63 protein-coding genes and 6 pseudogenes (1 of these 69 only partly in view) are annotated in these 56,959 nt (G+C 38.0%); 48 read left to right on the top strand and 21 right to left on the bottom strand.

Annotated features, from left to right (window positions below):
* From D2A30_09005 to D2A30_08995, 3 genes are all read right to left on the bottom strand, one after another.
* Positions 1-137, bottom strand: partial view of a phosphatidylglycerophosphatase A gene (locus D2A30_09005; GenBank protein ULL21693.1) — the 5' portion only. The gene continues 370 nt to the left of window position 1, outside the view; 137 of the gene's 507 nt are visible here — the first part of the coding sequence; the start codon lies at positions 135-137; the stop codon falls past the left edge of the window.
* 308 nt (positions 138-445) lie between these two features.
* Positions 446-1,216, bottom strand: coding sequence for a DUF1700 domain-containing protein (locus D2A30_09000; protein ID ULL21692.1), 771 nt, complete (start codon positions 1,214-1,216; stop codon positions 446-448).
* Positions 1,203-1,529, bottom strand: coding sequence for a PadR family transcriptional regulator (locus D2A30_08995; GenBank protein ID ULL21691.1), 327 nt, complete (start codon positions 1,527-1,529; stop codon positions 1,203-1,205). Before D2A30_08995 ends, D2A30_09000 begins: the two co-directional genes overlap by 14 nt.
* Positions 1,530-1,870: 341 nt before the next feature.
* Between D2A30_08995 and D2A30_08990 the strand changes: the two genes are divergently transcribed.
* Entirely contained in the window at positions 1,871-2,251 is a 381-nt protein-coding gene (locus D2A30_08990) for a CidA/LrgA family protein (GenBank protein ULL21690.1), read from the top strand.
* A complete protein-coding gene (locus D2A30_08985; GenBank protein ID ULL21689.1) occupies positions 2,226-2,939 on the top strand; it encodes an LrgB family protein in 714 nt (237 codons plus the stop codon). The genes D2A30_08990 and D2A30_08985 overlap by 26 nt, the downstream gene beginning before the upstream one ends.
* A gap of 34 nt (positions 2,940-2,973) precedes the next feature.
* On the opposite strand, the gene D2A30_08980 is transcribed toward D2A30_08985, so the two are convergent.
* The gene (locus tag D2A30_08980; GenBank protein ULL21688.1) at positions 2,974-3,774 is read right to left on the bottom strand and encodes a formate transporter; all 801 of its coding nucleotides are present in this window, start codon (positions 3,772-3,774) and stop codon (positions 2,974-2,976) included.
* Between the two features lie 139 nt (positions 3,775-3,913).
* Here D2A30_08980 and D2A30_08975 point away from each other — a divergent pair, with 139 nt between their 5' ends.
* The 10 genes from D2A30_08975 (at position 3,914) to D2A30_08930 (ending at position 15,328) form a co-directional block, all read left to right on the top strand.
* A complete protein-coding gene (locus D2A30_08975) occupies positions 3,914-4,759 on the top strand; it encodes an aquaporin family protein (GenBank protein ULL21687.1) in 846 nt (281 codons plus the stop codon).
* Positions 4,760-4,890: 131 nt separating this feature from the next.
* Positions 4,891-6,423 carry a DUF853 family protein gene (locus D2A30_08970; GenBank protein ULL21686.1) on the top strand — a complete coding sequence of 511 codons (1,533 nt, stop codon included), beginning with the start codon at positions 4,891-4,893 and terminating at the stop codon, positions 6,421-6,423.
* Positions 6,424-6,535: 112 nt separating this feature from the next.
* The gene (locus tag D2A30_08965) at positions 6,536-7,147 is read left to right on the top strand and encodes a CoA pyrophosphatase (GenBank protein ID ULL21685.1); all 612 of its coding nucleotides are present in this window, start codon (positions 6,536-6,538) and stop codon (positions 7,145-7,147) included.
* Between the two features lie 147 nt (positions 7,148-7,294).
* Positions 7,295-9,760, top strand: coding sequence for a pyridine nucleotide-disulfide oxidoreductase (locus tag D2A30_08960; protein ID ULL21684.1), 2,466 nt, complete (start codon positions 7,295-7,297; stop codon positions 9,758-9,760).
* A 289-nt stretch (positions 9,761-10,049) separates the two neighbouring features.
* Complete coding sequence (locus D2A30_08955) at positions 10,050-11,243, top strand: glycine betaine/L-proline ABC transporter ATP-binding protein (GenBank protein ID ULL22027.1); 1,194 nt, start codon at positions 10,050-10,052, stop codon at positions 11,241-11,243.
* A 9-nt stretch (positions 11,244-11,252) separates the two neighbouring features.
* A complete protein-coding gene (locus tag D2A30_08950; GenBank protein ID ULL21683.1) occupies positions 11,253-12,965 on the top strand; it encodes an ABC transporter permease subunit in 1,713 nt (570 codons plus the stop codon).
* Positions 12,966-13,261: 296 nt separating this feature from the next.
* Positions 13,262-13,582 (top strand): ArsR family transcriptional regulator, encoded by a 321-nt coding sequence (locus D2A30_08945; protein ULL22026.1) that lies wholly within the window; start codon positions 13,262-13,264, stop codon positions 13,580-13,582.
* 59 nt (positions 13,583-13,641) lie between these two features.
* Positions 13,642-14,637, top strand: coding sequence for a permease (locus tag D2A30_08940; GenBank protein ID ULL21682.1), 996 nt, complete (start codon positions 13,642-13,644; stop codon positions 14,635-14,637).
* Positions 14,638-14,649: 12 nt separating this feature from the next.
* Entirely contained in the window at positions 14,650-14,922 is a 273-nt protein-coding gene (locus D2A30_08935; GenBank protein ULL21681.1) for a thioredoxin family protein, read from the top strand.
* Positions 14,912-15,328: an arsenate reductase ArsC gene (locus tag D2A30_08930; protein ID ULL21680.1), complete on the top strand. Its 417-nt coding sequence runs from the start codon at positions 14,912-14,914 to the stop codon at positions 15,326-15,328. Before D2A30_08935 ends, D2A30_08930 begins: the two co-directional genes overlap by 11 nt.
* 269 nt (positions 15,329-15,597) lie before the next feature.
* Here D2A30_08930 and D2A30_08925 read toward each other — a convergent pair whose 3' ends face one another.
* From D2A30_08925 to D2A30_08915, 3 genes and pseudogenes are all read right to left on the bottom strand, one after another.
* Positions 15,598-15,807: a transcriptional regulator gene (locus D2A30_08925; GenBank protein ULL21679.1), complete on the bottom strand. Its 210-nt coding sequence runs from the start codon at positions 15,805-15,807 to the stop codon at positions 15,598-15,600.
* 32 nt (positions 15,808-15,839) lie between these two features.
* Positions 15,840-16,148 (bottom strand): hypothetical protein, encoded by a 309-nt coding sequence (locus D2A30_08920; protein ULL21678.1) that lies wholly within the window; start codon positions 16,146-16,148, stop codon positions 15,840-15,842.
* 170 nt (positions 16,149-16,318) lie between these two features.
* Positions 16,319-17,423: pseudogene (locus D2A30_08915) on the bottom strand (IS3 family transposase).
* Positions 17,424-17,488: 65 nt separating this feature from the next.
* Between D2A30_08915 and D2A30_08910 the strand changes: the two are divergent.
* Positions 17,489-17,968, top strand: a pseudogene (locus tag D2A30_08910) (site-specific integrase).
* A gap of 279 nt (positions 17,969-18,247) precedes the next feature.
* On the opposite strand, the gene D2A30_08905 reads toward D2A30_08910, so the two are convergent.
* The 3 genes from D2A30_08905 to D2A30_08895 form a co-directional block, all read right to left on the bottom strand.
* Entirely contained in the window at positions 18,248-19,000 is a 753-nt protein-coding gene (locus D2A30_08905; protein ULL21677.1) for a ferredoxin reductase, read from the bottom strand.
* Between the two features lie 8 nt (positions 19,001-19,008).
* Entirely contained in the window at positions 19,009-19,332 is a 324-nt protein-coding gene (locus D2A30_08900; GenBank protein ULL21676.1) for a hypothetical protein, read from the bottom strand.
* A 79-nt stretch (positions 19,333-19,411) separates the two neighbouring features.
* Complete coding sequence (locus D2A30_08895; protein ULL21675.1) at positions 19,412-19,981, bottom strand: TetR/AcrR family transcriptional regulator; 570 nt, start codon at positions 19,979-19,981, stop codon at positions 19,412-19,414.
* Between the two features lie 229 nt (positions 19,982-20,210).
* Between D2A30_08895 and D2A30_08890 the strand changes: the two genes are divergently transcribed.
* Positions 20,211-21,467, top strand: coding sequence for an ISL3 family transposase (locus tag D2A30_08890; protein ULL21674.1), 1,257 nt, complete (start codon positions 20,211-20,213; stop codon positions 21,465-21,467).
* Positions 21,468-21,581: 114 nt separating this feature from the next.
* On the opposite strand, the gene rpmG is transcribed toward D2A30_08890, so the two are convergent.
* The 3 genes and pseudogenes from rpmG to D2A30_08875 form a co-directional block, all read right to left on the bottom strand.
* The gene (rpmG, locus tag D2A30_08885; protein ID ULL21673.1) at positions 21,582-21,731 is read right to left on the bottom strand and encodes a 50S ribosomal protein L33; all 150 of its coding nucleotides are present in this window, start codon (positions 21,729-21,731) and stop codon (positions 21,582-21,584) included.
* Positions 21,732-21,746: 15 nt separating this feature from the next.
* On the bottom strand, positions 21,747-21,929 hold the full coding sequence (gene rpmF / locus D2A30_08880; protein ULL21672.1) for a 50S ribosomal protein L32: 183 nt from the start codon (positions 21,927-21,929) through the stop codon (positions 21,747-21,749).
* Between the two features lie 209 nt (positions 21,930-22,138).
* Positions 22,139-22,243 (bottom strand): annotated as a pseudogene (locus tag D2A30_08875) (IS30 family transposase).
* A gap of 318 nt (positions 22,244-22,561) precedes the next feature.
* On the opposite strand from D2A30_08875, the gene D2A30_08870 reads away from it, so the two are divergent.
* The 8 genes from D2A30_08870 to D2A30_08835 all read left to right on the top strand — a co-directional run bounded on the left by D2A30_08870 (position 22,562) and on the right by D2A30_08835 (position 32,153).
* A complete protein-coding gene (locus tag D2A30_08870) occupies positions 22,562-23,263 on the top strand; it encodes a hypothetical protein (GenBank protein ID ULL21671.1) in 702 nt (233 codons plus the stop codon).
* Positions 23,264-23,375: 112 nt separating this feature from the next.
* Complete coding sequence (locus tag D2A30_08865) at positions 23,376-24,659, top strand: histidine--tRNA ligase (GenBank protein ID ULL21670.1); 1,284 nt, start codon at positions 23,376-23,378, stop codon at positions 24,657-24,659.
* A 203-nt stretch (positions 24,660-24,862) separates the two neighbouring features.
* Entirely contained in the window at positions 24,863-27,514 is a 2,652-nt protein-coding gene (locus tag D2A30_08860; GenBank protein ID ULL21669.1) for a bifunctional acetaldehyde-CoA/alcohol dehydrogenase, read from the top strand.
* A gap of 368 nt (positions 27,515-27,882) precedes the next feature.
* The gene (locus tag D2A30_08855) at positions 27,883-28,248 is read left to right on the top strand and encodes an Asp23/Gls24 family envelope stress response protein (GenBank protein ID ULL21668.1); all 366 of its coding nucleotides are present in this window, start codon (positions 27,883-27,885) and stop codon (positions 28,246-28,248) included.
* A 2-nt stretch (positions 28,249-28,250) separates the two neighbouring features.
* Entirely contained in the window at positions 28,251-29,915 is a 1,665-nt protein-coding gene (locus tag D2A30_08850; GenBank protein ID ULL21667.1) for a DAK2 domain-containing protein, read from the top strand.
* 105 nt (positions 29,916-30,020) lie between these two features.
* Positions 30,021-30,461 (top strand): tRNA (adenosine(37)-N6)-threonylcarbamoyltransferase complex ATPase subunit type 1 TsaE, encoded by a 441-nt coding sequence (tsaE, locus tag D2A30_08845; protein ULL21666.1) that lies wholly within the window; start codon positions 30,021-30,023, stop codon positions 30,459-30,461.
* A complete protein-coding gene (locus tag D2A30_08840; protein ULL21665.1) occupies positions 30,454-30,981 on the top strand; it encodes a GNAT family N-acetyltransferase in 528 nt (175 codons plus the stop codon). Before tsaE ends, D2A30_08840 begins: the two co-directional genes overlap by 8 nt.
* On the top strand, positions 30,978-32,153 hold the full coding sequence (locus tag D2A30_08835) for a LytR family transcriptional regulator (GenBank protein ULL21664.1): 1,176 nt from the start codon (positions 30,978-30,980) through the stop codon (positions 32,151-32,153). Before D2A30_08840 ends, D2A30_08835 begins: the two co-directional genes overlap by 4 nt.
* 137 nt (positions 32,154-32,290) lie before the next feature.
* Here D2A30_08835 and D2A30_08830 read toward each other — a convergent pair whose 3' ends face one another.
* Positions 32,291-32,596: a chemotaxis protein gene (locus D2A30_08830; GenBank protein ID ULL21663.1), complete on the bottom strand. Its 306-nt coding sequence runs from the start codon at positions 32,594-32,596 to the stop codon at positions 32,291-32,293.
* Position 32,597: 1 nt separating this feature from the next.
* Positions 32,598-33,011 (bottom strand): HIT family protein, encoded by a 414-nt coding sequence (locus D2A30_08825; protein ID ULL21662.1) that lies wholly within the window; start codon positions 33,009-33,011, stop codon positions 32,598-32,600.
* 62 nt (positions 33,012-33,073) lie between these two features.
* Here D2A30_08825 and D2A30_08820 point away from each other — a divergent pair, with 62 nt between their 5' ends.
* The 7 genes from D2A30_08820 (at position 33,074) to ugpC (ending at position 39,109) form a co-directional block, all read left to right on the top strand.
* Positions 33,074-33,808: an ABC transporter ATP-binding protein gene (locus tag D2A30_08820; protein ID ULL21661.1), complete on the top strand. Its 735-nt coding sequence runs from the start codon at positions 33,074-33,076 to the stop codon at positions 33,806-33,808.
* A complete protein-coding gene (locus D2A30_08815) occupies positions 33,805-34,845 on the top strand; it encodes a multidrug ABC transporter permease (protein ULL21660.1) in 1,041 nt (346 codons plus the stop codon). Before D2A30_08820 ends, D2A30_08815 begins: the two co-directional genes overlap by 4 nt.
* A 49-nt stretch (positions 34,846-34,894) precedes the next feature.
* Entirely contained in the window at positions 34,895-35,689 is a 795-nt protein-coding gene (locus D2A30_08810) for a phosphotransferase (protein ULL21659.1), read from the top strand.
* Positions 35,686-36,324 carry a tRNA (guanosine(46)-N7)-methyltransferase TrmB gene (gene trmB / locus D2A30_08805; protein ULL21658.1) on the top strand — a complete coding sequence of 213 codons (639 nt, stop codon included), beginning with the start codon at positions 35,686-35,688 and terminating at the stop codon, positions 36,322-36,324. The genes D2A30_08810 and trmB overlap by 4 nt, the downstream gene beginning before the upstream one ends.
* 202 nt (positions 36,325-36,526) lie before the next feature.
* Positions 36,527-36,715 carry a 50S ribosomal protein L28 gene (locus D2A30_08800; GenBank protein ULL21657.1) on the top strand — a complete coding sequence of 63 codons (189 nt, stop codon included), beginning with the start codon at positions 36,527-36,529 and terminating at the stop codon, positions 36,713-36,715.
* 299 nt (positions 36,716-37,014) lie between these two features.
* Complete coding sequence (locus D2A30_08795; GenBank protein ULL21656.1) at positions 37,015-37,869, top strand: PucR family transcriptional regulator; 855 nt, start codon at positions 37,015-37,017, stop codon at positions 37,867-37,869.
* Between the two features lie 109 nt (positions 37,870-37,978).
* Entirely contained in the window at positions 37,979-39,109 is a 1,131-nt protein-coding gene (ugpC, locus tag D2A30_08790) for a sn-glycerol-3-phosphate ABC transporter ATP-binding protein UgpC (GenBank protein ID ULL21655.1), read from the top strand.
* Between the two features lie 60 nt (positions 39,110-39,169).
* Here ugpC and D2A30_08785 read toward each other — a convergent pair whose 3' ends face one another.
* Both D2A30_08785 and D2A30_08780 read right to left on the bottom strand, forming a co-directional pair.
* Entirely contained in the window at positions 39,170-39,757 is a 588-nt protein-coding gene (locus D2A30_08785; protein ID ULL21654.1) for a cadmium resistance protein, read from the bottom strand.
* Between the two features lie 257 nt (positions 39,758-40,014).
* On the bottom strand, positions 40,015-40,974 hold the full coding sequence (locus D2A30_08780; GenBank protein ID ULL21653.1) for an aromatic acid exporter family protein: 960 nt from the start codon (positions 40,972-40,974) through the stop codon (positions 40,015-40,017).
* 153 nt (positions 40,975-41,127) lie between these two features.
* Between D2A30_08780 and D2A30_08775 the strand changes: the two genes are divergently transcribed.
* Complete coding sequence (locus D2A30_08775; protein ID ULL21652.1) at positions 41,128-43,119, top strand: potassium transporter Kup; 1,992 nt, start codon at positions 41,128-41,130, stop codon at positions 43,117-43,119.
* 22 nt (positions 43,120-43,141) lie between these two features.
* On the opposite strand, the gene D2A30_08770 is transcribed toward D2A30_08775, so the two are convergent.
* A complete protein-coding gene (locus D2A30_08770) occupies positions 43,142-43,531 on the bottom strand; it encodes a DUF1761 domain-containing protein (GenBank protein ULL21651.1) in 390 nt (129 codons plus the stop codon).
* Positions 43,532-43,580: 49 nt separating this feature from the next.
* Between D2A30_08770 and D2A30_08765 the strand changes: the two are divergent.
* From D2A30_08765 to D2A30_08735, 7 genes and pseudogenes are all read left to right on the top strand, one after another.
* Positions 43,581-44,426, top strand: a pseudogene (locus D2A30_08765) (IS630 family transposase).
* 120 nt (positions 44,427-44,546) lie between these two features.
* The gene (gene rlmB, locus D2A30_08760) at positions 44,547-45,275 is read left to right on the top strand and encodes a 23S rRNA (guanosine(2251)-2'-O)-methyltransferase RlmB (protein ID ULL21650.1); all 729 of its coding nucleotides are present in this window, start codon (positions 44,547-44,549) and stop codon (positions 45,273-45,275) included.
* Positions 45,276-45,797 (top strand): NYN domain-containing protein, encoded by a 522-nt coding sequence (locus D2A30_08755; protein ULL21649.1) that lies wholly within the window; start codon positions 45,276-45,278, stop codon positions 45,795-45,797.
* Positions 45,794-46,657, top strand: a complete 864-nt coding sequence (locus tag D2A30_08750) for a DegV family protein (GenBank protein ID ULL21648.1) — start codon at positions 45,794-45,796, stop codon at positions 46,655-46,657. The genes D2A30_08755 and D2A30_08750 overlap by 4 nt, the downstream gene beginning before the upstream one ends.
* Before the next feature lie 339 nt (positions 46,658-46,996).
* A complete protein-coding gene (locus tag D2A30_08745) occupies positions 46,997-47,281 on the top strand; it encodes a hypothetical protein (GenBank protein ULL21647.1) in 285 nt (94 codons plus the stop codon).
* A 310-nt stretch (positions 47,282-47,591) separates the two neighbouring features.
* Positions 47,592-48,038: a 50S ribosomal protein L13 gene (locus D2A30_08740; protein ID ULL21646.1), complete on the top strand. Its 447-nt coding sequence runs from the start codon at positions 47,592-47,594 to the stop codon at positions 48,036-48,038.
* Between the two features lie 19 nt (positions 48,039-48,057).
* Entirely contained in the window at positions 48,058-48,450 is a 393-nt protein-coding gene (locus D2A30_08735) for a 30S ribosomal protein S9 (protein ID ULL21645.1), read from the top strand.
* 137 nt (positions 48,451-48,587) lie between these two features.
* Here D2A30_08735 and D2A30_08730 read toward each other — a convergent pair whose 3' ends face one another.
* Both D2A30_08730 and D2A30_08725 read right to left on the bottom strand, forming a co-directional pair.
* Positions 48,588-49,742: a site-specific integrase gene (locus D2A30_08730; GenBank protein ULL21644.1), complete on the bottom strand. Its 1,155-nt coding sequence runs from the start codon at positions 49,740-49,742 to the stop codon at positions 48,588-48,590.
* A 54-nt stretch (positions 49,743-49,796) separates the two neighbouring features.
* Positions 49,797-50,315, bottom strand: coding sequence for an XRE family transcriptional regulator (locus D2A30_08725; protein ULL21643.1), 519 nt, complete (start codon positions 50,313-50,315; stop codon positions 49,797-49,799).
* 148 nt (positions 50,316-50,463) lie between these two features.
* Between D2A30_08725 and D2A30_08720 the strand changes: the two genes are divergently transcribed.
* The 11 genes and pseudogenes from D2A30_08720 to D2A30_08670 all read left to right on the top strand — a co-directional run bounded on the left by D2A30_08720 (position 50,464) and on the right by D2A30_08670 (position 56,108).
* A complete protein-coding gene (locus D2A30_08720; protein ULL21642.1) occupies positions 50,464-50,748 on the top strand; it encodes a DNA-binding protein in 285 nt (94 codons plus the stop codon).
* A gap of 8 nt (positions 50,749-50,756) precedes the next feature.
* Positions 50,757-51,242, top strand: a pseudogene (locus D2A30_08715) (hypothetical protein).
* 51 nt (positions 51,243-51,293) lie between these two features.
* On the top strand, positions 51,294-51,581 hold the full coding sequence (locus D2A30_08710) for a DnaD domain protein (GenBank protein ID ULL22025.1): 288 nt from the start codon (positions 51,294-51,296) through the stop codon (positions 51,579-51,581).
* A gap of 14 nt (positions 51,582-51,595) precedes the next feature.
* Positions 51,596-51,886, top strand: a complete 291-nt coding sequence (locus D2A30_08705) for a hypothetical protein (GenBank protein ULL21641.1) — start codon at positions 51,596-51,598, stop codon at positions 51,884-51,886.
* Positions 51,879-52,241 (top strand): transposase, encoded by a 363-nt coding sequence (locus D2A30_08700; GenBank protein ULL21640.1) that lies wholly within the window; start codon positions 51,879-51,881, stop codon positions 52,239-52,241. The genes D2A30_08705 and D2A30_08700 overlap by 8 nt, the downstream gene beginning before the upstream one ends.
* A complete protein-coding gene (locus D2A30_08695; protein ULL21639.1) occupies positions 52,241-52,597 on the top strand; it encodes a transposase in 357 nt (118 codons plus the stop codon). The genes D2A30_08700 and D2A30_08695 overlap by 1 nt, the downstream gene beginning before the upstream one ends.
* A 729-nt stretch (positions 52,598-53,326) precedes the next feature.
* Entirely contained in the window at positions 53,327-53,593 is a 267-nt protein-coding gene (locus tag D2A30_08690) for a hypothetical protein (protein ID ULL21638.1), read from the top strand.
* A 1-nt stretch (position 53,594) separates the two neighbouring features.
* Complete coding sequence (locus tag D2A30_08685) at positions 53,595-54,464, top strand: ABC transporter ATP-binding protein (protein ULL22024.1); 870 nt, start codon at positions 53,595-53,597, stop codon at positions 54,462-54,464.
* Positions 54,448-55,191: an ABC transporter permease gene (locus D2A30_08680; GenBank protein ULL21637.1), complete on the top strand. Its 744-nt coding sequence runs from the start codon at positions 54,448-54,450 to the stop codon at positions 55,189-55,191. Before D2A30_08685 ends, D2A30_08680 begins: the two co-directional genes overlap by 17 nt.
* A gap of 9 nt (positions 55,192-55,200) precedes the next feature.
* Positions 55,201-55,716 (top strand): LytTR family transcriptional regulator, encoded by a 516-nt coding sequence (locus D2A30_08675; GenBank protein ID ULL21636.1) that lies wholly within the window; start codon positions 55,201-55,203, stop codon positions 55,714-55,716.
* Between the two features lie 2 nt (positions 55,717-55,718).
* The gene (locus D2A30_08670) at positions 55,719-56,108 is read left to right on the top strand and encodes a hypothetical protein (protein ID ULL21635.1); all 390 of its coding nucleotides are present in this window, start codon (positions 55,719-55,721) and stop codon (positions 56,106-56,108) included.
* A gap of 342 nt (positions 56,109-56,450) precedes the next feature.
* On the opposite strand, the pseudogene D2A30_08665 reads toward D2A30_08670, so the two are convergent.
* Positions 56,451-56,735 (bottom strand): annotated as a pseudogene (locus D2A30_08665) (site-specific integrase).
* Between the last annotated feature and the right edge of the window lie 224 nt (positions 56,736-56,959).

Genomic DNA, 56,959 nt, shown 5'->3' with positions numbered 1-56,959 from the left:
TCTAGGCATTCTGATTGTGTCAAATGTGGGATATACTTATTTTGTAGATGCATGACTAGGTCAGCAATATCCTCAAGTTGAACACCTCGTTCTTTCAAGAGATCATAGGAGTAAATCTGAAGAGGTTTAGTAGACATAAATGAGTCCTCCTTAGTGTGTGATTGAGTCTTTTTGGTAAAAAAAGCAGATATTATTCAGTAATGTATCTAGACGATATCTGCCAGTGTTTAGGGCGACCATTCTTTACCAAGCTGAATGACTCCATTTGTGGAAGTAATAGTCAATTTATTCTTGCTATCTTTTTTCCCACTTGTAAAAGTTTGTTTGGTGTCTCCAACGGTAACTCTTTGGTCCTTATAAACGCCCTCAGGGAAGATTCCAATCTCTTTTAATTGTTCCTGTAAATTGGCATCTTCTTTTATGAGATTCCCAATTTCTTCATCCGTCAGGTTGCTTTCTCCATAATAGAAAAGTTTTCGTTTATCGATGGATAGTTCTGCAGTAAGCAGAGCCTCCAAGACCAATAGGCAAAAATAAGAGTAACTAGACAGACTAATACCGCTCCGCCTAACATGGTTAAGCCACTACCGAATCCTAGTAAGAATACACTGATGCCATGTGAAAGTAGACTAAATCCTTCCCAGATAAGATAGCCTCCACTGACAAATAGTCCGACACCGAGAACGAATCCTCCCATGATGAAACCAATTATTAGCAAGACGAGAGCTACTAAGGCACCAAGTAAGATAAGGAGAACGGGTATGGCAATTGGAAGTGTAACGATGGCCAGCATGGCTAACCAGATAACTTTTTTTGCTTTTCTAACTTCTTGAAAGTTTTTTCCTAAGTAAAAGGCTCCTGCAATCGAAGTGATAAAAATCCCAGCGATGCCAAAGAGGGGTTCGATAATGAGGAAAAATACAGATAGTAAGAGGGCAAGGACAAGACCGGCTACTATGTATAGTGGTTTATAGTTGATTGATTCATCATCCACTTCTTGAACATCTTCAACTTGAATATGGCGGTTTAATATGTTGGTAATCAACTCACTGGCTGCTTCTTTCGGGGAACCCAATTCCTCCATGATTGCGGTTTCTTTTTCTGGACCAGCTTCGTCAAAATATTCATTGAAAAAAGTAATGGCTTCTTGGAATTCTTTATGAGGCAATTTTTTCAAATATTTTTCCAATTGAGCCATGTATTCAGTTCTTGTCATGACGGACGCTCCCTTCTATAATACCGTTTATCGTGTTAGTATATGTATCCCAGTCATCTTTTAATCGGACCAATTCTTCGTGCCCCAATTGGGTCAAACTATAATATTTCCTCATTCTTCCCTGGTATTCACGGGAGTAGGTCGTTAAAAAGTCATTTTGCTCCAATCGCTTTAGGATGGGATAGAGGGCGGACTCCTTGATGTTGGCAATCAGCTTAATGGTCTGACAAATTTCATAACCATAAGAATCATTTGACTCTAAAATGGCCATGATGAGAAATTCTGTCAGCACAGCAGGAACGGGAAAATGCATGGCGGTCACTCCTCTCACTTATTTTGGCAATCTTGGGTATTATTTTGATATATGCTTTTATCTTTTATATATCAAATTTCACTATATATAAAATATACACCCGTAAACCAATCTTGTCAAGCGTTTATATGTAAAAAATATCTGCAAACTATTTTCAAGGGATTTCAGGTGTAAACGTTTTATCACCTTGAAAAATAATTTCAGAGTAGTAAACTTAATGTATGGAATAGCAATTTTTATGATTTCATACTGTGAGGGTTATCTGAAATGAAGGAATTGTTAATGTAAGGGACATGATTCGTGTAGTACAAACGGCCACAGGAGTTGAATGGAGGAGTGGAATGAAATTATATGTTCAGTTTATGATTATTTTGGTATTTTCATTTTTAGGGGAAGCTATTTCGACTATTTTTCATCTTCCTATTCCGGGAAGTATCATTGGTTTAATCCTCCTATTCTTAGCCCTAGAGTTCAAATTAATTCGTCTTCGCCACATTAATACGGTTGGAAATTTTTTGCTGGCTAACATGACCATTCTTTTTTTGCCTGCAGCGGTGGGGATTATGGAGAGATTTGATGCAATTAAAGATTATTTACTTCCTATTATCATCGTCATCTTAGGCGCCATTTTTTTAAATATCTTAGTCATTGGTTTTGTTGTTCAATTTGTGAAGCAGAAGTTTGAAGGTGACTACATTGATGCGGAGGGAATGCATGACTGACCTTTTTTCCAATCCTATTTTTGGTATTATGTTATCAATTGCAGCATATTTAATTGGAATGCTGATCTATCGGAGATTTCCTCATCCAATCACTACCCCACTGTTGGTAGCTACAGGATTGATTATTGTCTTTTTAAAAATGACAGGTATTTCCTATAAGGAATATTATGCAGGAGGTTCCTATCTAAATATGCTTATTGTGCCTTCAACGGTAGCTCTGGGAATTCCTTTATATCGTTCTTTCCATCTGATGAAACATCACATTCGAAGTATTTTATTGGGAATTTTTGTTGCTTGTATTGTCAATACTGTCTTTACTGCCCTGATTGCCAAATGGTTTGGGATGGATTTTTTTCTAGCAATCTCTCTTTTTCCAAAATCTGTCACCACTGCTATGGCTGTTGGTATTACTGATAAAATGCAAGGAATAGCAACTGTTACTCTTGTAGTCGTTGTTGCAACAGGGATTCTGACAAGTGTTCTTGGTCCGGTCTTTTTAAAGCTACTAAAAATTGAAGACCCGGTAGCTGTTGGTCTTGCTTTGGGAGGAACAGGACATGCCATTGGAACGGGTACAGCGATAAAATATGGGCATACGCAAGGGGCGATGGCTGGTTTAGCTATTGGGATTACAGGCATCATGTATGTGGTGATTAGTCCTATAGTTGCGCAGATTATCTTACAATAAAAAAACTACGATTGGAATTCCAACCGTAGTTTTTTTAGTCTACATAAAGTTTGGATTGATTATTCAACCAACTATAAAGAAGTCCAATAAAGAGACCGCCACCAACGTAGTTTCCTAGTCCAGAAAAGAGGAAATTGCTTAATACACTTAATAGGTTCATTCCCTCAACTGGTCCACCATTTGAGAAGAAGGCTAAAGAGAAGAGAGAGAAGTTTGCGATGACGTGCTCATATCCCAAGAAAGCAAAGATAAAGATGATGAAAATAACGGAAATGAGACGTCCGGCATCATCTTTGATGCGTAAGAAGGTAAATACGCCGATATTCACAACAATATTAGCAAAGATTCCTTCAATAAACTGGGTAAGAGGTGTTTTTTCTAGTTTTGTCACTGTCGCTTCAAATAGGTAGCTATGAGCATCAACGTGCTGATAAGGCAGAGTCAGTGAGACCATGTAACAAACAAGGACAGCGCCGATGAAATTGAAAAGGATACAGGTTGCCAACATCTTGAGGGCTGTTTTAGTAGGAATTGTTTTTCGGTGAATGGCAACAGTCATATACATCATGTTGGATGTTCCAAGTTCGGCATTCATATATAAAATCATGAGTAATCCCCAACCAAACATCAAACCGTAGCTAAATTTTCCGAGCCCTTCTGCGACGTGGTTTAGTTTATCTGCCGTATAAAGAGAAATGACAATCCCCAAACCTAGATAGAGGCTGGCTAACATCGATCGAACAGCGTAGGCAGAAAAGCTGTGTTCAAACAAATCTGCTTTTTTCTTAATGCTTTTTTCAATTGTATATAGTAGTGTATCTTGGGTAGCTCCCATCCTAATCTCCTCACTTTATCTACTACTTTTTTCGAGTAAACGTTTTCATTTTATCGAATAGCTTTACTTTGTTTATTATACTTGATAAAATGGTTGTTGTCCAAAATAATTCAACTTTTGAAAGGAAATTTAGAAAAATATGGATGTTACATGGACAGTGAAATATATCACTGAATTTATTGCGACTGCACTCCTCATCATCATTGGTAACGGTACAGTTGCAAACGCTGACCTTAAAGGCACTAAGGGAAACAACTCTGGTTGGATTCTCATTGCGATTGGTTATGGTTTGGCAGTTATGATGCCAGCATTGATGTTTGGTAATGTTTCTGGAAACCACATCAACCCAGCCTTCACCCTCGGATTGGCAGTATCAGGCCTCTTCCCATGGGAACATGTTGCACAGTATATCGTTGCTCAATTGTTAGGTGCAATGTTTGGTCAATTGGTTATTGTAACGGTTTATAAACCATACTTTATGAAAACGGAAAATCCAAACCATATTTTGGGTTCATTCTCAACGATCGACGCGCTTGACAATGGTACAAAAGAAAGTCGTAAAGCGGCAACGATCAATGGTTTCTTGAATGAGTTTGTTGGTTCATTTGTATTGTTCTTTGGTGCTCTTGCTTTGACTAAGAATTTCTTTGGTGCAGAGCTTGTTGGTAAAGTCATTGAACAAGGTTACGACAAAACAGTTGCTGAAACAATGGTTGCGCCATATACATCAGGTTCACTTGCTGTTGCTCACATTGGAATTGGTTTCCTAGTTATGGCTCTTGTGGCTGCTGTTGGTGGACCAACAGGTCCTGGTCTTAACCCAGCGCGTGACCTTGGTCCACGTATCGTCCATGCCCTACTTCCAAAATCTGTTCTTGGTGAAAACAAGGCTGATTCAAAATGGTGGTATGCTTGGGTTGGTGTATGTGCTCCAATTCTTGCTGCAATTGTCGCTATTGCACTTTTCAAATTATTGTATCTTTAATAGTGAACCCGATTCGTCGGGTTTTTCTTTTTTGTTTTATGGATATTGAGGTGATTCGGTTGTCTGCTCTGCTATTTTCCTAGAAACTATGCTACAATAAAGCTAGAAAAAACCGGAAAAGAGGCTAGAATATGTCAGATGTTATTGCTTTTGGTTATGGAAGCAGTCGAGCGGAGATGCAGCTCAAGCGACTCAATCGTCATGGGATCATCGCAGGTGCGACAGGTACAGGGAAGACCGTAACCTTAAAGGTCTTGGCAGAGCAGTTGAGTGATGCGGGCATTCCAGTCTTCCTATCAGATATCAAGGGCGACTTGAATAGTTTGATTGCGGCCAATGCCAAGGAGATTGATCCTAGTCGTCTGGAGAAGACCCACTATTCAGATTATAGTCCAGTTGCTTATCCAGTTGAGTTGTGGGATGTCTTGGGGGAAAATGGGACTCCTGTCCGCATGACTATTTCAGAGCTGGGGCCTGTCTTATTGACGCGCTTGCTGGGCTTGAATGATACTCAGGAGTCCATCTTGAACATCGTTTTTAGAGTGGCAGACGAGCGTGGCCTTCTCTTGATTGACTTAATGGACCTGCGTGCTATGCTCAATTTTGTAGCTGAAAATGCAGCAGAGCTGAGCCAATATTATGGAAATATTCCAGCTCGTTCGGTTGGTGCCATCTTGCGTAGCTTGGTTGTTTTGGAGCAACAAGGTGGTAAGATTTTCTTCGGTGAGCCCAGTCTTGACATTGCTGATTTGATGCGTACAGCAGAAGATGGCCTTGGAGTTATCAACGTCCTTCAAGCTACTGAGTTATTCAATCAACCAACTCTTTATTCGACAGTCCTTCTCAGCCTTTTATCAGAACTCTATGAAGTGCTACCTGAGGTGGGCGATTTAGACAAGCCTAAGATGGTCTTCTTCTTTGACGAGGCTCATGTTCTCTTCAAGGACGCTCCAAAAGTTCTTCTTGAAAAGATTGAATTGATTGTTCGTTTGATTCGTTCAAAAGGTGTTGGTGTCTTCTTTGTAACGCAGAATCCGACGGATATTCCTGATAGCGTGGCAGCTCAGTTGGGCAACCGCATCCAACATGGTCTTCGCGCCTTTACACCAAAAGAGCTCAAGACAGTCGCGACTGTTGCCGAAACCTTCCGTCAAGAAGGTGGGAAGGATTTGGCTAAGGTCATTCAGGAATTGCAGGTAGGTGAAGCGGTTGTGTCTACTCTGCAAGCTGACGGGACACCAAGCTTTGCGGATCGAGTATTGATTTACCCTCCAAAGAGTATGCTTGGAACGGTGGAGCCAAGCGCCCTTTTGTCAGTCATTAATAATTCTCCTTTGATGGAAAAATATGCTGACGCGGTCAACCGTGAATCTGCCCATGAGCAGATTTTAGCCATGACAGAGGCTAAAGAAGCTGAACTCATCAAAAAAGCAGAGCAGGCCGAGGAGGAAAAACAGGCGGAAAAAGAAGCTCAGGAAAAGGCAAAATTGGAAGAAAAAGCACAGAAAGAAGCGGCTAAAGCTGCTCAAAGAGCCAATCAACCAACCAGCCGAAAAACCGATTCTGTAATGGATCGCTTTACCAAAAACTTGATGAGTCAGGTTGGTCGGGAAGTTGGGCGCGTGGTGACACGTGGTATTATGGGTATGTTAAAAGGGAAGTGAGAGTCATCTCCTTCTTTTTTTACTTCATACTTAGAGACAAACTTCTTGCATTCTAACTGTAAATTCGTTATGATAGAAATAAATCACTAGTTAGTACAAAAAGGAGTAAGCGATGCCGAATCAATTGGAAGAACTATTGGCAAATTATATTCCTCAACCTTTAGGCGAAAAACGATGTTTTTCAGTCCTCCTACCATTGGTTTGGTCAGAGAATCAATGGCAGGTTCTATATCAAGTTCGCAGTGAATCAATCTCTCAGCCTGGAGAAGTCTCATTTCCTGGTGGAGGAGTTGAGGAAGGAGAAACACCACAGCAAGCAGCTGTTCGGGAGGCTGTGGAGGAACTAAATATTCAACCAGAACAAATTGATATACTTGGAGAAATCGATTATTTGGTCTTTGAGCGCTCGACCATTCATTGCTTTGTAGGACGGTTAAATCTGGATTGGATGACTATCGTCCCTAACGAAGAGGTTGCTCGGATATTTACGGTGCCATTATCCACCCTGCTGACAATCCAACCTGTTTATTATCAATTGGATTCTAAAGTCGTTCCAGAATGTGATTTTCCTTTTGAACGATTAAGAGGAGGAATTAGTTACCCATTTAGTTATCAAAAGCGCTCTATTCCATTCTATGAACAACTTCCTGAAAATATATGGGGAATGACAGCTCAATTTACCCACAGATTCACTGAAATTATTAATCAACAAACTTCGCCGTAAAGTTGGCGGAGTTTTTATTTTTCTGTACGGATAGATAGCAGGTTCCTAAGTGCAGGGGAGTTAAACTGGTGAAAAAGATATAATAGAACATTGACAATATACCCCATAGGGTATATAATGATAAAAAAGAATATTTAGGAGTACCTCATGTCTAAAAAAATTGTTATTATTGGTGGAGTTGCGGGTGGTGCAACAGCTGCAACGAGGTTGCGTCGTTTAAATGAAGAGGACAAGATTGTTCTATTTGAAAAGGGAGAATATATTTCTTTCGCGAACTGTGGACTTCCCTATCATGTTGGCGGAGTTATTAAGGAACGCGAAAATTTATTGCTTCAGACAGTTGATGGAATGAATCAACAATATGGATTGGATGTTAGGAACTTTTCAGAAGTGCTAGAAATCAATCCGCAGAGTAAAAGTGTAACAGTGCTAAATCATCAAACAGGTGAACGCTATATCGAGTCATATGATCAGCTCATTATTTCCACTGGTGCAAAAGCGATTGTGCCACCGATAGTTGGTATAGAAGAGGCTGATAATGTCTTTCGTTTACGAAATATTCCTGACATGGACCAAATAAAGGCATATATCGCAGAAAACCAGATTGCAACAGCAACCGTTGTTGGTGGTGGGTTTATCGGACTTGAAATGATGGAAAATTTAGTGGAATTAGGAATTCAGGTTCAGTTGATTGAGATGGCCCCCCAAGTTATGCCGACAATTGATATAGAAATGGCACAACTCATTCATTCGCAGATGAACATCCATGGTGTTAATTTGATTTTAAATGATGGCCTAAAGGAGTTTCGACAAAATGGAAGAGAGTTACTTCTAACCAGTGGCAAAACCCTTCAAACAGATATGACTATTTTATCAATCGGAGTCCTACCTGAAAATACGTTGGCTAAGGTTGCTGGGCTTGAATTGGGCTATAAAGGGGGCATCAAGGTTAATCAACAATTGCAGACGAGTCAACCTGATATCTATGCCATTGGTGATGCAATTGAAGTCATTGATTTGGTTAGTGGTCAGCCGACCCATATCCCACTTGCATGGCCAGCCAATCGTCAAGGAAGATTGGTTGCTGATATCATCAACGGTAGTGATGCAGGATATTTCGGTACACAGGGAACAGCTGTTGCTAAAGTGTTTGAATTAACTGTAGCTAGCACAGGAAATAGTGAGAGATTATTAAAACAAGCGGGTATTGAATATGAAACGATCCATATTCATCCAAATTCACATGCAGGTTATTATCCGGGAGCATCTCCAATTGCCCTAAAACTCTTGTTTGGAATAGATGGGAAAATATTAGGAGCCCAAGCAATTGGGACAGAGGGTGTAGAAAAACGGATAGATGTGATTGCGACTGCCATGCGTTTTGGAGCACGTGCAGACCAACTAGCTAGTATTGAATTATCTTATGCTCCACCCTATTCATCAGCCAAAGATCCAGTCAACATGCTGGGGTATACTGCTGATAACATCCTCTCAGGGAAAGTAGCTACTTTCCAATGGTCACAAGTTGATGAATTGATAAGTAATAATGCCTTTTTATTGGACGTTCGAGAAGAATTTGAACTAGCAACTGGTACAATAGAGTCTAGTCACCACATACCTCTAAATCAATTGCGCCAACGGTTGGGAGAACTTCCCAAAAATCAACCGATATATGTTTACTGTCAAGTAGGACATCGTGGCTACAATGCTGCACGCATATTAAGTCAAGCAGGATTTGATGTAAAAAATCTTGATGGTGGCTATAAAACTTATAAAACTGCTCATTATCGCATAAAACCACTAGATTATCTATCTTTCAATCAGACAAGACATAAAAGTGAAGACCTTAAAGAGCCTTCAGAAATCATACATCTAGATGCCTGTGGCTTACAATGTCCGGGACCAATTTTAAAAGTGAAAGAAAAAATAGATAAGATGTCTATTGGTCAAAAAATGGAGATTGAAGCAAGTGATTTTGGCTTTGGTGCAGACCTTGCAGCTTGGTGTCAAAATACTGGAAATACTCTACTATCAAACAAGATTGAAAATGGAAAGGTTCTTGCCACAATTGTGAAAGGGAAGTCTTCTATTTCTGAGAGCGAGATGAAAAATCTACCGTCGTTAGGGCAAGAGGGAGTTTTAAAGGAGACAAAAGATGGTGCAACGATGGTTGTTTTCAGTGGTGACTTGGATAAAGCTTTAGCCTCAATGATTATTGCTTCTGGTGCAGCTGCATACGGGAAAAAGGTAACGATTTTCTTCACCTTCTGGGGCCTATCTATTCTTAAGAAACAAAAGGTGAAAAAGTCAGGCTTGGCCAAGTTATTTGATATCATGTTACCTTCCAAAGCGAATAACTTACCACTTTCTCAGATGAATATGGGAGGAATGGGAGCATCGATGATCAAATACATTATGAAGCAAAAAAATGTTGATTCTCTTCCTGATATGATTGAGCAGGCACATCAATTGGGTGTTAAATTTGTGGCTTGTACGATGAGTATGGATTTAATGGGGATAGAAAAAGAAGAATTATTTGATTTTGTTGAGTATGGCGGTGTAGCAACCTTTATCGGGGACAGTGAACAGGCAAATATGCAATTATTTATTTAGAAAAAAATCGGATGGAAACATTCGATTTTTTATTGTACGTGTATTAAACAATCCTGAATGTATACTATGAGTAAGAACCCAATTGAGTAAGACCCCAATTTGAAAAGTTTAGAGGTGGATAGAGTTAGTTAAAAAATAGATAGAACTGTATATAAAATTGCCAGTGATACAAAATTCATTATTGTTTGTAACTTTTCTGAAAAACATTTGTAATAATGATACCAGTTTTTAACATTAAAAGTGACAATATATGTTAAAATTATATATGTTCACTTTGAAGGGAGAAAAAATGGAATCAATATTAGAAATAAAGAATGTTACGAAAATTTTTGGAAAAAAACAGAAACAGGCATTGGAAATGGTTAAACAAGGAAGAGCCAAAACAGATATTTTGGAGAAAACCGGTTGTACAGTAGGTGTTTATGATGCAAGTTTCGAGGTGAAACAAGGTGAAATATTCGTTATTATGGGTTTATCTGGTAGCGGAAAATCGACCCTCATTCGCCTGATTAACCGTTTGATTGAACCAACATATGGTAGTATTTACATTGAAGGACATGATATTGCAAAAATGAATCAAGATGAATTAAGGCAAGTTCGTCGTCATTCCGTTAATATGGTTTTTCAAAAATTTGGACTTTTCCCGCATAAAACTATTCTTGAAAATACGGAGTATGGGTTAGAAATTAGGGGTGTGGATAAGGCTGATCGACAGAAATTGGCCGAACAAGCACTAGATAATTCCTCACTCTTACCTTTCAAAGATCAATACCCTGATCAATTATCTGGTGGGATGCAGCAACGAGTAGGTCTTGCAAGAGCTTTGGCCAATAACCCCGATATATTATTGATGGATGAGGCATTTTCGGCCTTGGATCCACTCATTCGGAAAGAAATGCAGGATGAATTATTAGACCTACAGGAAAAAGTTCAGAAGACCATCATCTTCATCACACATGATTTAAACGAAGCCTTACGTATTGGGGACAGAATTGCTCTCATGAAGGATGGTAAGATTATGCAAATAGGGACGGGTGAAGAAATTTTAACCAATCCTGTTAATGAATTTGTCAGTGAGTTTATCGAAGATGTCGATCGTTCAAAAGTGTTAACAGCTCAAAATATTATGATTAAGCCGATTACGACAAATATAGATATTGATGGCCCAAAAGTTGCCTTGAGACGGATGGACACAGAAGAAGTGAGTATGCTTCTTGCTGTCAATCGCCAAAGAAAATTACTAGGAGTCATTTCGGCAGATGCGGCATTTAAGGCAAATGCAAAACAGCATAGTTTGATTGACTATATTGATACGGATATTCGTACAGTCTCAAAAGATACCTTGCTAGAGGATATTTTACCTCTAATTTATGATTCGGCAGCACCTATTGCAGTTGTTGAAAACGGTCGTTTGATAGGGGTGTTAATTAAAGGTCGTGTCATCGAAGCTCTCACTAAACAAGGAATTGAAATAGAAGAATAGGAGATCAGTGTGGATAATATATTACAAAATAGCTTACCGATTAAAGATTTGGTAGACAAAGGAATTGACTGGCTGACCGAGCATTTAGCAGGACTTTTTAAAGTCATTCAAGTAAGTGGTGACGCGATGATGAACTTCGTTTCAGATACTTTGAATGTAATTCCTCCCTTACTTTTACTGATTGTGATTCCTGCCCTTGCTTACTATGTTTCTAGAAAAAAAGGTTTCACCGCTTTGACGATGTTGGGGTTGCTGTTCATCTATAATCAGGGATTATGGGAAGAAATGCTATATACATTCACTTTGGTGCTTGTTGCAAGTCTAATCTCTGTTCTATTAGGTATCCCCTTGGGTGTTTGGATGGCTAAGAGCAATCGTGCCAAATCAATCATTAGCCCGTTGTTGGACTTTATGCAGACCATGCCAGCATTCGTTTATCTAATCCCTGCCGTTGCATTCTTTGGGATTGGAATGGTTCCAGGGGTCTTTGCTTCCGTCATTTTTGCCTTGCCGCCAACTGTTCGATTTACAAATTTGGGAATTCGTGAGATTCCAGAAGAATTGATAGAAGCATCAGAATCATTTGGATCAACCGATCGACAACGCTTGTTTAAAGTAGAGCTACCCTTAGCAAAAAATACTATTTTTGCGGGAGTGAACCAAACAATCATGCTCGCTCTTTCTATGGTCGTTACTGCTTCGATGATTGGTGCTCCGGGTTTAGGAAATGGAGTTTTATCTGCTCTACAACATGCAGAGATTGGTGCAGGTTTTGTTTCAGGTCTAGCACTGGTTGTATTAGCTATCATTATTGATCGCTTTACTCAGTTTTTAAACCATCCGAAACGGAAAGCTGCTAAGCAATCAACATTTGCAAAGTTCCTTGCTCCAATCTTGCTAATCTCATTTTTGGTGACTGGTATTACTCAATCCTTCCTAAAGGCCACCACATCTGATAAAAAAGAAATCACCCTTGCCTATGTGGAGTGGGACTCCGAGGTGGCTTCTACAAATGTTTTAGCAGAGGTATTAACATCTCAAGGATATGATGTCAACCTCATCTCATTGGATAATGCAGTAGCTTGGAAATCAATAGCAGAAGGAAATGCGGATGCTTCTGTCTCTGCATGGTTGCCGGCAACCCACCAAGCACAATATGAACAGTATAAAGATCAACTGGTAGATTTGGGCGCAAATTTGTTTGGTACCAGTCTTGGCCTAGCTGTGCCAAGCTATATGGACATCTCGACAATTGAGGAATTGACCTCACAGGCCAACCAAACGATTATCGGAATTGAACCTGGGGCTGGAATTATGGCAGCTGCTGACTCCGCAGTCAATGAATATGCGAACTTATCCACGTGGTCATTGACCGCCTCTTCAACAGGTGCTATGGTTACCTCTTTGGAACAAGCATTGAAAAATGAAGATGATATCGTGGTTACGGCTTGGATGCCTCACTGGATGTTTGCTAAGTACGATTTGACATTATTAGAAGATCCTATGGGAGTATTTGGTGATGCGGAAGAAATCCATACCATTGTCAGACAAGGTCTGAAAGAGGATCAGTCAGATGCTTACAACATTATTGATCAGTTCAATTGGGAACCAGAAGATATGCAGGCTGTCATGTTGGCAATTTCAGAAGGCAAGACTCCTCGTCAATCTGCAAGAGATTGGATAGAATTAAATCCTGATAAGGTAAAAGAATGGTTGGATTAAATTCATTTATTTTTACTTGAGGGTAACATCGAGGAATGACAAATGGCGCAATCGTCTTATTTTAAGAAAAGCTGTTGTTTGATGAAAATCCTATCTCAATTAATATGCTTGGAAAACATCTAAACAGTACCCGTTCCTTAATAAATTTTATTTTTAAAAATGCACATAGTTTGAAATTAACTATATGCATTTTTATATGGCTTAATAAAAGTGCTATAATTAATTGACAATAATTTGAAGTTGTTTTATACTTACTGAAGAGATAAATCAAAATATTTTGATATGAGGTGAGTAATATTAAAGATTTTTCAACGGATGCTCAATTGTTTAAAGCTCTGGCAGATGAGAAACGCTTGCTAATCCTAGATTATTTAAAAAAAGGTGAAACCTGTGCTTGTGTACTTATTGAGAAATTGGGGATTGCTCAGTCGGCCTTGTCTTATCATATGAAAATTTTATGTCAGTCAGGGATTGTTGTTAGTCGTCAAGAAGGGAAATGGAGACACTATAGCGTGAGTTATCAAGGTCGTAATTATGCCCTGAGTCGTCTTGGTCAACTAACGAATTTTGAGGTTGAAACTATAGGACAATGTCATTGTAATCGGAAGTCATCATAGAATGGCTTTTGATTTAACAAAACATATCAATGATTTTTGATATAAAAAGGAGTATGATCATGTGGAGGTTTATTCAAGAACAAATTCTTGGAATGAAATGGTTAAATGAAGGTGTTGGAAAGTTATTGTCGCTGATTGGGATTGATATGACGACTCGACTTGGAGGAGCTTTTCAGTTTTTCTTTTACGATGTTATCAAAATTACCATTTTACTATGTGTCTTAATTTTTTCTATATCCTATATTCAAAGTTATTTCCCACCTGAAAGAAGTCGTAAGATTCTAAGTCGGTTTGATGGTATTTCTGCCAATATTGTATCAGCTCTATTGGGGACAGTTACTCCATTTTGTTCTTGTTCTTCCATTCCTTTGTTTATGGGTTTTACCAGTGCGGGACTACCCATTGGTGTGACTTTCTCGTTTTTAATTTCCTCTCCGATGGTTGACCTAGGTAGTTTGATTCTTCTGATGAGCATCTTTGGAACAAAGATTGCATTTATTTACGTGCTGTTTGGCTTAGTAATTGCAGTTTTGGGTGGTACTTTTATTGAAAAACTCGGCATGGAAAAATATGTTGAAGATTTTGTGAAAAATGCCCATGTGCCTTTTTTAGAAGAGGAGAATTTAACATTTCGAGATAGATTTAATTTTGCTAAGGAACAAGTTTCTGAAACATTTAAAAAAGTTTTTCCTTATATTCTAATAGGGGTAGGAATAGGGGCTTTTATTCATAACTGGATACCGGAGAATTGGGTGACTAGCACTCTGGGAAATAGGAATCCATTCGGGGTTATCATAGCAACCTTTATTGGAATACCTATGTATGCAGATATTTTTGGGTCAATTCCTGTAGCAGAAGCCTTGTTGGAAAAGGGAGCACAATTGGGAACGGTATTAGCCTTTATGATGGCGGTTACAACTCTCAGCCTACCTTCCCTAATCATGTTAAAGAGAGCTATAAAGCCACAACTTTTAGCAGTATTCATTGCGATCTGCACTTTTGGAATTATCCTAGCAGGTTATTTATTTAATTTATTGCAAACAATTATTCTTTAGGAGGAAATATAGATGTCACAAGTTTTATCAAACCAGATTGTGTTTAAGGTTCTAGGTTCTGGGTGCAAGAAATGTAATTTATTAGAGGAACATGTTCAACAGGCCTGTATTGATGAAGGGATAGATGTTACAATCGAACATGAAAGGGATTTTTCTAAGATTGCTGCATATGGTGTTATGTCTACTCCTGCTTTGGTATTAAATGAAAAAGTTGTTGCTTCAGGAAAAGTCCTCTCTGTGAATGAAGTTAAAGAGATTATTCAGGAGGAGATTGTTGATGCCTAAGCCTAAAGTAGCCTTTATTTGTGTTCATAATTCTTGTAGAAGTCAAATGGCCGAAGCCTTGGCCAAAAAATATTATTCGGACTATTTTGAAGCTTATTCGGCAGGAACGGAAACAAAACCACAAATCAATCAAGATGCAGTCCGACTAGTAAAAGAAAAGCATCATATCGATATGGAAAGGACACAATATTCTAAGTTACTTGATGAACTACCACCCATTGATATTGTTATAACAATGGGGTGTAACGTGGACTGTCCATATCTACCTTGTCATCATAGAGAAGATTGGGGTTTAGATGATCCGACTGGAAAAGCTGACAGTGAATTCTTAAGTGTTATGGCACTAATAGAAGAAAAATTATTTGAACTTTCAAAGTCAAAGGTTTTAAGTGATATTGATAAGTGATTAGAAATTTGTTGTGTAAAGGAGAAGTAGTGATCGTTAGCATTACTAATGTACTAATGTATTGTATGCCCCTTGAATCAATCTTCTTTACTAACAAAGGTATATCTCTTAATGACCTTAAATTCTACCTTATCTAAACACCCTTATGCACAAATCAATCTAAAACTCTTATCAGTTAAATTTCAGAAAGCAAAAAAAGATGAGTTCCGTCACTCATCTTTTTCTACTCTTTTGAAAATGTAATATCCATTTTGTATCCCTCCTATTTATCAAAAATAAAAAATATTTTCAAATTTCTCATCCAATGCAATACATATGATAAGTGCTAATTTTGCTTTAGGTGAGTAAACTCCGTTTTCAATTGAGGAAATAGTATTTCTTGATACACCGACTAACTGAGCAAGTTGTTCTTGTGATAGATTCTTTTTCCTTCTGTATAAGTTTAAATTATTTTTTAATATCAATTCTTCTTTTTTCATGCTATAACTCAGCCTTCATTAATTTTCGATAATCAAAAAGTTGCTACATAACAAATTATAAAAAAGACTGAAAGTACAAAATAAAAAATAATTAGAAACATAGAACCTATTTCTTTATTTCTTTTATACTTAACTATTTCCTTGCTTGTTAACATTACGAAATAGACTACCCATAATTCAAATCTCACTGAAGAAGTAACAACAATTTGTATAGTTGATAAAATACAGCAACAAATTAAACCTGCTGTAGCAGCCACACTCCATCCTAAATTTATAATTTCATTTTCAAATAAATCTTTATTTTCATTTCTACTTAATTCCAAAATCTTATCTTTATCCATTATTTTACTCCTCCTTTTTAATGACAAGCTAACTTGTCATAAGTATATTCCTTTACTACAAAAAAGTCAATAAATTGCATGCAATATGTAGATATAAATATTGTGCTTCGGATTGTAAAATAAAATGAAAAGGCAACACTTTTCTGTACAAAATTTATAAAGTGTTTTTGTTAAACGATTGCTCTTTTAGTCATGGGTGTTTGGTAATTTAGTGTGCTGTGGATGCGATGGTGATTCCACCAGTGGACATAATCCTTAGTTTTAAGGGTTAATTCTTCCAAAGAGCGGAAGTTTTCTTGGTTGATAAACTCCAGTTTGAAGGAGCGATAGGTACTCTCAGCTACCGCATTGTCATAAGGACAATCCGCTTGACTCAGCGAACGTGTGATGCCAAAGGCTTTTAACATCTCATCAATCAAGGCATTATCAAACTCCTTACCACGATCAGAATGGAAGAGTTTGACCTTGGTCAGGGCGTAGGGAATGCTTTGAATGGCTTCTTTGACCAAGTCAGCAGTCTTGTGCCAACCAAGAGATAGGCCAATAATTTCACGGTTGAAGAGGTCAATGATCAAGCAAACGTAAGCCCAACGATTGGCAACACGAACATCGGTTAAGTCCGTCACAAGGGTTTCCAATGGTTTTTGTTGGTTAAACTGTCTCTCTAAGAAATTCGGAACTGGTGCTTTATTCTTCCCTTTAGAATGCGGTTTGAAGGTAGGCTTCTGGTAAACAGAAACCAAATTCAATCTCTTCATGATGCGATGAATCCGACGGCGAGACAAGGTGATCCCTTGTGCTTCCAGACATTTCTTAATCTTCCTAGCGCCGTATCTGGACTTACTGTCAAGAAAAATGCGCTTCACCATTTCTTCAAGTTGTGCCTCAGATACTGGCACTACAGCTTTGTAGTAATAGCTAGAGCGAGGAATCTTCAACCAACGACACATGGCTGAAATGCTGTATTTATCCTTGTTAGCAGTGATTATTTCCCTTTTCGTGCCATAATCACTGCCGCTTGCTTTAGAATGTCTAATTGCATTTCGAGCTCTTATTTCGTTTTCTGAGTTCTATCAACTCACGTTGTTTATCTGTCAGATTATCGACAGTTTTAAAGGAACCAGTTGTTCTTGCTTGTTTCACCCACTTATCGAAGGTTGAGGGTGTTAAATCATATTCTTTGATCAGTTTACTGCGTTTTCTACCTGCATTGTGCAAGTCAACGATTTGTTGTTTGAAGTCATCTGTGAAGTAACGGCGAATTTTTCTAGACATATCTGTTCTCCTCTTTTCTTTAGTGTAGAACACTTTATTCTTCTGTCTAGTTTAGTGTAACCTATTCAGTCCGAACGATTCCAATGAGTCCTGAGGTTAAGAAGGTTCTACGTCACTATATTGACAGAAATAAGTTACAAGCTCAATTCAATCCGACTTACCAAGATTTAGGTTATCTTTTTACTAGAACCTATATCAGGGCAGGAAATCGTCAAGGCTCTCCCCTTTATCACAACGAACTCTCACAATTCCTGAGAGGCAGTTCTAATCAGTCAGCAAAACAAAACAAGAAAGCAGGCAAGCCTTATAAGGACATTGATACTTTCCTAGACTTTGGCAGACCGATTCATGTCATCCCTCATATGTTTCGCCACAGCTTTATCTCTATTATGGCAAGTGAAGGCATTGACCTTCCCACTATTCGAGAATTTGTCGGACATTCAGAGGATTCCAAGGAGATTGAACGTGTCTATCTCCATGTGATTAAGAAACAAAAAGATACCATGAGGGGAGCGATTGAAAAACTAGAAAAGTTGATTAAGTAACAAACGTTAAATTCTAATCAGAAAAAGCCTAGAAATATTGATTTCCTAGGCTTTCTTTGTATAGATTTACTTAATTTCCACGAGTGTAAGATGTGGGTATGATAGGTAAGATGATTTTTAAAAGTATTAATCGCATTTCTGGTTTTCCAACTAACTGTAGGAAGTATGGTATGTCTTATAAGTTAAACAGACTCTGTTCAGACAAAATCATATTCTAAGCAGGAGACAAAGCCTAGATATATGTTTCTCATAGGTTCTGTATATTCGAAGTGATAATGCCTATTTTAAACCCTCAAATCTATCCATTTTAATTTGCGGGCTATTAATCCCCTTTTCTTCAAGGTATTTTTTCATTTTATCAAGGTCGTCAGGTCGACCGCATAATAAATATGTAGCATTGTTACCATATTGTTTGATGCTTTCTGCAAGCTGCTCTTGACTTTCGGAAAGGCTAGTACTGGTTTCATAATTAAAGTTCTCTTTTTGAGTGGATAGTTCGGTCATTTCCTTATCAAAAACCGTCACTCCCTTATCTAGATGACTTAAGGTAACGGGGCGACTACCAGACCATTCTCTGATAATGGGACGTATTGCTGAAATTCCAACATCAGATGCGAAACAAACAATAGGTTCTTCATTATCTTCGATTGACAGATGTGACTGTATCCAACTTATCTCAACTTTGCTATTGATTGGTAAACTAGTCAAAGTTTGCTTATAGAAACTACCACTGTTGTGTGTTAAAATAAGGATCTCGTCATCGCTAGTACTGGAAGCAATAGTTAACCACCGATTATTTTGTTCATTTTCCTTCATATCTGGTAATGTAAACTTGGCGAATGAACCAGATTTCCAGGTTAGGTTATTGGGTTTCGTCAAATGAATAAGATATAGGTGTTCACTGGGATTTTCGATAGACTTAACTGATAAAGACTGACTTCTTCCAAGAAAGGCGATACCTCCCCATACAGTGAGAGCAAGTATAGCTACAGCAATAAGAATAATCGTTATCATTTTTTTACCTCTTTTCATTGTTTTCCTCATTTCCAAAATGTTATAGATAACCACACAGCTAAAGCAATTATTGGTACGAATCCAATTACCTTAATAATTAAGTCTGTGTCAGGCAAACTGTAAATATAAACTATAGTCGTTAGTGCTGCCATCCAGATTCCGGCAACAGACAAAATAGAAGGCAGGTTACTAATCATACATAGCCCAGTAGCTAGCAAAATCATACCACCAGTCGCAAAAGACATAAAGTCTGGACTCGCTAAATTGATTGGCTGTAGAGTGATTCCCCAGATAATAACCAAGATGCCAATAACTGTAAAAGAAATTCCAGTAATAGTTAATTTGTTCATGATATTTACCCCCACATATGAATGAATGTAAAACTATATTCATTCATTTTTTGTTTTAAAAAATAAAGAAGGAAATTCTTTATTTAAAAAGTCCTTTGACAAAATAAGTTGCTAAGTATTCAATCGTTTTACTTGCATTCGGTAAGTCTGCCTCGGTGATATGTGTATCCATATAGTAGAAAAGCTGATAGACTTGCAATACTTCCTGAATCTTCTCTTGAGAATAGCCTTCGGTGAGCATCCTATTTGTAAATTTATCTACCAAAAACAGATGAAATGGATTTGAGTCGATACCTTTTTCTGATGAATAATAGTTATGTAGTTTCTCAGAAATATCAGAGTTGTACCATTCCAATAGAATTTTATTAGATGAAATGAGACTACGTGACCATCCGAAAATTTGACTGATAAGTTCAACCATATCTCCGTCCCAGTCAATATTATCTATCATAGTCTGACGGATAATGTTATTCTCATCAATATACACATCGAGAAAAATATCCTCTTTTGATTCGTAGTATTTATAGAAGCTTCCCACAGCCATTCTAGCCTGCTTTGCAATTTCTGAGATACTTGTCGCCTTGTACCCCTTGTCAGCAAATATTTCTCTAGCAGACTCTTTTAATGTTAATTTTTTTTCGCTAGCCATAAGGTCTCCTCTCGCCTGTGAATGAATATTATTTTCTGTTCATTCATACTTTAAAACAATTTTTTATGTTTGTCAACTATGGAGATAAAGTTAATCAGAAAAAATGGCTCTATAATTTCTGTAGTGGGTAAATCCACTGTAGAGATTATAGAGCTTTTTTTAGTGTAGAAAAAAAGTCCCATATGACCTATAATGAAAAGCGACGAAACTCACATTAGAAAGGGTTCATATGGAACAACTAAATCTTATCACAAATTTTCTCAGAATTAAAGACAAAAATATCACTATCACTGATGAATATGATATGGGGACTCACTTAGAACTCCACGGTCACTTGGATTACACAGCCCCTAAATGCCCAAAATGCAAGGGACAAATGGCTAAGTACGACTACCAGAAAACTTCTAAAATCCCCTACCTAGAAACTGCTGGCTACCCTTTACTTATCCGTCTTCGAAAGCGTCGTTTCAAGTGTAAAGATTGCGGAAAAATGGCGGTCGCTGAAACTCCTCTTGTCAAGAAGAACCACCAAATCTCTGTCGCTGTTAACCAGAAGATCGCTCAATTACTCATCGAAAATCAAGCAATGCAACATATTGCACACAGGCTATCTATCTCAACATCATCAGTTATAAGAAAGCTAAATGAGTTCAAGTTTGAAACGGATTGGAATACCTTACCTGAGGTGATGAGCTGGGACGAGTATGCCTTCAAGAAGGGGAAAATGAGCTTCATCGCTCAAGATTTCGACTCCCTAAATGTCATAACCATTCTGGACGGAAGAACTCAAGCAACCATCCGAAACCACTTTCTACGCTATCCTAGAAAGGTTAGAAATCGGGTCAAAGTGATTACCATGGATATGTTTAGTCCCTATTATCAACTTGCTAAACAGCTTTTTCCGAATGCAAAAATTGTACTCGACCGCTTTCATATCGTGCAACACCTTAGTCGTGCTATGAACCGTGTCCGTATTCAAATTATGAATCAGTTCAACAGAAAATCGCAGGAATACCGAGCCTTGAAACGTTACTGGAAATTGATACAACAAGATAGCCGTAAACTCAGCGATAAACGATTTTATCGCCCTATGTTTCGCATGCATTTGACTAACAAGGAAATCCTAGAAAAACTCCTGTCTTTCTCCGAGGAACTACGACAACACTATGAACTCTATCAGCTTCTCTTATTTCATTTCCAAGAGAAGAACTCAGACCATTTCTTTGACCTCATCGAACAGGAAATAGCCACCGTTAATCCTATTTTCCAGACGGTATTGAAGACATTTCTAAAGGATAAAGACAAGGTTTTGAATGCTCTAGAATTGCCTTATTCAAACGCCAAACTGGAAGCTACCAATAATCTCATCAAAGTCATTAAGAGAAATGCCTTTGGGTTCAGGAACTTTGAAAACTTTAAAAAACGGATTTTGATTGCATTGAACATAAAGAAAGAGAGGACGAAGTTCATCCTCTCTAGGTGTTAGCTTTTCATCTACCCACTACAGTTGACAAAGAGCCGAAAAAATCAGACAAAATCGCATTTTAAGCAACAGAAAAAGCCTAGAAACGTTGATTTCATAGGCTTTCTGTATGTTGTCTTATTTCACTTCAGTAAAAATCACGTGTTTACGCAATTTTGGTGAGTATTTTTTCAATTGAAGACGGTCTGGAGTGTTACGTTTGTTTTTTGAAGTAAGGTACAAGCGTTCACCAGATTCTTTGTGTTCAAGTGTAATATTTACGCGCATGGTATCTCCCTTCTATTATTCAGCTGAAGCAGCCTTAGCGATTTTACGTCCTTTGTAGTATCCTTTCAAAGATACACGGTGTGAACGTGAATAATCTCCAGTAGTTTCATCAAATTTCACAGTTGGAGCTGCTACTTTATAGTGAGTACGACGTTTGTTTTTCTTCGCTTTTGAAGTGCGACGTGCAGGTACTGCCATTTCTATTTTCCTCCATTAAAATACGAGAGCAAAGCCCTCTTCAAATCTAAAAGTTATAGTATGACTTGCGTCAACTTTAACAGTATATCAAAACTTCTTTGTAAAGTAAAGTTACTTGACAGATATTTTTAAAAATTTTATTCACCTAAATTCCCACCTAAAGAAAGTTTTCCAAATTTCAAGTTGAAATTAGCCACCCATAAGAAATTCACTCGGCGACGGTTATCCATTGTCAAATGTTTGCCTTTTGGTGTATAATGTTTTTGCATCTCTGTGCCCTTCCTTGTGTTTGTGGTGAACAACAAGTATAGCACAGAGGTGTTTTCTTTTGCCTTAAATTGGATTTCATTTGACAACAGGAACCCTTGAACCTGTTTTGTCAGCTAAATCAAGGCTACTATTAGCCTTGGCTACTTAGCCTAACAGCTTCAAGCCTGTTATCAAATGAAATTACAGCTTACTCAAAGATAGCGAAACAAATATTTTTGAGCAAGGCGAGGTGGCTAACTCATTATAGAACCTTCACTAAAGAAAGTTAGCTATAATATTCAAAAAGAAACAAAATTCACTTGACGGCATGTATATAATAGTTATAGGACGAGTTCCAATTACTCAATATGAAGGAGAACTGTATGAAAACAGTTGGGAAGTTTTTTGCGAAAAAGTTGGCTAGCCTCTTGGTCTTGTTGCTACTTTTAGGTATAGGGATCTTCTGGTTTAGAAATAGTATTCTAGCATGGTTCCAAGGCACCCACAAGGTTCAATATGAGTTTGTCATTAAGAAGTTTGAAGCGGAAAGCAAGCTGGTTGTGGCAGGTGCCGAGGTGGATACAACTGCCAACCATACTTTTAATAATAATAATCTGCAAGAATGGCCAGACTGGACAGAACCGATTACCAAGCTCTTTGTAGGACGTGAAATGTCTGTTGAAATACCTGTGCAGACGGAGTTCAAGTTGGTCTTGGAAGGGATTAGTCAGTCAGATTTCCAGATTCAAAACAATAATTTAACCTTCAAGAAACCTGTTCTTGTCGAAGTTGATTCTCAGCAACATGGAGAAATTAAAATCAGCAACAATAGCAATGGTCTGCTGGACAAGGCGGTCGATGTCTTCACTTCTGGACTAAAGGCCCAGGAATTTCTAAATGAAAAATCCCAAGAAGCCATTTACAAGACAAGTGAGAAAGTATTGAATGACGCGGAACGCCAAGAAAAAGTAGCGGCCTTTGCTGAAACAGCCTTAGAAAACCTCCTCAATCTCAATTCAGAAGAAAAACTTGAGGTTGAAATCGAAGTGGTCGACTTGAATTTCCAGATTGTAGACAAGAAATAGGTTTTAAACAAGGTCGTGTCAGTAGGCACGGCTTTTTGTTTGCTCTGCCATTTCCAAAAAAGCCCAAAATATGATAAAATAAGGGGCAATATTTAGAGAAATGAGAAAGCCCATGAAACTACAAAAACCAAAAGGGACGCAAGATTTACTTCCACAGGACTCTGCCAAATGGCAATATGTAGAAAATTTCGCGCGTTCTATCTTTAAACAGTATAATTTTTCAGAAATTCGCACACCTATCTTTGAACATTACGAAGTAATCAGTCGCTCTGTTGGCGATACCACAGATATTGTGACCAAGGAAATGTACGATTTTTACGATAAGGGAGAACGTCATATTACTCTTCGTCCAGAAGGCACAGCGCCAGTTGTTCGTTCATACGTAGAAAATAAACTCTTTGCCCCAGAAGTGCAAAAACCGGCAAAATTTTACTATATGGGGCCCATGTTCCGATATGAGCGTCCGCAGGCAGGTCGTTTGCGTCAGTTCCATCAGATTGGTGTAGAGTGCTTCGGCTCAAATAATCCGGCAACAGATGTAGAAATTATTGCCATGGCTTATCATTTCTTTGAAGAGTTGGGGATTAAAGATGTTCGTTTGCATCTCAATAGTTTGGGGAATCCAGAAAGTCGCGCAGCCTATCGCCAAGCCTTGATTGACTATCTGACACCGCTCAAGGATCAACTGTCTAAAGATAGCCAGCGCCGTTTGGAAGAAAATCCTCTCCGCGTGCTAGACTCAAAAGAAAAAGAAGACAAGGTTGCTGTAGAAAATGCACCATCCATCTTGGACTATCTGGATCAGAAAAGTACAGCTCATTTTGAAGCAGTCAAGTCTATGCTAGATAAACTGGGCATTTCATATGAAATCGACACGAATATGGTACGTGGTCTAGACTACTATAACCATACTATTTTTGAATTCATGACCGAAGTAGGTGGCAGTGACTTGACCATCTGTGCTGGCGGTCGCTATGATGGATTGGTTAGCTATTTTGGTGGTCCAGAAACACCAGCCTTCGGCTTTGGCATGGGGATTGAACGTCTGATTCTCGTACTTGAAAAGCAAAGTATTGAGCTTCCGATTGATACCCAAATAGATGTTTACATAGCTGTTTTGGGTCAGGAGGCCAATGGCGGGGCGCTTGAGTTGGTTCAAGCCATCCGCAAGCAAGGGTTCCGAGCAGAGCGAGACTACCTTGACCGCAAGCTCAAAGCCCAGTTTAAGTCAGCAGATGTATTTGGAGCCAAGACAATCATTACCTTAGGTGGTAGTGAAATCGAATCAGGTCAAGTCGTGGTGAAAAACAACCAGACTCGAAAAGAGGTTGAAACAAATCTTGAAATAGTTAAAACAGAATTTGCTAGTATTTTAGAAAAACTAAGTGAAAATTAGTGTTGTATCCTATGATAGTGTATTGATGAGCCACCTTTGTAAGAAGATGGTTTATCAAAAACGAAAAATGAAAGCGCTTTATTCGGATTTTTCGAAAGAATTGTGAAAAAATTAACAAAAACACTTTACAAAATCAAAAAGTTGTTGTATTATAAACATGTGAAAAAAGTAACAAACATCTGTTTTGTAAATGGAGGACTAAAATGGCTGAACAAAAAGTAGTATCACCTGAAGAAAAATTGGTGGCAGCTCAAAAACATGTTGACGAACTTGTTCAAAAAGGCTTGGTAGCCTTGGATGAGTTTCGCAAATTGAACCAAGAACAAGTTGACTACATCGTTGCGAAAGCATCTGTAGCAGCGCTTGATGCTCATGGTATCTTAGCAGCACACGCTGTAGAAGAAACAGGTCGCGGTGTCTTTGAAGACAAAGCTACAAAAAACTTGTTTGCGTGTGAGCACGTTGTAAATAACATGCGCGGTGTAAAAACAGCTGGTGTTATCGAAGATGATCCTATTACTGGTTTGACAAAAATTGCAGAACCTGTTGGTGTTATCTGTGGTGTTACTCCAACAACTAACCCAACTTCAACAGCTATTTTCAAATCACTTATCGCACTTAAAACTCGTAACCCAATCGTATTTGGTTTCCACCCATCTGCACAAGAATCTTCTGCACATGCAGCACGTATCGTTTATGAAGCTGCTGTAAAAGCAGGTGCCCCTGAAAACTGTATCCAATGGATTACTGAGCCATCTATTGCTGCTACAAATGCCCTCATGAATCACGATGGTATCTCAACTATCTTGGCAACAGGTGGTAACGCAATGGTACGTGCAGCGTATTCATGTGGTAAACCAGCTCTTGGTGTTGGTGCAGGTAACGTTCCAGCATATATCGAAAAATCTGCAGATATTCGTCAAGCAGCTCACGATATCGTTATGTCTAAATCATTTGACAACGGTATGGTATGTGCTTCTGAGCAAGCAGTCATCATCGACAAAGAAATTTATGATCAATTCGTTGAAGAATTTAAGTCATACAAAACTTACTTTGTTAACAAAAAAGAAAAAGCACTCCTTGAAGAGTACTGCTTCGGTGTAAAAGCAAATAGCAAAAACTGTGCAGAAGGTAAATTGAATGCTGATATCGTTGGTAAACCTGCTGCATGGATTGCGGAACAAGCAGGCTTCAAAGTTCCAGAAGGAACAAACATCTTGGCTGCTGAATGTGCTGAAGTTGGACCAAATGAGCCTCTTACACGTGAAAAACTTTCTCCAGTAATTGCTGTATTGAAAGCTGAAGATGTAGAAGATGGTCTTAAAAAAGCTCGTCAAATGGTAGAGTTCAACGGTCTTGGACACTCTGCTGCAATCCATACTAAAGATGAAGAACTTGCAAAACGTTTCGGTACTGAAATGAAAGCAATGCGTATTATCTGGAACTCACCTTCTACTTTCGGTGGTATCGGTGACGTTTATAATGCATTTATTCCATCATTAACACTCGGATGTGGTTCATATGGACGTAACTCAGTTGGTGATAACGTATCTGCTATCAACCTTCTTAACATCAAGAAAGTAGGGAAACGTAGAAATAATATGCAATGGTTTAAAGTTCCTTCAAAAATTTACTTCGAACGTAACTCTATTCAATACCTTCAAACAGCAGAAGGCCTTGAACGTGTTATGATCGTAACAGACAAATCAATCGAACGTCTTGGTTTTGTTCAACGTGTCATCGATCAATTGAATGCTCGTTCAAATCAAGTGACTATTCAAGTCTTCTCAGATGTTGAACCAGATCCAGATATTACAACAGTTGAACGCGGTGCTGAATTAATGCGTGCATTCCAACCGGATACAATTATTGCGCTCGGTGGTGGTTCACCAATGGATGCTGCTAAAGTAATGTGGCTCTTCTATGAACAACCAGAAATCGACTTCCGTGACCTTGTTCAAAAATTCATGGATATCCGTAAACGTGCCTTCAAATTCCCATCATTGGGTCAAAAAGCTAAATACATCGGTATCCCAACTACATCTGGTACAGGTTCAGAAGTAACACCGTTTGCCGTTATTTCTGATAAGAAAAATAACCGCAAATACCCACTTACTGACTACTCATTGACACCAACAATTGCAATCATAGACCCAGCATTGGTAGAGTCAGTTCCAGCCTTCATCGCAGCTGATACTGGTATGGACGTATTGACTCATGCGACAGAAGCATACACTTCTAACTTTGCGAACGACTACACTGATGGTATTGCCCTTCAAACTATTAAGTTGGTATTCCAATACCTTGAAAAATCTGTCTTGACTGGTGATCCAGAAGCACGTGAAAAAATCCACAACGCTTCTACAATGGCTGGTATGGCTTTTGCAAATGCCTTCTTGGGTATGAGCCACTCTATGGCCCATAAGATTGGTGGTCGCTTCCACACAGTTCATGGACGTACAAACGCAATCTTGTTGCCATACGTTATCCGTTACAATGGTACTCGTCCGTCTAAGACAACTACATGGCCTAAGTACAACTACTGGAAAGCGGATGAAAAATTCCAAGACATCGCTCGTATGTTAGGTTTGCCACATTCTACTCCAGAAGAAGCTGTTGCAGCTTATGCTAAAGCAGTTTACGAATTGGGTGAAAAAGTTGGTATCAAGATGAACTTTAAAGATCAAGGTATTGACGAACAAGAATGGAAGAAATACACTCATGAATTGGCTCTTCTAGCATATGAAGACCAATGTTCACCTGCTAACCCACGCTTGCCAATGGTAGCAGACATGGAAGAAATCATGAATGACGCTTACTACGGTTACAAAGAACGTCCGGGTCGGATTAAATAATATCTTTCCTTATTCGTGCAACAATTTTTGAAAGTACCTTCTCGGAGATAATTAGATTTGCCAACTAAAACTGGCTGATAGGATTGAGGTTGCTAAGTTGATTCTTAGCTACCTCAATTTTTTTTTGAAAAAGAACTCAATTTTTTTGAAAAAGAACTCAATTTTGTAAAAGCTGAGAGAAATATACATCAAAAGTGCAGATGAAAGAGATAGACTGTTAGAAAGCATGGGGGTTGCTACTCATTCTTTCAGATATAGAAGATTTATACTTCAGAACACAAGAAGATATCAGATGTCACAAGCTTGTTTTTTACAGAATACTGAAAATATGGTAAAATGGAGTGATAAAACTATTTGAGGTAAGGAATATGACTGTAAAGATCAATACAAAAGACGGCCAAATAGAATTGACTGATGACGTTATTGCCACAGTTGTCGGCGGTGCTACGACTGAAATTTTTGGTGTTGTTGGGATGGCTAGTAAATCTGCGATTAAGGACAATTTTCAGGCTCTTTTGAGAAAAGAAAACTATTCCAAAGGTGTAGTTATCAAGACTTTAGAAGATGGTCGTATTGCAGTCGATGTTTATACTGTGATGAGTTATGGTGTAAAAATAAGTGAAGTATCTCGCAATATCCAAGAACGCGTGAAGTTTAACTTGGAGAGTCAATTGGGTATCTCTGTTGATGCCGTTAATGTTTTTATCCAAAATATTAAAGTCGTAGGAGAATAATTGTGTCTAAAATTACTACTAGTTTATTTCAAGGAATGGTGCAGGCTGCATCAACTCGTCTGAATAAACAAGCTGAATATGTCAACTCACTAAACGTATTCCCTGTACCAGACGGGGATACAGGTACCAATATGGGGATGACCATTACAAATGGTGCTAAGGAAGTTGCGGATAAGCCTGCTTCTACAGTAGGTGAAGCTGCACAAATTTTGTCCAAAGGATTGCTAATGGGAGCGCGCGGGAACTCTGGTGTTATTACATCTCAGTTATTCCGTGGTTTCGGTCAATCTGTTAAGGGTAAGGTTGAATTGGATGGTAAGGATTTAGCACAGGCTTTTCAACATGGTGTAGAGGTAGCTTATAAAGCCGTTATGAAACCTGTTGAGGGTACTATTCTTACTGTATCTCGTGGTGCCGCAACTGCAGCGCTCAAAAAAGCTGAAGAAACAGATGATGCAATCGAAGTTATGCGTGCAACACTGGATGGTGCTAATCGCGCCCTAAAGAAAACACCTGATATGCTTCCAGTCTTGAAAGAGGTTGGAGTTGTCGATTCAGGCGGTCAAGGACTTGTATATATTTATGAAGGTTTCTTGTCAGCTCTTACAGGTGAGTACATTGCTTCTGAAGAATTTGAGGCGACTCCAGCAGTTATGTCAGAGATGATAAATGCAGAACACCACAAGTCTGTAGCTGGTCACGTTGCAACGGAAGATATTGCTTATGGTTATTGTACAGAAATCATGGTAGCTCTGCGCCAAGGCCCTACTTATGTTAAAGAATTTGACTATGAAGAATTCCGTAATTATCTCAATGATCTGGGGGATTCTCTCCTAGTTGTCAACGATGATGAGATTGTAAAAGTACACGTTCACACGGAAGATCCTGGTTTGGTAATGCAGGCTGGTCTTCAATATGGTAGCTTGGTTAAAGTTAAAGTGGATAATATGCGTGAGCAACATGAAGCGCAAGTTGAGAAAGAGGGTTCTTTCCAAAAACCAGCTGAGCAAAAAGAATATGCTATTATTGCTGTAGCAGCTGGGGAAGGGTTAACTGAGATTTTCAAATCACAAGGTGTTGACTATGTCATTTCTGGAGGTCAAACCATGAACCCATCCACAGAAGACTTTTTGAAAGCTATTGATTTGGTCAATGCGCGTAATGTAATTTTACTACCGAACAACAAAAATATTTTAATGGCAGCTCAGTCTGCGGCTGAAGCGGCGGAAGTTGTTGTAAAAGTAGTAGAAACTAAGACCCTTCCACAAGGTTTTACAAGTTTGTTGGCATTTGATCCTAGTCGTGATTTGGACAGTAACGCACAAGCCATGACAGCCTCACTAGCTGATGTGAAAAGTGGTAGCATTACGACAGCTGTTCGTGATACAACAATTGATGGCCTTGAAATTCATAAAAATGATAATCTTGGTATGGTTGATGGAAAAATTGTTGTATCTAATCCAGATATGATGGAGACCCTTGAATCAACATTTGAAAGAATGCTTGATGAAGATAGTGAAATTGTTATTATCTATCTTGGAGAAGAAGGTGACAAAGAATTAGCTCAAGCCGTAGCTGAAAAATTAGAAGAACAATTTGAAGACGTTGAAGTTGAAATCCACCAAGGAGATCAGCCAGTCTACCCATATCTGTTCAGTGTTGAATAAAAATGTGTCGTGAGTATGTGATCATACTCACGATTTTTTCACTTTCGTTTGGGATTTTCTGGTCTGCTTATGACAATCAAATTGGCCTATGGTATAATGGAATGTATGTTAAGTCGAAATGAAAATGAATTGATTTCAATTGGTGAAAACCTCGGCAGTGTTTGTCAAGCGGGGCAAGTGATACTGTTATCTGGAAATCTTGGTGCTGGAAAAACAACATTGGTAAAAGGTATTGCGAAGGGTCTTGGCATTGAGCAAATGATTAAAAGTCCAACCTATACGATTGTACGCGAATATGAAGGACGTCTACCATTATTTCATTTAGATGTTTATCGAATTGGAGATGATCCTGACTCTATTGATTTGGATGATTTTCTTTTTGGTGACGGAATTACTGTCATCGAATGGGGAGAGTTATTGGATTTATCTTTGTTCGATGATTATCTAAGAATCTACATTGAAAAGGTTGAAGAAGGTCGCTCTCTTTCTTTTGAAGCCTTTGGAGGACAAAGCCAAAGTTTACTTGCGGAGATTCCAAATGCGTAGAAAAGAGATTGAATTTTGTGAAGCAGATCCCAGTGATGCGCAGGCGTTTATCCATTTTATGCAGCAAGTAGCCTCAGAAACAGATTTCTTGGTCATGGACGAAACTGGTTTTGCATATCATCAAGAGCAGATGAAAACGATTTTTGCGGCTGGGATTGAAAATCCTAGGGAAATCCATTTGCTGGCAAAACTAGAGAATGAGGTTGTCGGTGCAATAACTGTTAAGTCTTCTAAACAATTTCGAATTAGCCATATTGGAAATATCTTTATTGCAGTTAAGAAAGAATATTGGGGTTATGGAATTGGCACTATACTCTTAGAAGAAGTTTTGCATTGGGTACGGGAAATTGGTTTGCTGAGCCGATTAGAGTTGACAGTCCAAGTTCGCAATCAAGCTGCAGTACATCTTTATAAAAAATTAGGATTTCAAATAGAAGGAACTCAATATAGAGGAGCTAGAACTGATCAAGGTGAATGGCTAGATCTCTATTATATGGGTATGTTGATTGGTGATCTATGAAAATTTGGAAAAAAATAGTCTTGATGTCCTTGTCGATTTTCTTATTGACAGTGGTAGCCGCTGGAGTTTACGGCAATAGTTTATTGGGCTTTTCGCTCGGGGAAATCTCAAAAACATTTAAATCTTTGGATGATAATGATGATTCGATTCAACCAATTGATGCGACAGAACCATTAACCATCTTGTTGATGGGGGTTGATATGGACCAGGCTTCTCGCGGGGGTCAGTGGGACGGTGGTCGAAGTGACTCGATGATACTTGTTACCTTAAATCCCACGACGAAAACAACTACTATGATGAGTCTGACGAGAGATATCATGGTTGAAATTGCAGAGCCAGATGGGACATCCAGTGGGACAATTGAAAAACTAAATCATTCCTATAGCTATGGACAAGCTCCGATGGCAATTGCGACGATTGAAAAAATGATGGATATTACCATTGATCGCTATGTTGAGATTAATATGGATGGGCTAGTTGAATTGGTTGACGCACTTGGGGGGATTGAGGTAAATAATACTTTGGGATTCCCAATCTCAATTTCGGAACATGAACCAGCTTACACTGCAGTTGTTCCGGAAGGAAAATCATTAGTAAATGGTAATCAAGCATTGGTTTATTCCCGAATGCGTTATGATGACCCTGAAGGTGATATAGGTCGGCAAAGACGGCAACGAGAAGTGATTACCGCTATCGTGAATAAGTTGTTAAATTTAGATGGATTAACACAATACAAAAAAATTCTGACAGCTATTTCAAATAATATGCGGACAAATATTGAAATTAACACCTCAACTATCCCTTCTCTATTGGGGTATAAAGATGCTTTATCTAATTTGGAACCGTATCAATTGCAGGGTGAGGAACAGATGATTAACGAACTCAGCTATCAATTGCCTACTAGTGAGCATCTGTTGGAAATGCAAAATGTTTTGAAAGCATCGACCGGGCAACCAACTGCTACTGATTTAGTGACAAATGTTCAAGTGAATGAAAGTATGATATACCTTCCAAGTCCAGTTAATGTATATAATGCATATACAAATGAATTGGTGCTTGAAGCAAGTCCCTGGGCCCAAACGTCAACTGAAGATTCGACCACATATGATACGACAGCAGAGATGAATTCAGAAACCACTGCTACAGATACCTATAGTTCAGAAGGGGAATAAGCTCAGATAATATCGTTAAAGAAATCGGGCAAAACTCACTATGATTTAAATTTGCATAACGAAAATAGCTTTGAATTACGTTATCAAAAACGTTGATTCAAAGCTATTTTTGGGTATAAAACTTTTTACCCAGCTTTCTATAATTTTTGGGGGTGTTTTGAAGCGTATTTTTCTTGGATGGTTTGGATCTCTTGTAAGTTGCCTGCTATACTTTGTTGGTAGATGCGTGTTTTATACTGGAGATCAGCTGTTAATTCTTGCAAAGGTTTTTGAAAACTTTGGATAATGGCTAGTTGATGTTGGATATTCGATTTGCTGGTCTGAATATCAGTCAGGAGTTGTTGTGTTTCCTTGACTTCTTTTGAAATTTTTTCTCGGTTGGTAATAGCAAGAAAGGTTGCACTGGCAGCACCTACAGCCACTATAATATTGCTAAGTTTCATCTTATTCTCCTAAATATAGGCTTTGCGCTAGCTGGGCTAATGCTGGGAAATCAGGTTCGTTGGTCTTGAAATGGATTTCCAGTCCATCTTCTTTATCGTATCGTGGTAAGAGATGGATATGGGTATGAAAGACAGTCTGACCAGCCACTTCTTCGTTATTATTGACAATATTTAGGCCTTTAGCACCGAGTGTCTCCTTCAAATGACTGGAGATAGTAGGAATCACTGAAAAGAGTGTAGCTGCTACTTCTGCGTCCATATCAAGCATATTGCGGTAATGTTTCTTAGGAACAACTAAAGTGTGTCCTTTGGTGACTTGGGTGATATCTAAAAAGGCAAGGATATGATCATCTTCATAGACTTTAGAAGCTGGGATTTCTCCAGCAATAATTTTACAAAAAATACAATCTGACATAATGACAACCTCTTTCTAGATTTTTTGATATAATAATTATATCAAATTATAGGAAGAAATGTATGTTAGAAGTAAAAAATATAACAGGAGGCTACATCAATATTCCCGTAGTGAAAGATGTATCTTTCACTGTTGAGAGCGGTCAGTTAGTTGGCTTAATTGGATTGAATGGTGCAGGGAAATCAACGACGATAAAGGAAATTATTGGCCTTTTGACTCCTTATCAAGGAGAAATTTTAATTGATGGGAAAAGTCTTGTACAGGATGCAGAGAATTATCGGAAGAAAATTGGATTTATCCCTGAAACACCTAGCTTGTATGAGGAATTGACGCTTAAGGAACATTTAGAGGTAGTAGCTTTAGCCTATGATTTGACTTGGGATCAAGCCTGGAGTCGAGTTCAGGGGTTGTTAACGGTTTTTCGGTTGGATGAAAAATTGGACTGGTTCCCTGTTCATTTTTCTAAGGGAATGAAACAGAAAGTTATGATTATCTGTGCTTTCATGGTGGAACCGAGTTTGTTGATTGTTGATGAGCCGTTTTTAGGGCTGGATCCTGTAGCGATTTCGGACTTAGTAAACCTATTAGAAGAGGAGAAAGCTAAAGGAACTTCAATTCTGATGTCTACTCATGTTCTTGATTCGGCCGAGAAAATGTGTGATTCTTTTGTTATCTTACATCAAGGTCAGGTTCGTGCAACAGGGAATTTAGAGGAATTGCAACATGCCTTTAACATGAAAGGTGCAAGTCTCAACGAAATTTATCTGGCGTTGACACAAGAAGGAGTGGCCAGATGAAGGCAATGTTTCAACAACGCAGAAGGGACTTCCTAACTAAATGTTCCAAGTATTTGCGCTATGTATTGAATGACCATTTTGTGTTAGTGCTGATGGTATTTATCGGCTTTTTAAGCTTGCAATATCGGCAATTACTACTGAGTTTTCCTGAAAACTCCCTGCCAATCTACTTGCTGCTTTTAGTGGTCAGTTTGTTGGTGTTATTTTCTGGGAAAATCGCCACTTATTTGGAAGAGGCAGATGAGATTTTCCTTTTACCAAAGGAAAAAGAAGTTCTACAAATTATCCATGTAGCAGCTAGACGGACTTATATCCTCTGGTCTGGAATTCAGGTGCTGGTACAAATGTTATTGGTTCCTATTTACTTAATACTGGGTTTAGCTGTTTGGATGATTGTTTGCTATATCCTTTTGCTGTTGGTGCTAAAATACATTCTAGTCAAGCACCAAATGGCACAATATCAGTCACAGGGAGTGTTGGATTGGTCCAAAGCCATTCGGGATGAGCAGAAGAGAAAACAGTCAATTTTGCGTTTCTTTGCCCTGTTTACCACGGTGAAAGGAATTAGTGTACCTGTTAAACCGAGAACCTATCTAAATGGGATATTGCGCCTTGTGCATGATCAACAAACGTGGTTTTATCTGTACCTACGTGCTTTTATGAGGGCAGGGGATTACTTAGCCTTAGCATTGCGCTTGTTTTTGTTAGCCATCTTATCATTGGTTGCGATTGATGAATCATGGTTGTCAATTGGCTTGGTCCTCATTTTTCATTATTTACTCTTGTTTCAGTTGCTAGGGCTCTTCAGGCATTATGATTATCAATATTTGACTCAGTTATATCCGTTGGGAAAAGATGAAAAAAGGCTTGGTTTCCAAAAGGTTCTGCGTATTGTACTTTACGGACTTTTAGGAATCGAAGTGAGTTTAGCTCTGCTATTTTCTAAAGAGAGTATAATGGTGGTGCTATTACTGCTGGTTGGGATTTTTTTGCACGAGGGATATTTACCAGCCAAATTAAAAAAATTGATTGACTAAATAGCTGAAAACTAGTAAAATAGTAAGGAATTTTTCAAGGAGGAATGGCATGCAGTTTGATACCAGTGGGCTACAATTACAGTCTATTGCAGGGAATAGTGGCAAGGCGTTCAAAGGCCAACGGTCAGACGGAACGCCAGTATTTGTGAAGTATGAAATGCCTCCTATTGTTTCAGTTTTGGCACGGGAACAAATTACCCCACCGATTTTATCAGCAAATCGTGAGGCAGGTATGGGGCATAGGGTTGAGCAGGAGTGGCTGAATGGTAGGACGTTAGAACGTCAAGATATGGGAAGTAAACAGGTGCGTCAGATTCTGGTGCGCATGCACTATTCTCGTATTTTGTTGAATCAGGCTCTTCAGATGAATTATACTTATATGGAGCCACAGGATTTGGTACATCGTTGGCAAAAAGAAGCGCCAGCTCGATTGGCACAAAACACATATTTGCAATCGATTTGTCAAGATTTGTTAAATCATTTGCCTAATTTCCGTCAAGAAGTAGCTACTTTTGTCCATGGTGACTTACATCATACAAACTGGGTAGAAACAACGAGTGGATTAGTATACTTGACTGACTGGGAAACAGCTTGTTTGACGGACCGTATGTTAGATGTGGCTTATCTGTTAACACATTATATTCCGCGTCATGAGTGGAAAGAATGGCTTCAAGCATATGGGTACAAATATAATCAAACCGTACTCAGTAAGATATATTGGTATGGTCAGCTTGGGTATTTAAACCAAATTGTGAAGCATGTTGAAAGCTACAACGTGCTGGCGGCTAATAAAGAAATATATGCTCTGCGTCAATTTCGTCAGAGTTTCAAGAAAGATATATGAGAGTTAGAAATCGAAAGGGAGCTAGTGAGCTCTTAGCAACCAATCCTCAGTTTGTTATTTCCAATCCGGAAGAATGTAAGGGGAAGTGGGCAGAAATTTTTGGGAATCATAACCCTATTTATATTGAAGTCGGGTCTGGAAAAGGTCGTTTTGTGACAGGAATGGCTGCACAAAATCCAAATGTGAACTATATTGGGATTGATATTCAGATGACCGTTCTAAGCTATGCCTTGGATCGAGTTCTGGAAGCAGATTTACCGAATATAAAGTTATTGCAAGTAGACGGTTCAAGTTTGACAAATTATTTTGCGCCAGCAGAGATTGATAGATTGTACTTAAATTTCTCTGATCCATGGCCGAAAAAACGTCACGAGAAACGTCGCTTGACCTATAAGACATTTTTGGACACCTATAAAGAAATCCTACCGGAACGCGGGGAAATTCATTTTAAAACGGATAACCGTGGACTGTTTGAGTATAGCTTAGCTAGCTTTTCACAGTACGGTATGGTATTGAAGCAGGTTTGGTTAGACTTACATGCGGACGGCCTAGAAGGCAATATTATGACTGAGTATGAGGAAAAATTCTCAAATAAAGGTAAGGTCATTTACCGAGTTGAAGCTATATTTCAATAATCTGTTGTTTTAGAGTTGTCTTTAAATCTAGAAGTCTTATTGATTTTCAATAAAGTACTAGCTGATGAAAAGTCAATGTTGCCAGTAGCCATGGTAAAATATTAAAAAAAATCCTTGCCAACCACTCTATTTTTTGGTAGACTAGTATGGTATGTGGTGCTAGCACATCCGTAATATTTGATCAAATGAGGAGGAATATACAATGGCTAAAGTATGTTATTTTACTGGTCGTAAGACTGTATCTGGTAACAACCGTTCACACGCAATGAACCAAACTAAACGCGCAGTTAAACCAAATCTTCAAAAAGTTACTGTTTTGATTGATGGTAAACCTAAAAAAGTTTGGGCATCAGCTCGTGCACTTAAATCAGGTAAAGTTGAACGTGTATAATGTTAAAGAGCCGTAAGGCTTTTTTTATTTCGTTTATCATGTTTTGACATAAGGAGATATAGGTTGAATCTTGACGTTGTGTTGCTTTTGAAGGATAATAGAGTTATATTCAATGAAAATCGAAAGTAGAAATAATGGCTTGTTGCCAATCGTTTTTTTAATGGTTAATGGTAGGGTTCTTTGCCGATTCCATTCATCAAAGACGCTTGGCAATGGTGCATTTTGATTTTTAAAGAGTTGGAATGGTGATGGAAAGTATGGGTAGCAATCCTTATCCAAAATAATAGAGAGGAAGTGCAATGGATAGAGACAGTGTATTAGCCTTTTTCCCACAGGGGAGATGGAACGAAAGAAACGCAAATGGAGATGATATTACCATTGATGTGCCAGGAATGGGCTATTTTTCTTTTGATAGGATGACATTGACTGAAAGGGAGAAACTGTTGATTGAGCTATTGCAGAATCAAGCAGAAACATACGCTCGTTCTCCTTGGCAATCCTATTTTGAGAATGATGGCATTCGACCAACAACCTTTAGCCTATTGCAAGTTCTTCATGTACATATTTGGTCATCAATTGATCAGGAGGGGCAAACGGCTTGGTTGGATATGATGAAGCAACTATTACCAAATCTTCAAGCAAGCTATTCTCCGGAGTCCAACCATCATATTTTTATTTTAGACCAATCGATCTTGTTGGATGTTCGAGAAATTTTAGGGGACACGCTCGCCACTATGGAGTTTGATTTTGGACTTCGTATGACTATTTTTCTTGGTCAGTTGTGGCCTGAATGGTTAGAGTCACAGTGGCCACTGTTAATTCAAGCTGAGCAAGATTTGTTTAGAAAGTGGTGTGCTGGTCATCAACAATCCTTCCTCTTGACATTTAGCTATCTGTATTTGTGGAGCGGACAGTCTTACCTTCAGCTACAATCAGGATTGAGGCAGTTGATTTCAAACCAACAGATGGAAGCGATCATTGAGGCTCTTTGGGAAGAAGGGGCAGTGTTAACAAAAGCAGCTCAGAAACTCTATCTACACCGAAACACTTTGCAATATCGGCTTGATAAATGGCAGGAGATGACAGGTCTTCAATTGAAAGATTTAAATGATTTAGCTATTTGCCATCAGGCTATCTTGGGAATGAGTATTTAATCTTTTGTGCAAGTTGTACAAAAGATTTTTTTCTTTTTGTGCAACTTGACCTAGATTTTAAAAACGCTTTCATTTACAATAAAGCTATCAAAGAAAGTGAGGCTTGAACATGGTTCATCTTAATTTAAAAAACATTTATAAAAAATATCCAAATAGCGAACACTACTCAGTTGAAAACTTTAACTTAGATATAAAAGATAAAGAGTTCATCGTTTTTGTAGGTCCTTCAGGCTGTGGCAAATCAACTACTCTTCGTATGATTGCTGGTTTGGAAGATATCACAAAAGGTGAAGCATACATCGACGGCGTATTGATGAACGACGTTGCTCCAAAAGACCGTGACATCGCTATGGTATTCCAAAACTATGCGCTTTATCCACATATGACTGTATTTGACAACATGGCTTTTGGTCTTAAATTGCGTAAATACAGCAAGGATGAAATCAAAAAACGTGTTGAAGAAGCAGCGCAAATCCTTGGTTTGACTGAACTCTTGCAACGTAAACCTGCAGACCTTTCTGGTGGTCAACGTCAACGTGTTGCCATGGGTCGTGCTATCGTCCGTGATGCTAAAGTATTCTTGATGGACGAACCATTGTCAAACTTGGATGCGAAACTTCGTGTATCCATGCGTACTGAGATTGCTAAAATTCACCGTCGTATTGGTGCAACAACTATCTACGTAACGCACGACCAAACAGAAGCGATGACATTGGCAGACCGTATCGTAATCATGTCTGCTACGAAGAACGAAGCAGGTACAGGTACAATCGGTCGTATTGAACAAATCGGTAGACCTGAAGAACTTTACAACCATCCAGTTAACAAGTTTGTTGCTAGCTTCATCGGTAGTCCTGCTATGAACTTCTTTACAGTTACTCTTCAAGATGGTGTCCTTATCGGAGATGGTTTCAAAGTAGATCTACCTGAAGGTCGTCGCAAACACTTGGAAGAAAAAGGCTACAATGGTAAGTCATTTACATTGGGTATCCGTCCAGAAGACATTAAAGCTTCTCAATTGGAATTAGATACTTATCCATCATCTATCGTAGAAGCTGAAGTTGTAGTATCTGAACTTCTTGGTGCAGAAACAATGTTGTATTCTAAAGTTGGAAATACAGAATTTGTATCTCGTGTAGATGCGCGTGATTACCACAATCCAGGTGAAAAAGTTCGTCTTACTTTCAACCTCAATAAAGCGCATTTCTTTAATGATGAAACAGAGCAATCAATCGTTTAAGCATGATTGATGGCATCAAAATACCCCGTCACTGACGGGGTATTTTTTGAATAAGAACACTTAATGAAAAAATGCGAGTAAATAATTTAGCGTGCCGAATTCGATCAAAATATAGACTCCTAAGAGAACAAACACTAATGGTAGAATGATACGCTCGTATTTTTCAAGAAATTCAGAGATAGGAGAGAGACTGCCAAAAGCATCTGCGATGAAGCAAATAACGGTTGTCCCCAACAAAATGATGACAGCTGTTACGATAAATTCTGGCATTGTTAAGGTTGTGAAATAGGGCGAGAAAATCCCTAAATTATCAGCGCCAGATGCTAATGAAAGGAGTAAAACTGATAGGACTCCTATTGTTTTGTCTGAGATCTGAACGTCTTCTTCAGATTCAAATAGAATGCGAACTCCCAAAAAAATCGGGAAGATTCCAAGTAAGCCAATCATCCACTCAGAAGGTAGTAAATTGGCGAATTGACTGATGATAAAGCTAGATACTATCAAGATAAAAGATGCAAGTAATTGTCCCAGATAGATGTGTTGTTTATCACTTCTATTTTTAGTTTTTGAAAAGAGGAGTATTAAAAGAAGCAAGTAGTCAATACTTGTTGAAATACTAAGAATAATTGCAGATATAAATAATATCATGGTTCCTCCGATTTAAAATTGTTGGCTGAATTTACCTTAAAATCTGTATTCACACGTAAAGTGCTTTTATGCAATAGCTATTCAATCGCAATAAAGGCAACTTATTGAGAAATTACTGACTGTATTTTGTAAAAATATGAGTAGGTGAAAATAAGTCTTAGATTGAGGTGTTAAATGGTCAATCTAGGTTCTAAACACAGAGGCACATTAATTTTGATAAGTAAAAGTAAAACATAGTAGATCTTTCAATGATTAGGTCATTTATTTTCTGAATAAGCTTGGTAAAAATCGACTTTGAGTTGGATAAAATGCTCCATATCGTGCAGGAGTTGGAAAAGGGTAGCTCTGGTTTCAAACTCTTCTCGAGTTTGAGGTAGAGGTCGCTCTCTGAAGGTTGCATTGAATAATTCAATATCCAATAACAATTCTTTTGCTGAATTCTCTCTGCTGAGTTGTTGGGCTGTTCGCTCAAAGAGGCTGGCTAGGATGATGTTCTCTCGGGCTTCCAGTAAACACTTATTGATATTGGTTGCCATGGTCCGTAATATTTTGCTTTGTGCAGCCCGCATTTCAAAATAATGGACTTGATAATTTGTTTGTTGAAAAACTTGGTTGTGGCGTTCTAAATAGACAATCTTTAGTGCATCGTCCAGCATGTGATCGAGTTCGTTGATGAGGGTTGCATCATTCCTACCGTCCCCTTTGATTAAAAACTGTTCAAAGCGTAGGAGAATCTGTTTCAACTTGTCTTCAACTCTTTCGTGATATTCCTCAATCATGCGTTCTTGAGAAGGCATATAGAGATTCGAAATTAAGGCTGTCAAGGCTCCAATCAGAAACAAGCCCATCTCATTGGTCAAGAGGGAAATGGATAGGCTTTCCTCAAGCATTAAGTGAGTGACCAGGACTGTAGCGGGTGCGATTCCTGCCTCCCACCGAAAATGGTAAGCAAGAGGAACATAGAAGACTAAGTAGACACCTAAAGTCCAAATCCCGAAACCTAGCAAGTAAAAAGTTATCGTTGCGATAGATAAGGCAAGTAGAGTGGAATAGAAGCGATTAAGAGCCATTTTATAACTGGATTTTCGAGTATCCAAAATACTTAAAATTGCAATAATTCCGGCAGAAGTTGCGTATGATAATCCCAGCCAATCTGCCAGATAAATTGATAGAACAGTTGCTAAAATAAGTTTTATTGTTCTGTGTAAGAGAGGCATATTCCACTTCTTTCTAATTGATAAAAATATTGTAACACAAAGTAAAACGATAGTGAAAAAATTGGAGTTATTAAAAAGTTTTCATTTTAAAATGAGGTGTTGCAATTCTGTTCTTTCGGTGCTATACTGTGGTGATGTAAGGAGAAGTGAAAAATGACTGAGAAAGATAGTTTAAGCTTTGAACGTGGTAGTAAGGCTGGTTTTCTTATTGCTCTCGGGGTGGTTTATGGAGATATTGGTACAAGTCCACTTTATACCATGCAAGCTCTTGTTAGAGGCCAAGGAGGAATTGGGGCTGTGAATAAGGAATTTATTCTGGGTTCTATCTCTTTAATTATTTGGACTTTAACTATAATTACGACAATTAAGTATGTATTGATTGCGTTGAAGGCGGATAATGATCATGAGGGGGGGATTTTTTCCTTATATACCCTTGTGAGAAAAAGAGCCAAATGGCTCATCATTCCTGCTATGATTGGTGGCTCAACTTTGCTAGCAGATGGGGCGTTGACGCCAGCTGTAACAGTCACTTCTGCTATAGAAGGTTTACGAAGTGTTCCGTTGTTGGAAACCTTTTATCAAGATGAATCAATCGTTATTGCAACGAGTTTAGCGATTTTGACAGTATTGTTTAGTATTCAACGATTTGGAACAGGCTTTGTTGGTAAGGTATTTGGTCCAGTCATGTTTATCTGGTTCTTATTTTTAGGACTTGTCGGTTTAACAAATACTATCACTTATCCAGAAGTTTTTAAGGCATTCAATCCTCTTTATGCGATTTCCTTATTAATGAGTCCTGAAAATAAGGAAGGTATTTTCATACTGGGTTCAGTATTTCTTGCTACTACCGGTGCGGAGGCGCTTTATTCAGATTTGGGGCATGTTGGTAGGGGAAATATTTATGTTAGTTGGCCATTTGTAAAAGTATCCATTTTGCTATCTTACTTCGGACAAGGTGCATGGATTTTGTCACATCAAACAGAGTCAATTACTTTAAACCCATTTTTCGCGAGTGTTCCCCAAGGATTAAGCATGATTGCTGTGATTTTAGCAACTCTTGCTGCAATCATTGCATCACAAGCGCTCATTTCAGGCTCTTTTACACTCGTTTCAGAAGCAATGCGCTTAAAATTGTTCCCTAGATTACGAATTACTTATCCTGGTGCTAGTTTAGGTCAGTTATATATTCCAAGGTTAAATTGGCTTCTTTGGATGACGACCTCTACAATTGTTCTCTATTTTAGGAGTGCAGAAAAAATGGAAGCAGCTTATGGTTTGGCGATTACTGTGACCATGTTAATGACTTCTATTCTATTGACTGAGTTTGTGAGACAATCGGGCATCAAACCCTGGCAAGCCTATCTGGGTCTGGCATTCTTTTTGTCGATAGAGGGAATGTTCTTCTTATCATCGGTCATTAAATTTGTTCATGGTGGTTATGTGGTTGTTATTATCTCTCTATTCATTTTATTTGTCATGTTTGTTTGGCATAAAAGCAATCAAATATTATCTCATTATACAAAATTGCTCCCATTGTCTAAGTATATGGGGCAATTACAAGCCTTATCTCAAGACAAAAGTGTCCCCCTTTATGCAAGTAATTTGGTTTATCTCAGTAGACATCTACAGGGACATTTCATCGATCACTCGATTCTCTACTCAATTTTGGAGAAAAAATCAAAGCGGGCTAATCAATACTGGTTTGTGCGTGTTCATGTAACAGACCAACCCTACACAAAAGAGTACTCAGTTGACACCCTGGATACAAACTTCTTGATTAAGGTAGATCTTTATTTAGGGTTTAGAATGAGACAGGACGTCTCTCGATACTTAAGAACCATTGTGGGTGACTTAATGAAACAGGGAAGAATACTCAAACAGAAACAGGTATATAGTTTACAAGATGAGAAAGAAATTGGAGATTTTCGTTTTGTTATCATAGAAGAGACCATGGCCAATTCACCTGAATTGAATACATTTGATCGATTTATTCTGGGGATGAGAGCATTCATTAAACGTTATACAGCTTCTCCTACCCGCTGGTTTGGTTTACAATTCTCAGAAGTAACTGTAGAGCGGATTCCCATTATTTTGTCAGGTGTTCGACCGTTGCCGATTGATGAAAGAAAGCAAAAAGTTCTCTGAAATTTCCAGAGAACTTTTTAATTTATGCAATTAAAGCAATAATTCCTTCTACCAAGTAGCAGACCAATTTGTAGCTTTCATTGATAAGGATAAGCTTGATTGGACGTTGCTCAAAAACATAGTTTTTTAATGAAGCAAGTACAGCAGTTACCCCCATGCCACCAGCCGCATGTAGTGGTGAAACATCAAGAGTTTTGATAAAGAAAATTGCAACAACGGCTGTAACAACTTCAATTGCTAAAGAAATCATCATTTCTTTTTGACCGTTTTTACCAGCTTGACGGTCAGCTTCAACCTTTGCCATATCAATGCCAGAGGCTTCAATCCAGGCATCGCGGAAAATCAAGCCGTACCATAAGCCGCCAATGGCAAAAGTAATCAGGCCTGCCACAATTCCCAAAATAAGTGTCATAATATAGTAAAATGAAACAAAAACAGTACATCTGTAGTATAATGTACTTATGGCATATTCATTAGATTTTCGTAAAAAAGTTCTCGCATACTATGAGAAAACTAGCAGTATTACTGAAGCATCTGTTGTTTTCGATATTTCACGCAACACCATCTATCAATGGCTAAAATTAAAGGAGACTACAGGCGAGCTTCATCACCAAGTTAAGGGAACCAAACCGAGAAAAGTTGATAGAGAAAAATTAAAGAACTATCTTGATGCTCATCCAGATGCTTTTTTGACTGAAATAGCTTCTGAATTTGGCTGTCATCCAACAGCTATTCATTACGCTCTCAAAGCTATGGGATATACTCGAAAAAAAGGAGCTGCACCTACTATAAACAAGACCCTGAGAAAGTAAATCAGTTTCTTAAAGAATTTAATAACTTAAGTCACCTGACACATGTTTATATTGACGAAACAGGGTCTGAGACATATTTTCATCGAGAATATAGTCGATCTTTGAAAGGTCAGTTAATCACAGGTCAAATCTCTGGAAGAAGATTCCAGCGGATATCTTTAGTTGCAGGTCTAATAAACGGTGAGATTATAGCCCCGATGACCTACAAAGAAACCATGACTAGTGACTTTTTCGAAGCTTAGTTTAAAATATTTTTACTACCCACTTTAGATAAACCATCTGTTATCATTATGGATAATGCAAGGTTTCATAGGATGAATAAGCTAAAAGAGTTATGCAAGGAGCAGGGTCATAGACTTTTACCACTTCCACCTTACTCACCTGAGTATAATCCTATTGAGAACATGGGCTCAAATCAAAAAACACCTCAGAAAAGTATTGCTAAATTGCGATACTTTTCTTGAGGCACTTCTGTCCTGCTCTTGTTTCAATTGACAATATCTCCTTTTCTTCCGATTGTACGGACGAATAACATGGTTTTAAGAATGAGTCAAGGGTTATCGGCTATTACAAAGAGAAATCCCTTTTTTAGAAAACCTATGCTATAATACTCTTATGGAAGAAAATGATATCGTATATGGCGTACATGCTGTAGTGGAGAGTTTGGAGGCCAACACTGGTAACAAGCTATACATTCAGGATGATTTGCGCGGAAAAAATGTAGAAAAAATCAAGGCACTGGCGGCAGAGAAGAAGGTGTCGATTTCTTGGACGCCGAAGAAGACCCTGTCTGACATGACAGAAGGTGCCGTTCACCAAGGTTTTGTCCTACGAGTCTCTGAGTTTGCCTATGCGGACCTATCGGTGATTTTGGAAAAAGCGGAAGCAGAAGACAATCCTCTCATTCTCATCTTGGATGGTCTGACAGATCCTCACAACTTGGGCTCGATTTTGCGGACCGCAGATGCGACTCAGGTAGCGGGCATCATCATTCCCAAGCACCGAGCAGTTGGCGTGACGCCCGTTGTGGCAAAGACCTCAACAGGAGCGGTGGCCCATGTCCCAATCGCCCGAGTGACTAATCTTAGCCAAACCCTTGATAAGCTTAAGGAGGCTGGTTTCTGGGTATTTGGTACTGATATGAACGGAACCCCAAGCCACAAGTGGAATACAGCTGGCAAGCTAGTACTTATTATTGGCAACGAAGGTAAAGGGATTTCCAGTAATATCAAAAAGCAGGTGGATGAGATGGTTACCATTCCTATGAAGGGCCATGTCCAATCCCTCAACGCCAGCGTAGCAGCTGCTGTGCTGATGTACGAAGTATTTCGGAAGAAACTTTAGATGAAAGAAAAGATTCTGCTTGTTGATGGTTATAATATGATTGCTTTTTGGAGATCAACTAAACAAGATTTCAAAAAAGGTCATTTAGATGCCGCAAGGACTACCTTGCTTCGCATTCTTTCCCACTATGCTTCATTTGAGAATATAGACATCATTTGCGTTTTTGATGCTCATCATGTTCCCGGAAGTCGTCAGCATTATGATGAATTTAATGTTCAAGTTGTGTTTACTGAAGAGGAAGAAACGGCAGATAGCTATATTGAACGCTTGAGTGCAGAGTTAAATAGTGATCCTCGCAAACAGGTTACGGTAGCAACGAGTGATTTAAATGAGCAATGGGTTGTTTTTTCACAGGGAGCCTTACGAGTATCTGCGCGTGAGCTAGAAGAACGGACAAATGTAATCAAAAAGGATTTGGATAAATTTGTGGATCAAGTTGAATTGTACACCCCGCGTCTGAATCCCTGGTCAGATCAGCAGTTTAAAGCCTTAAAAGAAGTGATGGAGGATATGACTGAGTGAGTTTTAAAATAGTAACGGATTCTACCTCGGATTTGTCAAAAGGATGGGTGGAAGAACATGGGGTTGATGTACTAGGCTTGACCATCAATTTAGATGGTCAAACCTATGAGACTGTAGGGGACAATCGCCTTACTAGTGCTACATTGCTAGAGAAGATGGAAAGTGGTAGCCAGCCGATGACCAGTCAAGTAAATGTCGGTCAGTTTGAAGAAGTTTTTGAAGTGGCAGCCAAGGAAGGTCAAGAGGTGCTTTATCTCGCTTTCTCAGCAGCTCTTTCAGGGACCTATCAGAGTGCGGTCATTGCACGCGACATGGTCTTGGATCAATACCCGGAAGCAGCCATTTCCATTATTGATACGAAGGCGGCGACCATAGGTGAAGGCTATCTTGTTATGAAAGCCGTTGAGGCGCGTGCTGCGGGTAAAACATTGGTGGAGACCATGGCAATCGTAGAAGATTTGGTGCCACGCTTGCGGACCTATCTCTTAGTTGATGATTTACAACACTTAGTGCGTGGTGGCCGTCTGTCCAAAGCTGCAGGTTTGATCGGTGGATTAGTGAATATCAAGCCCCTCATTTCGCTCAATGCTGATGGAAAACTAGAATCAATAGCTAAAATCCGTGGTCGTAAAAAAGGAATCAAGCAAATGTTGAACCTGACCTTGGATAACTTGGATCATTCTACAATCATGGTTGCTTATACGGGTGATATTGAGGCGGCAGAGGGCGTCAAATCTACTTTATTGGAAGACGACCGTGTTTCTGATGTTCTATTGACAGAATTAGGACCAGTTATTGCCACTCATACAGGTACAGGAGTCTTAGCGATTTTATCAATTGGGACAGAAATGAGAGCATAGATTCTAAGGGAAATTTCTTGCAAAGATGTATTCCTTTTTGTGTGGCAGTGACATATTGCAGAATAGGATAATCAAAAGGAATTAAGATGTCACTAATCATCAGAAGAAAAGAAGAAAAGGATCATCGGGCGGTTGAACAACTGACGCGTGAGGCCTTTTGGAACGTTTATCACCCAGGCGCGCTACTGAGCACCTCATTGTGCATTAATTACGGAACAAAAAACACGTCATAAAAGACCTCAATCTTGTCGCGGAAGCCGACGGTCAGTTGGTGGGGCATATCCTCTATGTGGCGTCGTGGCGTCGGAGATCACGGCAGACGGAATTTGCCTGCCCAGTATGACCTTTGGTCCCTTAAGCATCTCGCCAGAGCATCGGGGCCGCGGTTGCGGCCAGGCTCTGTTAGAACATTCACTGGCTTTGGCGGAAAATAGCGGAGCAGTCTTGGTGGCCATTACAGGCTTTCCTGATTACTACAGTCGATTTGATTTTGTAAGGGTAAGGAGGTTGGTGTTCGCTATCAGTCGGACCCAGAAGCCGATCATTTCTTGGTTAAGTTATTTCGGCCAGAAGCCTTGGACGATCGAGACCGGTGGTTTACAGACCCTCCAGGTTATGAGGTGAACGAAGCTGAATTGCAAGTATTTGATCAAACTTTTTCAGCTAAGGAAAAATTGGTACTTCCAGGTCAACTAGGGGAGTAGAACGACTGTTTGCTTTGGAAAATTCATTTGCAATCGCTCACATGATTCAAAGCTCTGCTATTGGTAAAAAAATAAAAAAAGTAAAGTAAAATAGCTTGACGAGAACCACCATATTTGATAGAATGGTAGACGGTATTGTTTACCCCATTTGAAAGGCCCCGGAACCTTCCAAATACCTGCGGAACGGAACATCCGCTTAGTAAACAAAAACGATTCGTATAGGAGAAATCATGAACAAAACAACATTTATGGCTAAACCAGGCCAAGTTGAACGTAAATGGTATGTAGTAGACGCTACTGATGTACCTCTTGGACGTCTTTCAGCAGTAGTTGCTAGCGTTCTTCGTGGTAAAAACAAACCAACTTTCACACCTCACACTGATACTGGTGACTTTGTTATCGTCATCAACGCTGAGAAAGTGAAATTGACTGGTAAAAAAGCAACTGATAAAGTGTACTACACTCACTCATTGCACCCAGGTGGTTTGAAATCAATCACAGCTGGTGAATTGCGTTCTAAAAACGCTGTTCGTTTGATTGAAAAATCAGTTAAAGGTATGCTTCCACATAACACACTTGGTCGTGCCCAAGGCATGAAATTGAAAGTGTTTGTGGGTAGCGAGCACACTCACGCTGCACAACAACCAGAAGTACTTGATATTTCAGGTCTTATCTAAGGGAAAGGACGTAATCTAAATGGCACAAGCACAATACACAGGTACTGGTCGTCGTAAAAACGCGGTTGCACGCGTACGTTTGGTCCCAGGTACTGGTAAAATCACAGTAAACAAAAAAGATGTAGAAGAGTACATCCCATACGCTGACCTTCGTTTGGTTATTAACCAACCATTCGCAGTAACTTCAACACAAGGTTCATACGACGTTTTCGTTAACGTGAACGGTGGTGGTTACGGTGGTCAATCAGGTGCGATCCGTCACGGTATCGCGCGTGCATTGCTTCAAGTAGACCCAGACTTCCGCGATTCATTGAAACGCGCAGGCCTTCTTACACGTGACGCTCGTATGGTTGAACGTAAGAAACCAGGTCTCAAAAAAGCCCGCAAGGCATCACAATTCTCAAAACGTTAATACCCAGTTATATCAACGTTTCAGAGCACTTTGCGAAGTTTTCGCAAGGTGCTTTTTTTGATGTTTTTGAACTTGTGATAACCTTTTTGATAACCCTTTAGAAACTTTATTCTAGAAAAAATCTCAATCAAGAGATATTATTTTGCTTGATTGAGATAGTCCGCAAATTTTTTGATGGAGTTTTGCTCTCCAGTTTTTGTTGTATGGGTATAAATATCAAGTGTCATTTGACTACTTGCATGCCCTAAACGTTTAGAGGTATTAGTTGGGTCAATTCCGATTTCTGTCATAAGTGTAGCATGAGTATGTCGAAATCCGTGTGGACTGATAGGTTTTAACTTGTATTTTCTGATAATCCGTTTGAGGATATTATTGAGATAGTCCGCATGTAAAGGTTCAAACTGGTCCGAGTTTGTCAAGTAGGTAAACATGTACTCATTAGAAAGGTCAATTTTTGAAATCGCTAACTGATTTTGTTCCTGCCTATAAAGTTCTTGCCAATGCTTTAAGATGTCAATGGTTTCACTATCTAAATATATTGAGCGAACTGAAAAACTATTTTTAGTACCTTTTTCGATAGCATGACCATCAATCCTACCGATACTCTTATTGATAGTTAGTAGATTATTATCAAAATCTAAGTCTCCCCATCTTAGAGCGTAAAGTTCTCCCTTCCGTAAGCCGCTATAAGCTAGTAAACGAAACAAGGCAAAGTGTTTATAGGGTTCTATCTCTTTTACGATTTTTAAAAAGCGATGCAATTCTTCAAGAGACCAGAAGTTTTCTGATTTCTCTTTTTTTATTTTTGGCATGATAACATTAGCCATCGGATTTTTGTCAATATAGTTCATGTTGATGGCAAAATCAAATATTTTAGATGTGTAAGACTTGATATGCTTCATATTTTTGAAGGTCTTTGATTTTTCTGTAATAAAATTTTGACATTCCAATGGACTGATACGACTAATTGTCTTATAACCAAAAATTGGAAGGATATGAATGCGGTATATATCCTTAGTCTTTGCAGCAGTGGTAGCTTCAACAGTATTTTGATAAGCTTGGAACCATTCTTGATATAGTTCCTGATAGCTGATCTTGGTATTTTGCTTGGATGCTTTTAGAACATCTGAAAGTTGACCAGTTTCTAGCCTAGCTTCATATAGCCTAGCCTCTTTTTTAGTTTTAAAGCCTCGTTTTAGATGTCTCTTCTTTTTTCCGTATTCATCTAAACCGATATAAAAGCTAACATAATAAAAAAATCCTTTTTTTGTTTCGTATTTATGTATAGACATAACAGTTCTCCATTTCTAAGTTTTCGGAGCTTATGTAATTGAGAAACTGTTCGTTTATTTTTTGTGTCGATCTTCTTGCCTAATTCGGTATTCTTCAGTCTGAATCCAAGTTTGCCAAATTTCTGACTCACGTTTTAAACTATTCATGTGTTTAGTGAAGGTTTTCATGAATTCTTCCTCATGATTAACCAAGTAACGAGCTAAAATGCGTCTAAAATCGTCTGAGAAGCCCTCATTTAAGGGCATAGACAAATGAATCTCCCCTAATTCAATTCCTTTCTTCAGCTTCTCCATATCGCTTTTAAAAGGTGTTACAGAACTAATCTCGGAAACTTTAAAGCTGTCTGTGATAATGTCCATAGTTGACGGCGCTTGTCTATTATCGTCAAGTCCTAAGATGTAAGCAACAGATACTCCAAAATAATCAGCTAATTTTTGAGCATTTCCTTTTTTGGGTTGACGAATGCCTTGATTGTATCCCGATAAGGTAGGATAAGCAATATCTGTAGCAGAACTAATCTCAGTTAGTTTTTTGCCACTCTCTTCTATCAGTTTTGCAATATGATTGGTCATAAATACCTCCTTGAGAGTATTATAACACATTTAATTCTTTTTGAATAAAAATAGTTGACATAAATTCCAAAAGAATATATAATTCAAAATGAATAATAAATAAATTTTCGGAGTTTATTTAATTGAGAAATATAAATGAGGTAATCTTATGGCTGATGAAACCACTTTAGTTGTACAACTACCGAAATCATTGGAAAGACAGTTGAGAGCTTACTATGACGAGATGGTTAGTAGTGCCATCGCACGTGCTTTAGAGGATAAGGAACTCTATAAGCCAATGGTTCGGATGTCTGCCTTATCCCGCTGGTTAGATGTTTCAACGACTACGATTCAAAAATGGACACGAGAAGGAATGCCTACAATGGTCATTGATGGCGTGACTCTTTACGATAAACGAGCAGTTACACGTTGGTTGAAGCAATATGAAAGATGAGGTAGGGCATGGCTAATAGACGAATGTTGAGTAAGACAGTGGTGCAGACGCAACGCTTTCTACGCCTACCACTTGAAGCACAGGCCCTTTATTGTCACTTAGTAGTTAATGCGGATGACGATGGGATTGTTGAGGCATTTCCGATTATGCGAATGATTAACGCCAATGAAGATAGCCTAAATTTATTAACCCTTAAGCAGTATTTACTCTTGTTAAACAATGAGATGGTTTACTTTATCAAGGATTTCTTTGAGCAGAATACCATCAAAGCAGACCGTTACACACCTAGTAATCATCGTCAACTCCTTATCGATTATCTGAAGGATAATCAATTGTTAGAGAAGATAAATCTAGGTCCACGCTTAATCAATTACCTTCAAACTACTCGGCTCCAAGTTGGAACCAGTCTGGATCCAGATGGGAACCTCAATATAATTAAAGATAAGATAAGTAAAGATAGGATAGGTAAAGATAAGTTAAGTCAAGATAAGATAGGATTAGATAATGATCCAATCTCATCACGACTGACTGATGATATCTGGTTAATGGAAACGCTATGGCATCGAGAATTAACCCAACATGAGAAAGTATTACTAGAGGAAATAACAGTTGAACATTCCTTATTGCAGTTAGCTATTCAGAAAACAGCTGAGCTTGAATCAAGGAAACAAAACATGAGTTACGTCAAAGGGATACTAACGAATTGGGAAGCTAGAGGACTTATCACTGCTGACCAAGTGATAGCATCTGAAAAAGACTACCATCCATTGGAAATTTCAAATGTGGAAGTATCTGAAGATTTCTTAGCAGCTATGGATTTATGGAAAGATTAGGAGGATAACTAGAGATGACAGTATATTATCAATTAGAGAATATGTTAGTGGCTGGTTTTAAGTCACAAGAGGAGTACGACCGCTACCTGGCCCTCAAGAAGGACTATGAAAGTGAGACAGAGGACTATAGCTTTTCGATTAGAGAAATCACAAATCAGCTTGAAATCATTTGTCAGGCCTCAGAGAATGATTTTCCGAACTTATCAGAAGCATTACTGACCGATTATTTAGAACTGGTAGAAGAGTTGAAACGATATGATACTAATCAGGCAGATAGCTATTTAAGGATGGTCCGTCATGTCTGAACGTGTCAGAACTATTTTAAAGAAGTTTTATGTGACGGAGTTGCAGAATGAAGTCCTTAATCAGTTAGTGGATGATTCAGGATTAGTGACATTCTCTAATTATGCTCGTCGGATGCTCTTTAAGGAAACGTCGCTCTTTATTCAATTTGATGATACTCAGTTTGATGAAATGATTTATTCTCTGAGACGCATTGAAAATAATTTAAGGCAGTTATCTAAAATTGCAGAGCAGTCTCAAGATAGTCATGCCTACAGAGCTATGGACTATAGCAGAAGGCTAGTTTCAAATTATGAAAAGCAGTTAACACGTTACCACAAGAAAAAGAGACGAAAATTATTATCTAAGGGAACTTAATGGTTAAAAAGAGAATTAGGAATGTTATTAAACAAGTCTTTTTGTCTGAAGAAGAAAATCAAAAACTGTTAGAGCGAATGAAGCAAGATGGTTTTTCAAACTTTTCTCGTTTTGCTAGAAAGCAGTTATTAAAACCTGATTTTGAAGTCTGGACAGTGAGCTTTCCAGAATATTTGTCGCTGACAGGTAGATTATTATTTGTTGGTAGAGTAATTAATAGCCTCGCTAAAAGCGCAACCCAGTTTGGAAAAATTTCCCAACAAGATTTGATGGAATTAGGTCAGTTGATGGAGGAACTTGTAGAATTTGTGGAGAAACAATTGAAGGAAGACAAGCAACGAATAGCTAAGAAGTGATAGTCTTCCAGTCATTTTGATGACCTCATTTTAAAATATGATAGCAAAAACGCTGATGCTGATCAACGTTTTTTATCATGTCGTCGTGAAAACTCCCTGTACGGACAATGTACGGCACCGTATCAAGTACGGAAATGTCCTTAAAATATCAAAAGGACTTTGCGAGCTCAGACAGTGTATACACACTATCATTAAAATAGAAACATCAGTAAAGGTCAGATTGACCCTTTTAACTGATAGTTCAATTTTATTTTGGGGAGAATCCCCAAACCCCTGTGCATCTTATATGTTGATTTTTGCAACTTATAGACCAAAAGAACATAAATTTTATTGATGGAGTTATACTAACAATGTCAAAGGTGACAAATTATCAATAAGGAGGAAACCTATATGAAACCCTGCAAACAAACATTTGCAATTTACGGATTGCTATCTGGTTTAATTTATGGGCTTGTTTTCTTGTTTTGGAAAGGATAAAAAGTTATGGAACAACTAGAAATTTCAGAATTTCAAACACAAGGTTTTGAAGTCAAAAAACTAGATACAGATGATTTCTTATCTAGTGACCAAATGAACTGGAGTGTAACATTATGCTGCTGTCCATGTTGCTGTTGTTGTGGTTAATTTTTTAACCCAATTATTAGTTGTCAATAAAGCACTATAGTGATTCATTGCTTTTCAATTGGATTCTATAGTGCTTTTTTATCCATAAATTAGGGAGTTTTGAGTATGAGAACAAATATTACTTATTATATGTCATCGGAGGAAAAAATCTATATCAAGGATGGAACAAATATTTATGAATTGAAAGATTTCCCACAGAAAGAGTTTGAATTGTGTTGGAAAAGTTTACAAAACAGGAATCATGAAGATATTGATAATAATTTGTGCGCAATATATTTGACAGATTCATTTATTGAGAGTAATATTCCCGAATTTACTTCTGTTCAAAGAGATTTTGTTAATAAAATAATTTTGATGTTGGGTGGTGATTAAAGTGAATAATGTTTTTGAAATATCAAATATTACCAAATCATTCAAAAATAAACAAATATTAAAAGGTGTTGACTTGGTTGTGAACAAGGGTGATATCATTGGACTTTTGGGTTTGAATGGTGAAGGAAAGTCCACTTTAATAAAAATAATTTTAGGTATACTTTCTCAAGATTCTGGGGAGGTTAAGAGGAATTTCGATATTAAATCTGATGTTGGGGTTATGTTGCAGGAAATTTCTATGCCTGAGAAGATGAAGGTCTACGAATGGTTAGATATGGTGAAGCGCTTTTCAACCAATTCCAAATCAGTCGAAAGTATTTTAGATAGTGTTAACTTAAGAACAGTGAAGAATAAATATTGTGACTCTTTATCAGGTGGGCAACAAAGGCGAGTTCAATTTGCTACTGCGATAATTAATAATCCTAAAGTACTTATATTGGATGAACCAACAGTCGGGATGGATGTAGTATCAAAAAAAGCATTTTGGGAGACGTTAAACACATTTTCGTTCAGTAAAGATTTGACAATAATCTTGATTAGTCATGATATGGAGGAAGTTTCTGAGTTCTGTAATAGAGTACTTATTTTGTCAAAGGGGCTATTAGTTTCAGATAGTAAAATGACTAATGTTCAGGATAAAATCGAAAAACGTTCATCGTATTCAGTAGATAAGAGTCAAATAACTCAAAAACAATTAGAAGTAATTAAAAAATTTAGTTTTGAAGAGACTGATTCTGAAATAGAATTTAAGTATCAAATGATAGATGAAGTAGTATCTATAGGAAAAATTCCTATTTCGATTATAAAAAAGAATCAAAGTAATCTACGTCAATATTTTATGGAGGTATTAGAAAATGTTTCAAGCGAGTAGACTTTTCTTCTTAATATGGTTGGATATAAAAAGGGTTTTTAGAGATACCAAATATGTATTATTTATCATTGCTTTGCCTGTCATTTTTTATATTATATATACAGCGATTTTTCCTAAAAATGCTAATGTTAACGGTGTACCGTGGTCAGAGTATTGTTTAATTTCTATGATTGCTTTTGGAATTATGGGGAATGCAATCAATCTCCTTGGTACTAAAATTGCAGATGAACGAAAAAAAAAATGGTATACTTATTTGAGAGTATCTCCAGTTAATTCTATTTATTATGTGATTAGTCATGTATTTTCATATTTGTTGATCTCAGTTGCTTTTACATTCCTTATGTTTGTAGTTGCCTACCTTTATAAAGGAATCAATTTAGGAGTACTTGAAACGATTAATATAGGAATTACACTAAATATTGGAAGTGTTGTATTTTTAATTATGGCCTTGCTAATCGGTAGATTAGATAGTTTGTCTCAACCAATCGGAACAATAACATATTTAGTGCTTTCTTTTTTGGGTGGTTTATGGATGCCAGTGGCAGCTATGCCAAAATTTCTTTCTCAGATTGCAACTTTCTTGCCATCGTATAACTACGCTCGCCTGGGGTGGCGATTGTTAGAAAATAAAGGTATTGATGTTAGATCTGTAACTATTCTCTTTATTTATATTATATGCTTCTTGGGAATCTATATCTTTTTACAGAGAAAGGAGCAGGCTAATTAGGAGGCTTTTTTGAAAATAAACGAGTACTTTGGAAATATATCTAAATTAGAGAAAATGTTGTCCGAGTGGATTGATTTACCAGTCTCTTTAAACGTACGCTCAGCAGAAGCGAAAAATATAACATTTCTTTTTGAAAATTTTAGTGAGGAAGAGATTGTTAGTTTTTTTAAAGATAATATTCAACAGACTGAACATGCCGTTGTAGGTTATAGACAAGATGACACTTATGGAGATATATTAGGAAAATGCGACTATCAGGATGTGCTGTATTTTGAAGGTATTGGTGATAAGGTATATGCTTATGCTGACAATCTCACTTTGCGTCTAAAAAATAAGTTGTATGAGATAGAAGAGTTCAGCAAATTATATGTGAGAATTAGTAAATCTTTTATTGTTAATATATTAGTTGTAGAAAAAATTTATCCTTCTCTGAATGGAAAATTTATCATTGAATTAACAGATGGTCAAAACTTAACGGTTTCTCGAAAATATAAAAAACAATTTTTAGAGTACTTGGAGGATTAGTGGTGAAATACTTAAAAAAACTTCTACTCTTGCTTTGCATTGGTGCAATCTATAATCTATATTTTACTCTTATAAATTCAGGTTTAACGTCTTGGATCAATATTATTATATTCATAGTATTTGGATATGTTGAAGTACTTGCTTTAGAGTTGTTATTTAAATACTCCATTAAATTTCAGAAAAGCATCTATATCCAAATACTTACTATATTTTTAATATCTAGTATAGTTGAAATAGCATATATGCTGGTTACTGGTTTGAGTTTTACTATAGCGATTCATTTTGTTTTGCTAGGAATACCTATTACAATCATTGGTTTACTGTATTGGAAATATCATGTTGATAAAATTGAAAAATTATTAAGAGACAAAAAATCTAATCTATCGAATTGATTTTCATGATTAACATTGCTATTCGAGTTTCTAAATTACAAAAGCTCCGAAAACTCATTTTTGATAACCTCTTGATAACCCTTTGTCTGAAATAATAGGTTAGAAGTGATAAGAAACGAATAAAGTATCTAATAGGTGCTTGGAATTACTGACATTTATCAAAGAATGATAAATGAGATAAAAAACCAGGTCTTAAGAAAGCTCGTAAAGCTAGCCAGTTCTCAAAACGTTAAGAACCAGCTACAATACAGCATTTACAACACTTCATGGTTCACACCATGGGGTGTTTTTTTGACGTTTTTTAACAAAATTCACACCATTTTTCACACCAAATTCACATCATTACTTTTTAAGATTACGATAGGCAATCTCTCCAACAGCCATTGGAATAACATTCGAAGCATTGACATAAGTCTTTGTTGTAATCGTGTCACTATGGGTTAGAGCTTCAGAAATAGCTTCAATAGACGTTCCAGCCTGTTTAGCAAGTGTAGCACCTGTATGCCTTAGTTTATGTGGTGTGGCGTGTGTAAAATATGGGTGACGATTTTTAAATGTTCTCATCTTATTGTTAAGATAATCTGCATGCAGAGGTTTATTTATGTTTCCTTTGGTATCTATATATGTAATCTTGTTTGTCGCAAGAGAGGTTTAGTAAAAAACTAGTGGTACTGAGTATTTTGACAGATTTTTATAGAACTAGATCAGATGGTATTTAGATTTATGAAGGATTGTGAGACTTTGGGTGAATGTCAAAAAGAAGTTTAGTAAATACAAAATATGTAAACAGAACCGCAGTAAATTATCTGCGGTTTTCTTGTATTCTGATTATCTGTCAGTATCAGACACCA

It is taken from the genome of Streptococcus suis, assembly GCA_022354845.1.
Lineage (GTDB): Bacteria > Bacillota > Bacilli > Lactobacillales > Streptococcaceae > Streptococcus > Streptococcus suis_AA.
The sequence above is the reverse complement of the archived record's forward strand: the minus strand, read 5'-3'. Positions and strand labels throughout refer to the sequence as shown.

What these genes read in the sequence shown, in the direction of transcription:
- D2A30_09000 (ULL21692.1), bottom strand. Translation starts at nt 1,216, where the DNA reads ATGACAAGAACTGAATACATGGCTCAATTGGAAAAATATTTGAAAAAA.
- D2A30_08995 (ULL21691.1), bottom strand. Translation starts at nt 1,529, where the DNA reads ATGCATTTTCCCGTTCCTGCTGTGCTGACAGAATTTCTCATCATGGCC.
- D2A30_08990 (ULL21690.1), top strand. Translation starts at nt 1,871, where the DNA reads ATGAAATTATATGTTCAGTTTATGATTATTTTGGTATTTTCATTTTTA.
- D2A30_08980 (ULL21688.1), bottom strand. Translation starts at nt 3,774, where the DNA reads ATGGGAGCTACCCAAGATACACTACTATATACAATTGAAAAAAGCATT.
- D2A30_08975 (ULL21687.1), top strand. Translation starts at nt 3,914, where the DNA reads ATGGATGTTACATGGACAGTGAAATATATCACTGAATTTATTGCGACT.
- D2A30_08970 (ULL21686.1), top strand. Translation starts at nt 4,891, where the DNA reads ATGTCAGATGTTATTGCTTTTGGTTATGGAAGCAGTCGAGCGGAGATG.
- D2A30_08965 (ULL21685.1), top strand. Translation starts at nt 6,536, where the DNA reads ATGCCGAATCAATTGGAAGAACTATTGGCAAATTATATTCCTCAACCT.
- D2A30_08960 (ULL21684.1), top strand. Translation starts at nt 7,295, where the DNA reads ATGTCTAAAAAAATTGTTATTATTGGTGGAGTTGCGGGTGGTGCAACA.
- D2A30_08955 (ULL22027.1), top strand. Translation starts at nt 10,050, where the DNA reads ATGGAATCAATATTAGAAATAAAGAATGTTACGAAAATTTTTGGAAAA.
- D2A30_08940 (ULL21682.1), top strand. Translation starts at nt 13,642, where the DNA reads ATGTGGAGGTTTATTCAAGAACAAATTCTTGGAATGAAATGGTTAAAT.
- D2A30_08935 (ULL21681.1), top strand. Translation starts at nt 14,650, where the DNA reads ATGTCACAAGTTTTATCAAACCAGATTGTGTTTAAGGTTCTAGGTTCT.
- D2A30_08925 (ULL21679.1), bottom strand. Translation starts at nt 15,807, where the DNA reads ATGAAAAAAGAAGAATTGATATTAAAAAATAATTTAAACTTATACAGA.
- D2A30_08920 (ULL21678.1), bottom strand. Translation starts at nt 16,148, where the DNA reads ATGGATAAAGATAAGATTTTGGAATTAAGTAGAAATGAAAATAAAGAT.
- D2A30_08905 (ULL21677.1), bottom strand. Translation starts at nt 19,000, where the DNA reads ATGAAAAGAGGTAAAAAAATGATAACGATTATTCTTATTGCTGTAGCT.
- D2A30_08900 (ULL21676.1), bottom strand. Translation starts at nt 19,332, where the DNA reads ATGAACAAATTAACTATTACTGGAATTTCTTTTACAGTTATTGGCATC.
- D2A30_08895 (ULL21675.1), bottom strand. Translation starts at nt 19,981, where the DNA reads ATGGCTAGCGAAAAAAAATTAACATTAAAAGAGTCTGCTAGAGAAATA.
- D2A30_08890 (ULL21674.1), top strand. Translation starts at nt 20,211, where the DNA reads ATGGAACAACTAAATCTTATCACAAATTTTCTCAGAATTAAAGACAAA.
- rpmG (ULL21673.1), bottom strand. Translation starts at nt 21,731, where the DNA reads ATGCGCGTAAATATTACACTTGAACACAAAGAATCTGGTGAACGCTTG.
- rpmF (ULL21672.1), bottom strand. Translation starts at nt 21,929, where the DNA reads ATGGCAGTACCTGCACGTCGCACTTCAAAAGCGAAGAAAAACAAACGT.
- D2A30_08870 (ULL21671.1), top strand. Translation starts at nt 22,562, where the DNA reads ATGAAAACAGTTGGGAAGTTTTTTGCGAAAAAGTTGGCTAGCCTCTTG.
- D2A30_08865 (ULL21670.1), top strand. Translation starts at nt 23,376, where the DNA reads ATGAAACTACAAAAACCAAAAGGGACGCAAGATTTACTTCCACAGGAC.
- D2A30_08860 (ULL21669.1), top strand. Translation starts at nt 24,863, where the DNA reads ATGGCTGAACAAAAAGTAGTATCACCTGAAGAAAAATTGGTGGCAGCT.
- D2A30_08855 (ULL21668.1), top strand. Translation starts at nt 27,883, where the DNA reads ATGACTGTAAAGATCAATACAAAAGACGGCCAAATAGAATTGACTGAT.
- tsaE (ULL21666.1), top strand. Translation starts at nt 30,021, where the DNA reads ATGTTAAGTCGAAATGAAAATGAATTGATTTCAATTGGTGAAAACCTC.
- D2A30_08840 (ULL21665.1), top strand. Translation starts at nt 30,454, where the DNA reads ATGCGTAGAAAAGAGATTGAATTTTGTGAAGCAGATCCCAGTGATGCG.
- D2A30_08835 (ULL21664.1), top strand. Translation starts at nt 30,978, where the DNA reads ATGAAAATTTGGAAAAAAATAGTCTTGATGTCCTTGTCGATTTTCTTA.
- D2A30_08830 (ULL21663.1), bottom strand. Translation starts at nt 32,596, where the DNA reads ATGAAACTTAGCAATATTATAGTGGCTGTAGGTGCTGCCAGTGCAACC.
- D2A30_08825 (ULL21662.1), bottom strand. Translation starts at nt 33,011, where the DNA reads ATGTCAGATTGTATTTTTTGTAAAATTATTGCTGGAGAAATCCCAGCT.
- D2A30_08820 (ULL21661.1), top strand. Translation starts at nt 33,074, where the DNA reads ATGTTAGAAGTAAAAAATATAACAGGAGGCTACATCAATATTCCCGTA.
- D2A30_08815 (ULL21660.1), top strand. Translation starts at nt 33,805, where the DNA reads ATGAAGGCAATGTTTCAACAACGCAGAAGGGACTTCCTAACTAAATGT.
- D2A30_08810 (ULL21659.1), top strand. Translation starts at nt 34,895, where the DNA reads ATGCAGTTTGATACCAGTGGGCTACAATTACAGTCTATTGCAGGGAAT.
- trmB (ULL21658.1), top strand. Translation starts at nt 35,686, where the DNA reads ATGAGAGTTAGAAATCGAAAGGGAGCTAGTGAGCTCTTAGCAACCAAT.
- D2A30_08800 (ULL21657.1), top strand. Translation starts at nt 36,527, where the DNA reads ATGGCTAAAGTATGTTATTTTACTGGTCGTAAGACTGTATCTGGTAAC.
- D2A30_08795 (ULL21656.1), top strand. Translation starts at nt 37,015, where the DNA reads ATGGATAGAGACAGTGTATTAGCCTTTTTCCCACAGGGGAGATGGAAC.
- ugpC (ULL21655.1), top strand. Translation starts at nt 37,979, where the DNA reads ATGGTTCATCTTAATTTAAAAAACATTTATAAAAAATATCCAAATAGC.
- D2A30_08785 (ULL21654.1), bottom strand. Translation starts at nt 39,757, where the DNA reads ATGATATTATTTATATCTGCAATTATTCTTAGTATTTCAACAAGTATT.
- D2A30_08780 (ULL21653.1), bottom strand. Translation starts at nt 40,974, where the DNA reads ATGCCTCTCTTACACAGAACAATAAAACTTATTTTAGCAACTGTTCTA.
- D2A30_08775 (ULL21652.1), top strand. Translation starts at nt 41,128, where the DNA reads ATGACTGAGAAAGATAGTTTAAGCTTTGAACGTGGTAGTAAGGCTGGT.
- D2A30_08770 (ULL21651.1), bottom strand. Translation starts at nt 43,531, where the DNA reads ATGACACTTATTTTGGGAATTGTGGCAGGCCTGATTACTTTTGCCATT.
- rlmB (ULL21650.1), top strand. Translation starts at nt 44,547, where the DNA reads ATGGAAGAAAATGATATCGTATATGGCGTACATGCTGTAGTGGAGAGT.
- D2A30_08755 (ULL21649.1), top strand. Translation starts at nt 45,276, where the DNA reads ATGAAAGAAAAGATTCTGCTTGTTGATGGTTATAATATGATTGCTTTT.
- D2A30_08745 (ULL21647.1), top strand. Translation starts at nt 46,997, where the DNA reads ATGACCTTTGGTCCCTTAAGCATCTCGCCAGAGCATCGGGGCCGCGGT.
- D2A30_08740 (ULL21646.1), top strand. Translation starts at nt 47,592, where the DNA reads ATGAACAAAACAACATTTATGGCTAAACCAGGCCAAGTTGAACGTAAA.
- D2A30_08735 (ULL21645.1), top strand. Translation starts at nt 48,058, where the DNA reads ATGGCACAAGCACAATACACAGGTACTGGTCGTCGTAAAAACGCGGTT.
- D2A30_08730 (ULL21644.1), bottom strand. Translation starts at nt 49,742, where the DNA reads ATGTCTATACATAAATACGAAACAAAAAAAGGATTTTTTTATTATGTT.
- D2A30_08725 (ULL21643.1), bottom strand. Translation starts at nt 50,315, where the DNA reads ATGACCAATCATATTGCAAAACTGATAGAAGAGAGTGGCAAAAAACTA.
- D2A30_08720 (ULL21642.1), top strand. Translation starts at nt 50,464, where the DNA reads ATGGCTGATGAAACCACTTTAGTTGTACAACTACCGAAATCATTGGAA.
- D2A30_08710 (ULL22025.1), top strand. Translation starts at nt 51,294, where the DNA reads ATGGAAACGCTATGGCATCGAGAATTAACCCAACATGAGAAAGTATTA.
- D2A30_08705 (ULL21641.1), top strand. Translation starts at nt 51,596, where the DNA reads ATGACAGTATATTATCAATTAGAGAATATGTTAGTGGCTGGTTTTAAG.
- D2A30_08700 (ULL21640.1), top strand. Translation starts at nt 51,879, where the DNA reads ATGTCTGAACGTGTCAGAACTATTTTAAAGAAGTTTTATGTGACGGAG.
- D2A30_08695 (ULL21639.1), top strand. Translation starts at nt 52,241, where the DNA reads ATGGTTAAAAAGAGAATTAGGAATGTTATTAAACAAGTCTTTTTGTCT.
- D2A30_08690 (ULL21638.1), top strand. Translation starts at nt 53,327, where the DNA reads ATGAGAACAAATATTACTTATTATATGTCATCGGAGGAAAAAATCTAT.
- D2A30_08680 (ULL21637.1), top strand. Translation starts at nt 54,448, where the DNA reads ATGTTTCAAGCGAGTAGACTTTTCTTCTTAATATGGTTGGATATAAAA.